The sequence below is a fragment of the Achromobacter sp. Marseille-Q0513 genome (genome assembly GCF_018195695.1).
GTDB lineage: Bacteria > Pseudomonadota > Gammaproteobacteria > Burkholderiales > Burkholderiaceae_B > Achromobacter.
Genome location: NZ_JAGTJY010000021.1, coordinates 1 through 54,988, shown reverse-complemented (window position 1 = coordinate 54,988; position 54,988 = coordinate 1). Strand labels below are relative to the sequence as shown.

Below are 54,988 nucleotides of genomic sequence, written 5' to 3'. Positions count from 1 at the left end.
GGCCGACCTGGCACGCCAGGCTGGCGGCCCGCTGGTCATCCTGACGGCCGAGCCGCTGGAGGCTCAGAGGCTGGCCGAGGAAATCCAGCTGTTCGCGCCCAACCTGTCGGTGCGCCAGCTGCCCGACTGGGAGACGCTGCCGTATGACGCCTTCTCGCCGCACCAGGATCTGATCTCCGAGCGCCTGCACACGCTGCACGCGCTGATGACGAAATCCGTGGACGTGCTGACCGTGCCGGTCACCACTGCCCTGTACCGTCTGGCGCCGCCCTCCTTCCTGGCCGCCTACACCTTCTCGTTCAAGCAGAAGGACCGGCTGGACGAGGCCGCGCTGCGCGCGCAGCTGACGCTGGCGAACTACAACCACGTCACCCAGGTCACCGCGCCCGGCGAGTTCTGTCTGCGCGGCGGGCTGATCGACCTGTTCCCGATGGGCTCGGTCCTGCCCTACCGGCTGGACCTGTTCGACGACGAGATCGAGACCATCCGCAGCTTCGACGTCGATACCCAGCGCAGCCTGTATCCGGTGGGCGAGGTGCGCCTGCTGCCGGGCCGCGAGTTCCCCATGGACGAGGACGCCCGCAACCGTTTCCGCGCGCGCTTTCGCGAGCTGTTCGAAGGCGACCCCTCGCGCGCCCTGCCCTACAAGGACATCGGCAACGGCATTCCCTTCGCCGGCGTCGAATACTACCTGCCGCTGTTCTTCGACGAGACCGCGACGCTGTTCGACTATCTGGCCGATGACACGGTCACCGTCACCGTGGGCGACATCGACGATGCCATGCAGCGCTTCGGCCAGGATACGGCCAGCCGGTACGGCTTTCTCAAGAGCGACCGCGAGCGCCCGGTGCTGCCGCCGTCGGCGCTGTTCCTGGACCCCGAGGCGCTGCACGGCAAGCTGAAGGATTTCCGCCGCCTGGCGCTCACCGCCGGCCAGCCGCATCCCGATTTCCGCGCCGCGCCCGACGTCAGCGTGGCGCGCCGCGCCGAGGATCCGGTCGCCAAGCTGCGCGCGCTGGTCCAGGGACGCCAGAACCGCCTGCTGCTGTGCGCCGATTCCGCCGGCCGCCGCGAGACGCTGGTGCAGATGCTCAACGAGTTCGGCGTCACTCCCGACGCCCAGCCCGACAGCATCGAGGCCTTCCTGTCCTCGGACGCGCATTTCGGCATCGCCGCCGCGCCGCTGTCCGCGGGCTTCGGCCTGCCCGGCGCCGGCCTGGCCTTCCTGACCGAGAACGATCTGTACCCCGGGCTGGCCACGACGGGACGGCGCGGCAAGCGCGACCAGGAGCGCGCCAGCAACGTCGAAGCCATGGTGCGCGACCTGTCCGAGCTGCGCGCCGGCGATCCGGTGGTGCACGCCCAGCACGGCATCGGCCGCTATCACGGCCTGGTCAACATGGACATGGGCGAAGGCGAGATGGAGTTCCTGCATCTCGAGTACGCCAACGGCAGCACGCTGTACGTGCCGGTGTCGCAGCTGCACGTGATCGCCCGCTACAGCGGCGCCGATCCCGAGGCCGCGCCGCTGCACCAGCTGGGCTCCGGCCAGTGGGACAAGGCCCGCCGCAAGGCCGCCAAGCAGGTGCGCGACACCGCCGCCGAGCTGCTGGCCCTGTACGCGCAGCGCGCCGCGCGCGAAGGTTATGCCTTCAAGCTGCCGCTCAACGACTACGAGGCCTTCGCCGAGGGCTTCGGTTTCGAGGAAACCGCCGACCAGGCCGCCGCCATCCAGGCGGTGATCGCCGACATGACCTCGGGCCGGCCCATGGACCGGCTGGTCTGCGGCGACGTGGGCTTCGGCAAGACCGAAGTGGCGCTGCGCGCCGCCTTCCTGGCCGTGGCCAACGGCAAGCAGGTCGCCCTGCTGTGCCCGACAACGCTGCTGGCCGAACAGCACGCCCAGACCTTCTCGGACCGCTTCGCCGACTGGCCGGTGCGCGTGGTGGAACTGTCGCGCTTCCGCTCGGCCAAGGAAGTCGCCACGGCCATCGAGGGCATCAACGACGGCCGCGTGGACATCGTCATCGGCACCCACAAGATCCTGTCCAAGGACGTGAAGTTCAAGCGCCTGGGCCTGGTCATCATCGACGAGGAACACCGCTTCGGCGTGCGCCAGAAGGAAGCACTGAAGGCGCTGCGCGCCGAAGTCGACGTGCTGACGCTGACTGCCACGCCGATCCCGCGCACGCTGGGCATGTCGCTGGAAGGGATCCGCGATTTCTCCGTGATCGCCACCGCGCCGCAGAAGCGCCTGGCCATCAAGACCTTCGTGCGGCGCGAGGACGGCAGCACGCTGCGCGAGGCGCTCTTGCGCGAACTCAAGCGCGGCGGCCAGTGCTACTTCCTGCACAACGAGGTCGAGACCATCCACAACCGCCGCGCGCGGCTGGAAGAGCTGGTGCCCGAGGCCCGCATCGCCGTGGCCCATGGCCAGATGCCCGAGCGCGAGCTGGAGCAGGTGATGAAGGGCTTCTACCAGCAGCGCTACAACGTGCTGTTGTGCACGACCATCATCGAGACCGGCATCGACGTGCCCAGCGCCAACACCATCGTGATCCACCGCGCCGACCGCTTCGGCCTGGCCCAGCTGCACCAGCTGCGCGGCCGCGTGGGCCGTTCGCACCACCAGGCCTACGCCTACCTGCTGACGCCCGGCGAAGACGCCATCACCAGCAATGCCAAGAAGCGCCTGGAAGCGATCCAGGCCATGGAAGAGCTGGGCTCGGGCTTCTACCTGGCCATGCACGACCTGGAGATCCGCGGCACCGGCGAGGTGCTGGGCGATTCGCAGTCCGGCAACATCCAGGAAGTGGGCTTCTCCATGTACAACGAGATGCTCAACGAGGCCGTGCGCGCGCTGCGCGCGGGCGAGGAACCCGACCTGGACGCGCCCTTCAACCTGGCCTGCGAGGTCAACCTGCATGCGCCCGCCCTGCTGCCCTCGGACTATTGCGCCGACGTGCACGCGCGCCTGGCCATCTACAAGCGCCTGGCGCACGCGGCCGATGAAGACGACCTGATCCAGATCCAGGAAGAGCTGATCGACCGCTTCGGCAAACTGCCGGAAGCGGCACAGACCCTGCTGACCACGCACCGCCTGCGGCTGGCGGCGCAGCCGCTGGGTATCGTCAAGATCGATGCCAGCGAGACGCAGGCGCTGCTGCAGTTCGGCCCCAAGACGCCGGTGGATCCCGCCCGCATCATCGAGCTGGTCCAGCGCCAGCGCCACATCAAGCTGGCCGGCCAGGACAAGCTGCGCGTCGAGATCAAGGCGCAGCAGATCCCGGCGCGCGCCGATGCCGTGCGTGCGGTGCTGCGCGCGCTGAAGTAAGCTGCCGCTACGCCGCGCGCAGACGCCACCGATCCTTATTCGCAAACTTATGACTACTCATCACCTCGTCGTCCAATCCCCGGCCCTGACCGTCGACCAAGCGGAGCAGCTGGCCGCGCTGGCCCAGGCCCAGGGCGTGGCACGCATCAGCGCCACCGCCGCCCGCCTGCTCGACGTGCAGCACGACGACGCCACCCGCGCCGAGGTCCGCGCCTGGGGGGAAAGCAAGGGCATCGATACCGCCTTCCTGCCCGCCGGCCTGAAGCTGTCCAGCTGCAAGGTGCTGGCCATGGACATGGACTCCACGCTGATCAATATCGAGTGCATCGACGAGATCGCCGGCGTGGCGGGCGTCAAGGACAAGGTGTCGGAGATCACCGAGGCCGCCATGCGCGGCGAGATCAAGGACTTCTCCGAAAGCCTGCGCCGCCGCGTCGCCCTGCTCAAGGGCGTGCCGGCCGATGCGCTGGAACAGGTCTACGCGGAAAAGCTGCGCCTGAATCCGGGCGCCGAGCGGCTGATCAGCACGGCCCAGGCCGCCGGCATCAAGGTGCTGCTGGTGTCCGGCGGCTTCACCTTCTTCACCGACCGGCTGCGTGAACGCCTGAAACTGGACAGCGCGCACGCCAACACGCTGGAGATCGACAACGGCGTGCTGACCGGCCGCGTGCTGGGCGACATCCTGGACGCCGACGCCAAGGCCGTCTACCTGCGCGAGTTCGCGCGCCAGCACGACGCCACCAAGGAACAGACCATCGCCATGGGCGACGGCGCCAATGACCTGAAGATGCTGGGCGCGGCCGGCTTCCCGGTGGCCTATCACGCCAAGCCGCTGGTGCGCGAGCAGACGCGCTATGCGCTGAACGTGTCGGGGCTGGATGGGGTGTTGAACTGGTTCGAGAGCTGACACGGGACGCAGCCGTCCACGCCGCCAGCTTGCGCGGCTTGTTCCGAATGCCGCAAAGCAAAAAGCCACCTTCCGGTGGCTTTTTGCTTGCCAGGACAAGCCCGGATCAGTAGCGCATGTTGACGCTCAGGATCGCCGAGCGGCCCGGCGCGACGCTGACGTAGTGCGCGGCGTAGGCCTTGTCGTAGTACGTCTTGTCGAACAGGTTGAACACGTTCAGCTGCATGTTCCAGTTTTTGTTGAAGCGGTAGCCGGCCATCGCGTCGAAGCGCCAGTACGACGGGATGTACGCCGTGTTGGCCGTGTTGCCGTACTGCTTGTCCACATAGTAGGCGCCGCCGCCGACCGTGAAGTCCGGCGTTACCGCGTAGGTGCTCCAGATGTTGAAGGCGTTGCGCGGCGTGTTGGGGAAGTCGTTGCCCTTGTCCGTGGCGACGCCGTCGTCCTTGATCTTGCTCTTCAGGAAGGTGTAGCCGCCGAAGACCTGCCAGGCCGGCGTGATGCTGCCCGAGAAGCCGAGCTCGAAGCCGTCGACCTGCTTCTTGCCGGCCATCGCGTAGGTGTTGTCCGGCAGGGTCAGGCGCGCATTGGTGGTTTCGGTGCGGAATATCGCGGCCGTCAGCGTCATGCGGCGATCCAGCACTTCCCACTTGGTGCCGAGTTCGTAGGTCTTGTTCTTTTCGGGAGCCATGTCGGCCGCGTTCGCGCCAGCGCCGCCGCGTCCAGGAGCCAGGCCATTGCCGGCGCCTTCGCCCGAGTCGCTGTTCGACGGCGTGGACGAGGTGGCATACGACACGTAGATGCTGCCATTGTCCGCCGGCTTGTACACCAGGCCCATCTGGTAGTTCCACAGCGTGTCATTGCGCTTGATCACGGTGTAGTTGTTGGCGGGCGTGTTGGTGAACTTGGTCTCGTAGCGATCCAGGCGCAGGCCGCCGTTCACCAGCCACTGCGGCGACAGTTCCACCGTGTCGAACGCATACAGCGACTTCGAAATCGTGCGCGAACGGGTCGGCTGGCCCACGCGTTCGCCATCCAGCGTATTGACCCAGGCATCATGCGGATCGGGATCGTACAGGCTGGTGCAGTTGTAGCCGGAGGCGGCGCCCAAGGCATTGCAGGCATTGGTCTTACCCGGCGTGCCCGAACCTCGATTCACGGCGATCGAATCCTTCTTGCCCTCTTCCTTCGACACTTCCAGGCCGACGTTGAAGCTGTGCTTGAGCGAGCCGGTGTCGAACTTGCCCACCAGCTCGGTCTGGTTGGCCAGGCTGTCGACGCGGCTGTCGCGGGTGTTGGCGCGGCGCCAGACGCGGCCGTTCAGCACGTTGCCCTGGCTGTCGTCCGGCTGGGTCCACACGTACTTCTGCGTGGAGTAGGTGTAGCGCGTCATGTTGCGCAGGGTAAGGCGATCCGAGAAATCGTGCTCGACGCCGATCGTGGCCATGTCGGACGTGGTCTTGCGGTAGTCGCTGGCCAGGCCGTAGAAGTTCTTGCGGTTGACATCGGCCGGGCCGGTCTGGCTCACGCCCATGTAGCTGCCGTCGCGCTTGACCTTGGTGCTGGGATAGGCGTACGGAATGCCGCTATCCGGCAGGTCGTCCGTCTGCATGTGGTAGTAGCTCAGGGTCACGCGCGTCGGCGAGTTCAGGCCGAACGTGATCGTGGGCGCCACGCCCCAGCGGCTGTTGTTGACCATGTCGCGGCCGGCCACATCCGCATCGTGATACATGGCGTTCAGGCGGAACGCCGTCTTCTCGCCCAGCTGCCAGTTGCTGTCTATGGTGCCGCGATAGTAGCTGTCGGTACCGATGCCCAGGCTGGCGGCGGTGAAGTTTTCCGCCTTGGCCGTCTTGCTGATCAGGTTGACGCTGCCGCCGGCGCCGCCACGGCCACCGAAGGCGCCGTCCGAGCCCTTGACCACTTCGACCTGCTCCAGGTTGAAGACTTCGCGTGAGGTGGCGCCGATGTCGCGCATGCCATCCACGTAGGTGCTGGCCTGGGCGTCATAGCCGCGGATGATCGGCCGGTCGCCCAGCGGATTGCCGCCTTCGCCCGCGCCGAAGGTGATGCCGGGCGAGTTGCGCAGCACGTCGGTCAGCGAGGACGCCGCCTGGTTCTGGATGACTTCCTGGGGAATCACCTGCACCGACTTGGGCGTGTCCAGCAGCGGCGCGGTGAACTTCTTGGAACCCGATTCCTTGACGTCATAGGGTGTATAGGCTTCGCCTTGCACCTGTACAGGCGCCAGCTGCGTCGCGCCCTGGCCCGAGGGCTGCGCGTGCGCGCCGGCCGTCAGGAACAACGCGGGGGTCGCCAGCACTGCCGCCAGCGAGCCGCTGAGCGAAGTGACGGCAAAGGAGTCTTCGGGCTTCACAAGGCTTCTCCAGAATATGAATAACAACGATTCTTGTTTTTCGATGGGTTGCGATTGTGAACCCGCAAGCTGAACACATCCTGAAAATTCAATGTTCGCCGTCATGCCAGACGAAAAAACAACACGAGTTAGCGGCTTTTCGCCATATATAGAAGCTTATGACGCATCCTCGCTCATCCTTTCGTAGCCATCCTTTCCTGACGAAAACTTGAACACCAAGAAACGCCATTCCCGTCGCCATAGGCGGCGTTGCGATGGCAGGCACTCATGGATCCTGACCAAAACAAAAAAACGCCCTGCAGGGCGTTTTTTGTCGACGGGAGCCGGACTCTTACTGGCTGCGCAGCCTGGGATGCCGCTTGAACAGATACCGGTACACAAACCCCGGATAAGCCAGCACCAGGAACAGGCTCAGCGTGATGGCGTAGAACTCCCAGGTCTGGGCAAAGCGGTTGCCCAGCGTGGACTCGAAGGCAAAGCCCAGCGCGCCCACGACCAGGTAGAACACCAGCACTTCGACCAGGCGCAGCCAGAACGGCTTGACCGCCGCCTGCCCCGCCTGCTTCCAGGGCAGCACGGCGAACACGCGCTCCGTCAGGAAGGGCAGGTTCGCGCTGACCAGGGCCAGCGCGATCAGGAGCCATACAGCCAGGGTCTGGTTCATCCGGTCCGTCCGCTTACAGCAGGTTCAGCGAGCTGCGGATGGCCTGGACGCTCAGCGCCATCAGGCCGCCGGGCAGGATGCCCAGCACCAGGATCAACAGGCCGTTCACCGACAGCACCGCGCGTTGGCCGGCGGAGGCGACCATCGGGGCGGCGTCGGCCGCCGGCTCGTCGAAGTACACGACCTTGACCACGCGCAGGTAGTAGAACGCGCCGATCAGCGAGAACACCACGGCGATCACGGCCAGCGTGACGTGGCCCGCGCCCACCAGCGCCTGCAGCACGGCCAGCTTGGCGTAGAAGCCCACCAGCGGCGGGATGCCGGCCAGCGAGAACATCAGCAGCAGCACGATGGCGGCATGCCACGGGCTGCGGCGGTTCAGGCCCTTCAGGTCATCGATGTGCTCGCACTCGAAACCCTGGCGCGACAGCAGCAGCACGATGCCGAAGCTGGCCAGCGTGGTCAGCACGTAGGTCAGCATGTAGAACAGCGAGGCGCCATAGGCGGCGGCCGACGCGTCCGGCTTGCCGGCGACCGTGCCCGACATCAGGCCCAGCAGCACGAAGCCCATGTGCGAGATGGTCGAGTAGGCCAGCATGCGCTTGAAGTTGGTCTGCGCGATGGCGGTCAGGTTGCCGATGGCCAGCGACAGCACGGCCAGGATCATCAGCATCGGCTGCCAGTCGGCGGCCAGGCCATGCAGGCCGTCGACCAGCAGGCGCAGCGTGATCGCGAAGGCGGCCAGCTTGGGCGCGCCGCCCAGGATCAGCGTGACGGCCGTGGGCGAACCCTGGTAGACGTCCGGCACCCACATGTGGAACGGCACGGCGCCCAGCTTGAAGGCCAGGCCCGACACCAGGAACACGATGCCGAACACCAGCGCCATCTTCTCAGCCTTGCCGGCGGCGATGACCTTGGCGACTTCGGCCAGGTCCAGGTGGCCGGTGGCGCCGTAGACCATGGACATGCCGTACAGCAGGAAGCCCGAGGCCAGCGCGCCCAGCACGAAGTACTTCATGGCGGCTTCGGTGGCGACGACGTTGTCGCGGCGCAGCGCGATCAGCGCATACAGGGCCAGCGACATCAGTTCCAGGCCGAGGTAGATGGAGATCAGGTTCCCGGAGGAAATCATGACCATCTGGCCCAGCAGCGCGAACAGCGTCAGGACGTAGAGCTCACCGCCCTTGAGCATGTCGCGGACCTGGGCGTAGACGCGGCCATAGACCAGCGTGACAGCCACGGCCACGTAGGACGCGATCTTCAGCAGATGCGACAGTTCGTCGGTGACGTACAGGCCGTTGAAGGTCTTGCCCTTGACGCCGGCGTTCCATTGCATGACGGACACGACGGTCAGCACGCCCAGCGCCAGCATGGTCAGCCAGAACGTCGGCTTGCGCTCGGGGTGATTGCTCACCGCGTCGACGAGCAGGATGGCCAGGCCGAAAACCAGCAGCAGGATTTCCGGTGTCGCCAGGGCGAAATCGATTTGGGATTGCATCATTGTCTAGTCTTACAGTTTCGAGACGCCAACGTGTTGCAGCAGGGCCTCGACCGACACGTGCATCACGTCGGTAAAGGGCTTGGGATAGATCCCCATGTACAACACGGCGATCGCCATCACGCCAAGAATCAGGAATTCGCGACGGTTGATATCGGTCAGCTCACGCACGTGGTCGTTGGCGATGTCGCCCAGCACCACGCGCTTGACCATCCACAGCGAGTACGAGGCGCCCAGGATCAGGGCGGTGGCCGCCAGCAGGCCGATCCAGAAGTTGTGCTCGACCGCGCCCATGATCACCAGGAACTCGCCGACGAAACCGCTGGTGGCCGGCAGGCCGCTGTTGGCCATCGAGAACAGGATGAAGAACGTGGCGAAGCGCGGCATCACGTTGGCCACGCCGCCGTAGTCGGCGATGCGGCGCGAGTGCATGCGGTCGTACAGCACGCCAATACACATGAACATGGCGCCCGAGACAAAGCCGTGCGAGATCATCTGCACGATGGCGCCTTCGATGCCGGCCGTGTTGAAGATGAAGAAGCCCAGCGTCACGAAGCCCATGTGGGCCACCGATGAATAGGCCACCAGCTTCTTCATGTCGTCCTGGACGATGGCGACCAGGCCGATGTAGATCACGGCGATCAGCGACAGCGCGATCATCAGGCCGGACAGGCTGTGCGAGGCGTCGGGGGCGATCGGCAGCGAGAAGCGCAGGAAACCGTAGGCGCCCAGCTTCAGCATGATCGCGGCCAGCACGATGGAGCCGCCCGTGGGCGCCTCGACGTGGGCGTCCGGCAGCCAGGTGTGCACCGGCCACATCGGCACCTTGACGGCGAAGGCCGCCAGCAGCGCCACGAAGATCAGGATCTGCGGCGTGTGGCCGAGCTTGAGCTGGTGCCAGGACAGGATGTCGAACGAGCCGCCCGAGGCGTTCCACAGGTAGATGAAGGCCACCAGCGTCAGCAGCGAGCCCATCAGCGTGTAGAGGAAGAACTTGAAAGCCGCGTAGACCCGGTTCGCCCCGCCCCACACGCCCACGATGATGTACATCGGGATCAGCGTGGCTTCGAAGAACACGTAGAACAGCATGCCGTCCAGCGCCGCGAACACGCCCACCATCAGACCCGACAGGATCAGGAAGGCGGCCATGTACTGCGCCACGCGGCTGGTGATGACTTCCCAGCCCGCCAGCACCACGATGATGGTGATGAAGGCCGTCAGCAGCACGAACCACAGCGAAATGCCGTCCACGCCCAGGTGGTAGTTGACGTTGAAGGCTTCGATCCAGGACGTCTTCTCGACGAACTGCATCGCGGCCGTCTTGGTGTTGAAACCGGTGTACAGCGGAATGGTGACGAGGAAGCCCGCGATCGAACCGATCAGCGACAGCCCGCGGGTGAGCCCGGGACGGTCGTCACGGCCCACCGCCAGCACCAGCAGGCCGAATACGATCGGTACGAAGATCGCAAGCGTGAGCCAGGGGAAAGTGTTGGATGCCATCTCGCTTGCCATCATTGGGGAATCAGCACAAAGAAAGTCACCAGCGCCATGATGCCGATGATCATCGCGAACGCGTAGTGATAGATGAAGCCGGACTGCAGGTGGCGGCTGATCGCGGACACCCAGCCCACGACGCGGGCGCTGCCGTTGACCAGCAGGCCGTCGATCAGGCCGCGGTCACCGGTCTGCCACAGGCCACGGCCCAGGCAGCGCGCGCCGCGCGCGATGATCTGCTCGTTGATCCAGTCCACGAAGTACTTGTTCTCGAGGATCTTGTTCACGCCCGACAGGCTGGACTTGATCGCGGCCGGAACCTTCGGGTTGATCAAGTAGCAGTACCAGGCGATGACGGCGCCAGCCACGACCAGCCAGAACGGCAGGGTCTGGAAGGCGTGCATGCCGAAGGCGACCCAGCCGTGCCACTCTTCATGCAGCTCGTGCATGGCAGGATGCTGCGGCAGGACCTTGATCACGCCGTCGAAGAACTTGCCGAACAGCATGGGATCCACGGCCCAGGCGCCGACCAGCACCGAGGGGATCGCCAGCAGCAGCAGCGGCAGGGTCACGACCCAGGGCGACTCATGCGGCGTGCCGCCATGATGGCCGTGGTCGTCGTGGCCATGATCGTCGTGGCCGTGGCCATGACCGTGGCCGCTGGTGTCGAAGCGTTCCTTGCCGTGGAAGACCAGGAAGTACACGCGGAACGAGTACAGCGAGGTCACGAACACGCCGATCAGCGTCGCGTAGTACGCGAAGCTCGCGCCCCAGACGTTGGCGGCGCCGGCCGCTTCGATGATGTGTTCCTTCGAGTAGAAGCCCGAGAAGAACGGCGTGCCGACCAGGGCCAGCGTGCCCAGCAGGAAGGTGATCCAGGTGATGGGCATGTACTTGCGCAGGCCACCCATGTTGCGGATGTCCTGGTCGTGGTGCATGCCGATGATGACCGAGCCCGCGCCCAGGAACAGCAGCGCCTTGAAGAAGGCATGGGTCATCAGGTGGAAGATCGCCACCGAGTAGGCCGAGGCGCCCAGCGCCACGGTCATGTAGCCCAGCTGCGACAGCGTGGAGTACGCGACCACGCGCTTGATGTCATTCTGGATGATGCCCAGGATGCCCAGGAACAGCGCGCCGATGGCGCCGATCACGATGATGAAGGACAGCGCAACGTCGGACAGCTCGAACAGCGGCGAAAAGCGCGCGACCATGAAGATGCCGGCCGTCACCATGGTGGCGGCGTGGATCAGCGCGGAGATCGGGGTCGGGCCTTCCATCGAGTCAGGCAGCCAGGCGTGCAGCGGAACCTGGGCCGACTTGCCCATGGCGCCGATGAACAGGCAGATGCAGGCCACGGTCAGCAGCATCCAGTCCGAGCCGGGCAGCGTCAGCTTGGCCAGCTTGTCGGCCTGGGCGAAGACTTCGCCGTAGTGCATGGTGCCGGCGTAGGCGAACAGCAGGCCGATGCCCAGCACGAAGCCGAAGTCGCCGACGCGGTTGATCAGGAACGCCTTCATGTTGGCGAAGATCGCCGTGGGACGGGTGTACCAGAAGCCGATCAGCAGGTACGACACCAGGCCCACCGCTTCCCAGCCGAAGAACAGCTGCACCATGTTGTTCGACATCACCAGCATCAGCATGGAGAACGTGAACAGCGAGATGTACGAGAAGAAGCGCTGGTAGCCGGGATCGTCGGCCATGTAGCCGATGGTGTAGATGTGCACCATCAGCGAGACCGAGGTCACCACGACCATCATCATGGCCGACAGCGGATCGATCAGGAAGCCGATTTCCAGCTTGGTCTGGCCGATCAGGCTCCAGGTGTAGACCGGGCCGTCGAAGCGCAGGCCGTTGAGCACGTCGCCCAGCACCACCACCGAACCGATGGCGGAGATGAGCACGCCCAGGATGGTGATGATGTGCGAGGCGCGGCGTCCGATCGGCCGGCCAAGAAAGCCGGTGCCGAACAGGCCCGCGAGGATTGCCCCGGCCAGCGGCGCCAGCGCGATGAGCAGGTAGAGATTGGGTGAGCTAGACATATTCTTCCAATACCCCGTCAGCCCTTCAGGCGATCGAGTTCGTCAACGTTGATCGTGTTCAGGTTGCGGAACAGCAGCACCAGGATGGCCAGGCCGATCGCCGCCTCGGCGGCGGCCACGGTCAGGATGAAGAACACGAACACCTGGCCGGCGGCATCGCCGAACCAGCTGGAAAACGCCACGAAGTTCATGTTGACGGCCAGGAGCACCAGCTCGATGGACATCAGCAGGATGATGAGGTTGCGGCGGTTCAGGAAGATGCCGAAGATGCCGATGGCGAACAGGATCGCCCCGAGGATCAGGGAGTGGGCCAGCGGCAGCGTCATTGTTTTTCTCCTTGCGGCGCGGCAGCGTCGGCCTGCGTGCCGTTCTGCTTGGCCTGGGCGCGCTCGCTCTGGGCGGGCATGCTCACCAGGCGGAAGCGGTCCTTGGCGCGCACCCGGACGGCGGCGACGGGGTCGTTGTACTTGACGTCGCGGCGGCGGCGCAGGGTCAGCGCGATGGCGGCGACCATGCCGACCAGCAGCAGCGCGGCGCCGACTTCAATGGCGTAGACGTACTGCGTGTACATCAGCTCGCCGAGCGCACGGGCGTTGTTGTAGTCGCCGGCGACCGGGGCTTGCGGGCCCGCGCCGTACCAGGTCGAACCCAGCACGAAGGCCATCTCGACGACCATGACCAGGCCGATGACCAGGCCCAGCGGCAGGTAGGTCTTCAGGCCGCCGCGCAGGGCGTCGATGCGGATGTCCAGCATCATGACCACGAAGAGGAAGAGCACCATCACGGCGCCCACGTACACCAGCACCAGCAGCAGCGCCAGGAACTCGGCGCCCAGCAGCATCCACAGCATCGCCGCGTTGGCGAAGGCCAGGATCAGGTGCATGACGGCGGTGACCGGGCTGCGCGCGGTGATCACGCGGAACGCCGCGATCACCAGCACGGCGGCCAGCAGGTAGAAAAGGACAGTGGTAAAAGTCATGGATCAGGACCCTGGGCTCAGCGGTAGGGAGCGTCTTCGGCCCGGCGGCGGGCGATGTCGGCTTCGTAGCGGTCGCCCACGGCGAGCAGCATGTCTTTGGTGAAGTACAGGTCGCCGCGCTTCTCACCGTGGTATTCGTGGATGTGCGTTTCCACGATCGAATCCACGGGGCAGCTTTCCTCACAGAAGCCGCAGAAAATGCACTTCGTCAGGTCGATGTCGTAGCGCGTGGTGCGGCGGGTGCCGTCCTCGCGCTGGTCCGATTCGATGGTGATGGCCATCGCCGGGCACACCGCTTCGCACAGCTTGCAGGCGATGCAGCGCTCTTCGCCGTTGGGATAACGGCGCAGCGCGTGCAGGCCACGGAAACGCGCCGACATCGGCGTCTTTTCCTGGGGGTAGCGCAAGGTGACCTTGCGCTTGAAGAAATACTTGCCCGTCAGGCGCATGCCCTTGAGCAATTCGGTCAGCATCAGGCTGCCGAAGAAATCCTTGATCGCTTCCATATCGTGCCTCTGCCTGGCGGCTTAGCGCCAAATATTCCAGGGCGTCTGCATCCAGATCGCCACAACGACCAGCCACACGCCGGTCAGCGGGATGAAGATCTTCCAACCCAAACGCATGATCTGGTCATAGCGGTAACGCGGGAACGACGCGCGGAACCAGATGAACAACGAGACCACAACGAACGTCTTCAGGCCAAGCCAGATCCAACCCGGGACCCAGGTCAGCGGGGCGATTTCGATCGGAGCGGTCCAGCCGCCCAGGAACATGATCGAAGCCATGCAGGACAGCAGGATCATGTTGGCGTATTCGCCCAGGAAGAACAGCGCGAAGGCCATGCCCGAGTATTCGACCATGTGGCCGGCCACGATTTCCGATTCGCCTTCGACCACGTCGAACGGGTGGCGGTTGGTTTCAGCCACGGCCGAGATCACGTAGATCACGAACAGCGGCAGCAGCGGCAGCCAGTTCCAGGACATGAAGTTCAGGCCCTTGTCGGCGAACCAGCCGCGGGTCTGGCCCAGCACGATCTCGGACATGTTCAGGCTGCCCGACACCAGCAGCACGGTGACCAGCACGAAACCGATGGCCAGCTCGTACGACACCATCTGCGCCGAGGCGCGCAGCGCGCCCAGGAAGGCGTACTTGGAGTTCGAGGCCCAGCCGGCCACGATCACGCCGTACACGCCGATGGACGTGATGGCCATGACGTACAGCAGGCCGGCGTTGACGTTGGCCAGCACCACGTCGGGGCCGAAGGGCACCACGGCCCAGGCCGCCAGCGCGGGCATCAGGGTGACGACCGGCGCCACCACGAACAGCACCTTGTTGGCTTCGCTGGGGACCACGACTTCCTTGGTCAGCAGCTTGAACACGTCGGCGAAGGGCTGCAGCAGCCCCTTGAAGCCCACGCGGTTCGGTCCCATGCGGACGTGCATGGCGCCGATCATCTTGCGTTCCCAGTACGTCAGGTACGCGACGCACAGGATGATGGGCACTGCGATCACGACGATCTTGATGAGCGTCCACAGAACCAGCCAGACCGTCGGGCCGAGCAGCGCCTGGCCCTGGCTCTGGAGAACATTAAGCCATTCCATCAGGCACGCTCCACGCTGATTTGACCGAATGCGCCACCCAGGGCCACGGTGCTTTCAAAGGCTGCGGAGATGCGCAGGGCGCGATCGGCCACGGCATCATCCTGCACGGTTTCGAGTTCGACGGCGCCCTGCCCGCCCGTCACGCGCACCTTGACGCCGGCCGTCAGGCCGAGGCTGGTGAGCGTGCGGCCGTTCATGCGCGCGGCGGGCTTCTTCGAAGCCGGCGCGGCCTGCAGCGGCTCGGAACGGCGCACCATGGCGTCGCTGCGATAGATCGGCACGTCGGCCACGCGCTCCAGGCCGCCCAGGACCTGGCCCAGGCCCGGCTGGGCCTTGATGGCGTTGGACAGGCGATTTTCCACGCCACCGGCCAGCACGGCGTCGCGCACGGACTCGGAGGTCTCGTCGTCGAAGCCGGCCAGATGCAGGACATTGCCCAGCACGCGCAGGACCTTCCAGCCCGGACGGGTCTGGCCGAACGGCGAGACCGTGCCCTTGAAGCTTTGCGGCAGGCCCTGGGCATTGACGTAGGTGCCCGAGGTTTCGGTGAACGGCGACACGGGCAGCATGACATCGGCCCAGTCGGCGGCAGCCGAGCGGTACGGGGTCAGCGCCACGGCGAACTGCGCGCCGCGCAGCGCGGCCACGGCCTGGGCGCCGTTGTCGGCGTCCAGCAGCGGCTCGGCGTGCAGCACGACGTAGGCCTTCAGCGGCTCGGCCAGCATGGCGGCGGCGTTCTTGCCGCCCTGCCCCGGCACGGCGCCGGCCAGGTAACCGCCGACGGTGTTGCCGCCGGAGGTCAGGAAGCCGAACTTGCCGCCGGCCAGCGCGGCCACGGCCTGGCCGTTGGCGGCCAGGGTCGAGGCCTGGGCGCTGGCCACGGCCAGGTTGCCCATCAGCACGGCGGTGTTGGAACCCGAGGCCAGGCTGGCGGCGATGATCTTGGCTTGTTCACCCGGCGTGACCGAAGCGAACTCGGCCGGCACGGCCTGTTCCTTGGCCTGGGCCAGCGCGACGGCCACTTCGGCCAGCGCGCGCGCCAGCTCGGAGGGCGCCACGGTGACGCGGCCGGCGACCGGCATCAGCGGATCGTCGGCGGCGCTGTCGACCAGCAGGATCTGCGTGCCGCGCTTGGCGGCCTGGCGCAGGCGCTGGGCCATCAGCGGATGGTCCTTGCGCAGGAACGAACCGACCACCAGCACGCGGTCCAGGTTGTCCAGCTCGGCGATGGGCATGCCCAGCCACGGCGCGCCCGACAGGGCGGCGTCGAAGGACGCGTCGGTCTGGCGCAGGCGGAAGTCGATGTTCTCGGAACCCAGCGCGCGGACCAGGCGGCCCAGCAGCGCGTATTCCTCGAGCGTGGCGTACTCGGACGCCAGCGCGCCGATCTGGCCGGCGCCAAAGCTGTCGCGCACCCGCGACAGGCCTTGGGCCACGGCCTGAAGCGCGTCGGCCCAGGAGGCTTCCTGCCACTTGCCGTCGGCGCCCTTGATCATGGGCGCGGACAGGCGGTCTTCGCTGTTCAGGCCTTCATACGAGAAGCGGTCGCGGTCGCTGATCCAGCATTCGTTGACGGCTTCGTCTTCGAACGGCACCACGCGCATGACGCGGTCGCCCTTGACCTGGATGACCAGGTTGGCGCCCAGGCTGTCGTGCGGGCTGACCGAGCGGCGGCGGGCCAGCTCCCAGGTGCGCGCGCTGTAGCGGAAGGGCTTGGAGGTCAGCGCGCCCACCGGACAGATGTCGATCATGTTGCCCGACAGCTCGGACTCGATCGAGCGGCCGACGAAGGACGTGATCTCGGAGTGTTCGCCACGGCCGAGCATGCCCAGCTCCATGACGCCGGCGATTTCCTGGCCGAAGCGCACGCAGCGGGTGCAGTGGATGCAGCGGCTCATTTCCTCGGCCGACACCAGCGGGCCCAGGTCCTTGTGGAACACCACGCGCTTCTCTTCCTGGTAACGCGAGGAAGAGCCGCCGTAGCCCACGGCCAGATCCTGCAGCTGGCACTCGCCGCCCTGATCGCAGATCGGGCAATCCAGCGGGTGATTGATCAGCAGGAATTCCATCACCGACTGCTGAGCGGCGCGAGCCTTCTCGGAGCAGGTGTGCACGACCATGCCGTTGGTAACGGGGGTGGCGCAGGCGGGCAGCGCCTTGGGCGCCTTTTCCACTTCAACCAGGCACATGCGGCAGTTGGCCGCGATGGACAGTTTCTTGTGGTAGCAGAAATGCGGCACGTAAAGCCCGATCTTCTGGGCCGCATGCATCACCATGCTGCCTTCGGGCACTTCGACCTTATTGCCGTCGACGGTTAGTTCAACCATTGCTGTTCCTGAGACCTACAGATATTGCGGGACCACACAAGACTTGTGCTCGATGTGGTGCGCGAATTCGTCGCGAAAATGCTTGAGGAAGCCACGCACGGGCATGGCCGCGGCGTCGCCCAGGGCGCAGATGGTGCGGCCCATGATGTTGCCCGCCACGTTGTCCAGCATGTCCAGATCTTCCGGACGGCCGTGGCCGGTTTCAATGCGATGCACCATGCGGTACAGCCAGCCGGTGCCTTCACGGCACGGCGTGCACTGGCCGCAGCTTTCCTCGAAATAGAAATACGACAGGCGCATGAGCGACTTGACCATGCAGCGCGTCTCGTCCATGACGATCACGGCGCCCGAACCCAGCATGGAGCCCGCCTTGGCGATGGCGTCGTAGTCCATGGTGGTGTCCATCATGATGTCGGCGGGCAGCACCGGAGCGCTGGAACCGCCGGGGATCACGGCCTTGAGCTTCTTGCCGCCGCGCATGCCGCCGGCCAGCTCGAGCAGCGTCGAGAACGGGGTGCCCAACGGGATCTCGTAGTTGCCGGGACGCTCGACGTCGCCGGAGATCGAGAACAGCTTGGTGCCGCCGTTGTTGGGCTTGCCGACCTCGAGGTAGGCCTGGCCGCCGTTGCGGATGATCCAGGGCACCGCCGCGAAGGTCTCGGTGTTGTTGATGGTGGTGGGCTTGCCGTACAGGCCGAAGCTGGCCGGGAACGGCGGCTTGAAGCGCGGCTGGCCCTTCTTGCCTTCCAGCGATTCGAGCAGCGCGGTTTCCTCGCCGCAGATGTAGGCGCCGTAGCCGTGGAACCCGTGCAGCTGGAAGTTGAATTCCGAACCCAGGATCTTGTCGCCCAGGAAGCCGGCGGCGCGCGCCTCTTCCAGCGCCTCTTCGAAGCGTTGGTAGACCTCGAAGATTTCGCCGTGGATGTAGTTGTAGCCCACGCTGATGCCCATCGCGTAGGCGGCGATGGCCATGCCCTCGATCACGATGTGCGGGTTGAAGCGCAGGATGTCGCGGTCCTTGAACGTGCCCGGCTCGCCTTCGTCGGAGTTGCAGACGAGGTACTTCTGGCCCGGGAACGCGCGCGGCATGAAGCTCCACTTCAGGCCGGTCGGGAAGCCCGCGCCGCCACGGCCGCGCAGGCCCGAGGCCTTGACCTCGGCGATCACGTCCTCCGGCTTCATGCCGGTGGTCAGGATCTTCCTCAGGGCTTCGTAGCCGCCGCGCTTGACGTAGTCGGCCAGGCGCCAGTTGGCGCCGTCGACGTCGGCCATGATCTGCGGCTTGATGTGCCGGCCGTGCAGGCACATGGAATTGGCCAGGTCGTTCAGCGGATTGGGATCCAGACCTTGCGAGAACTGCTTGTAGATGTCGGGCGCGTTCATGCCGACTCTCCTTGCGCCTTCAGGGCCGCGACCAGCGCGTCCAGCTTTTCTTCCGTCATGCGCACGCACATGTGCTTGTTGTTGACCAGCAGCACGGGGGAATCGCCGCAGGCGCCCATGCACTCGCCTTCCACCAGCGTGAACTGGCCGTCGGCGGTGGTTTCCTTCCAGTCGACGCCCAGCTTGCGCTTGAGGTAATCGCCGACGCGTTCGCCGTCGCGCAAGGCACAGGGCAAGTTCGTGCAGACCGAGATCTTGTTCTTGCCGACGGGCTTGACGTCGAACATGTTGTAGAAAGTGGCGACTTCCTGGACCGCGATGGGCGGAACGCCGATGTAGTTGGCCACATCCTCGATGATGTCGGTCGCCAACCAGCCCTTTTCTTCTTGCGCGATGGCAAGCGAGGCCATGATGGCGGACTGCCGCTGGTCGCCCGGGAACTTCGCGAGTTCTCGGTCGATTTTCTGGTAGGCCTGTTCGGAAAGCAGCATAGTTTGAATCCGGGTTATGCGGTCGTGCTCGTGACGGTCTCTGGGCGGATCAGCGGTCGATCTCGCCGAAAACGATGTCCTGCGTACCGATGATGGTGACGGCGTCGGCGATCATGTGACCGCGCGACATTTCATCCAGCGACTGCAGATGGGCGAAGCCGGGCGCGCGAATCTTCAGGCGGTACGGCTTGTTGGCGCCGTCGGACACCAGGTAGATGCCGAACTCGCCCTTCGGGTGCTCGACCGAGGCGTAGGACTCGCCGGGCGGCACGTGGAAGCCTTCGGTGAAGAGCTTGAAGTGATGGATCAGCTCTTCCATGTTGGTCTTCATGGCGGTGCGCTTGGGCGGGGCGATCTTGTGGTTCTCGATCATGACCGGGCCCGGGTTGTTGCGCAGCCATTCCACGCACTGGCGGATGATGCGGTTGCTCTGGCGCATTTCGGCCACGCGGACCAGGTAGCGGTCGTAGCAGTCGCCGTTCACGCCCACGGGGATGTCGAAATCGAGCAGGTCGTAGACTTCGTAGGGCTGCGTCTTGCGCAGGTCCCAGGCCACGCCGGAACCGCGCAGCATCGGGCCGGTGAAGCCCAGCGCCTTGGCGCGGTCGGGATCGACCACGCCGATGCCCACCAAACGCTGCTTCCAGATGCGGTTGTCGGTGAGCAGGGTTTCGTACTCGTCGACGCAGGCGGGGAAGCGGTTGGTGAAGTCTTCGATGAAGTCCAGCAGCGAACCGGAGCGCGCGTCGTTCATGACGCGCACTTCCTTGTCGCCACGGTACTTGCTGGTGTCGCCGTATTGCGGCATCGAATCCGGCAGGTCGCGATAGACGCCGCCCGGACGGTAGTAGGCCGCGTGCATGCGCGCGCCCGAGACCGCTTCGTAGCAGTCCATCAGGTCTTCGCGTTCACGGAAGGCGTACAGGAACACCGCCATGGCGCCCACGTCCAGCGCGTGCGAACCCAGCGACATCAGGTGATTCAGCAGACGCGTGATTTCGTCGAACATCACGCGGATGTACTGGGCGCGCAGCGGCGCTTCCACGCCCAGCAGCTTCTCGATGGCCATGACGTAGGCGTGCTCGTTGCACATCATGGACACGTAGTCCAGGCGGTCCATGTAGGGCAGCGCCTGGATGTAGGTCTTGTGCTCGGCCAGCTTTTCGGTCGCGCGGTGCAGCAGGCCGATGTGCGGGTCGGCGCGCTGGATGACTTCGCCGTCCAGTTCCAGCACCAGGCGCAGCACACCGTGCGCAGCCGGGTGCTGCGGGCCGAAGTTGAGCGTGTAGTTCTTGATTTCTGCCATGACTTAATGCCCCAAGCCGTAGTTGTCTTCGCGGACCACGCGCGGCGTGATTTCGCGCGGATCGATCGTGACCGGCTGGTAGATGACGCGGCGCTGTTCGGGGTCGTAGCGCATTTCGACGGTGCCCGACAGCGGGAAGTCCTTGCGGAACGGGTGGCCGATGAAGCCGTAGTCGGTAAGGATGCGGCGCAGGTCGGGATGGCCTTCGAAGACGATGCCGTACAGGTCGAACGCTTCGCGCTCGAACCAGCCCACGCCGGGCCAGCATTCCATCAGCGAGGCGACCATCGGGAACTCGTCGTCGGACGCCCAGGTGCGCACGCGCAGGCGCCAGTTGTGCTCGATCGAAAGCAGGTGCACCACCACGGCGAAGCGCGAGCGGTGGACGCGGGCGTTGGTTTCCTCGGGCAATTGGCGCGTGCCGTTGCCCCAGGTCAGGTAGTCGACGCCACAGAGGTCGACACAGGTTTCAAAGCGCAAGCCGGCTTCGGTGCGCAGCTTGGTGCAGACGGAGAACCATTGTTCCGCAGGCACTTCGAGCGTCAGCTCGCCCAGCGCCTCGGTCAGCGCGATATCCGCGCCGAGGGTGGTCTGCAAATTGGTCTTCAGGGTTTCGAGCCTGGTCATCATCTTGTACGCTTAGGTGAACCGTTACGCTGCTTCGCGGGGCTGGCGGCTAGGCCTGCCGCCCTGCGCGAAAGCTCAGCGCGCAATCGTGTTGGTCAGACGGATCTTGTTCTGCATCTGCAGCAAGCCGTACACCAGCGCCTCGGCCGTGGGCGGGCAGCCCGGCACGTAGACGTCTACCGGTACGATGCGGTCGCAGCCGCGGACCACCGAATACGAGTAATGGTAGTAACCGCCGCCATTGGCACAGGAGCCCATCGACACCACCCAGCGGGGCTCGGGCATCTGGTCGTAGACCTTGCGCAGCGCCGGGCCCATCTTGTTGCACAGCGTGCCGGCCACGATCATCAGATCGGACTGGCGCGGGCTGGGGCGGAAGATGATGCCGAACTGGTCCAGGTCGTAGCGGGCCGCGCCCGCGTGCATCATTTCGACCGCGCAACAGGCCAGGCCGAATGTCATGGGCCACATCGAGCCAGTTTTCGCCCAGTTCAGGAACTTGTCGGCGCTGGTGGTGATGAACCCTTGCTTGAGAATGCCGTCTATAGCCATATTCGTCTCTGATAGCGTGCCCGGAAATTATTCCCAGTCCAGCGCGCCCTTTTTCCATTCGTAGATGAAGCCGACGGTCAACACGGCGAGGAAAACCATGACCGTCCAGAAGCCGACGATTCCCACCGTGCCCTGGGCGATGGCCCACGGGAACAGGAACGCGATTTCCAGGTCGAAGAGGATGAACAGGATCGCCACGAGGTAATAGCGCACGTCGAACTTCATGCGCGCGTCTTCGAACGCCTCGAAGCCGCACTCGTAGGGGGAAAGCTTTTCAGCGTAAGGCCGGCGCGGGCCGAGCAGGGAGCCGGCCGTCAGAAGCGCAAACCCGATAAGGGTGGCCACTCCGATAAACAGCAGGACGGGAAAATACTGTTGCAGGTTCATTCAGGCGTCCGTCAAATGCGCAAACCTTAGGATTGTAGCATTCGCACGGTTACTTCTGGCTGAACTCTGTAGCCTGAACAGCGGGTGAAAGACTGCATTCCTTATTTGGAACAATCGCAGTTTTCACGAGTGAAATCGCAGGATACACCACATCATTCGCACACCGGCGAAAATGCTTCGCAATCACCGCATGCGAGCACGAACTCGCATAAAAAAACCACCCCGAAGGGTGGTTTTACACGAACGGGCCGAAGCCCGTTCGTGAGCTTTAAATCCAAGCAGGACTTGCGCCCTGCTTAGGATTAGAAGCGGTGACGCAGGCCGACGCCGATGGCGGTCGACTTCAGGTCTTCGACCAGGGCGTAGTTCTTGGCATACGAACCGTAGGCGTACAGGTTGGTACGCTTGGACAGGTCGTAGGTGTAGCCCAGCGAGAAGACGTGCATCTTCTTCAGGTCACGATCCTTAGCGTAGTCACCCTTGGGGTCAACCATTTGCCACGTACCGAACACGTTGCTGGCGCCACCGATCGGAGCCGACAGGCCGACCAGGTACGAGTTGGCCTTGAAGTCCTTGCGGAACGTGTTGTTGAACTCGTCCGAAGCAACCTTGCTCAGAACCGAGTTGCCGTTCACAGCCGGGCCAGCGAACCAGCCGTTTTGCGTGCGGCTGACAGCCAGAGCCAGCTTGACCACTTCGAAGTCGTACGAACCACCCAGGATGAACTGGCGCGGGGTCGTGTCGGCGTCGCCAGTCTTGCCGGCGTTCGAGCGGTTCAGCTGATCGTACGAGAACGCAACGTTCAGCGGGCCGTTGACGTAGCGCAGGCCGGTGGTGATGGCACGGGTGTTGTCGGCGGTACGGAAGCCGGTCTGACCACCGTTGTCATCAGCGCTGAACGAGTAGCCCAGGCCGAATTGGAAGCCGCTGAACGACGGGGTTTGGTACATCACCATGTTGTCGTAGCGTTGCGTGTTGGCAGCGCTGAAGGCGGTACCGATGTTGGCTTGGCCGAAACCAGCGCCGAACGGATCGATCGAGCCGAAGTACTTCGAGGCGATGTTGGTTTGACGACCGAAGTCCAGTTGGCCCCAGCTGTCGCTGGCCAGACCGACGGTGGCTTGACGGCCGAACAGACGCGAGCTTTGGCCCGACTTGCCGTTACCCGAATCAAAGCCCGATTCCAGCTGGAAAACAGCGCGCAGGCCGTCACCCAGATCTTCCGAACCACGCAGACCCCAGCGCGAACCGTTCTGCACGCCGTTGATCATGCCGACGCGGCTGCCGTTCTCGATCTTGTAAGCATTGCCATCCTTGGCGCCGCTGATCTTGTTGTAGCCGATACCGGTATCGATGATGCCGTACAGGGTGACAGACGTTTCTGCCTGGGCAACACCGGCGAAACCGGCGAGCAGGGCGGCAGCGAGCAGAGTCTTTTTCATTTAAGAAATCTCCGTTGATTTGAGTGACAAGAGCAGCAATCCAGCAAACCAGCCTGCCGCCCCCCTAACTCCGCGAAGGGAAGTTGGTGCTATTGCATCAAAAATCGGGGGGGCTGGCTATGGTGAAGGCCAGAAAAGTGCAGGTTTGCGACAGGCTTGTTGGGATCTTGCAACATCACAACAAGGCGATGGCGCAGCTGCTAGGGCTAACCCTTGGTCGCCAGGACGAGCACGTATTCATGCGACTTTCAGCCCTGGCCCCAATATTCACGGGGCTTGCCGAGGGGTTCTTTCGGAGCGCTTTCGGATGTCGACGAGCCTCCCGCGCAGGTCCGAAGGACCAATACAGCGGACTTTATAGCCTTGATGAGCGCCGTCCCATACTCGCTTTCCTTATGCCTTCAATCTTCCCGATAAATAACATTGTTATCTGTAAAAACCAGCGATATTATTTGATGCATAGATAACCGCATCCTGAACGCCCATCATGAGCACCCCACCCGCCGCGCCTGCGCGCCCCGACCGGAACGAACAGCTGAACGCGCTGCGCCGCCAGCTGATCATGGACGCCGCCCAGCGGGTGTTCGAGCGCGACGGCCTGGAAAAAACCACTATCCGGGCCATCGCCAGCGAGGCGGGCTGCACCACCGGCGCGGTCTATCCGTGGTTCTCCGGCAAGGAGGCGATCTACGGAGCCTTGCTGGACGAATCGCTGCAGCGGCTGCATGCCCACCTGATCGACACCGCGGCACGCAGTCTCCCCGCCTCGGCCGCGCGTGACGCAATCCGCGCCTTCTTCGGCTACTACGCAGACCGCCCCTCCGACTTCTCGCTGGGCCTGTACCTGTTCCGCGGCCCGGGTCCGCGCGGCCTGGGGCGCGAAATGGACGAGCAGCTCAACGGCCGGCTGCGGGACAGCATCGACCTGCTCGGACAGGCGCTGGCTCGCACCAAGCCCTGGGACGCGGCAACGGTCGCGACCGAGCAGATGAACACCTTTACCTATCTGATGGGCCTGCTGCTGCTGTTGCACACCCACAGGCTGAAATCCCTGGGCCAGCAGGCCGACGCGCTGCTGGACCAATATTGCCTCGTCCTGGAGCAACGATGACCGACCTCGCCGTCCCCCCCGCCCGCGCCGACGCGCCGCGCATCAGCCTGCCCGCCTTCCATGCGCTGCTGACCGAGCAGCACCCCTTCTCCCTGCTGCTGGGCATAGAGGTGACGCAGATCGGTTACGGCACCGCGCGTGCGGTGCTGCCGGCCCGCGACTCCCATCAGCGGCTGGGCGGCATCGTCGCCGGCCCCATGCTGATGGGACTGGCCGACCTGGCGATGTACGCCGCCGTGGTCGGTGCGACCGGGCAGACCCATGCGGTGACCGCCAGCCTTACCATCAACTTCCTGCGCAAGAGCCCGGCCGGCGCCATCGTGGCCGATGCCCGCCTGCTCAAGGTCGGCCGCCTGTCGGCGGGCGAAGTCATCCTGACCTCCGAGCATTCCGATGAACCGCTGGCGCACATCGTCAGCACCTGGTCGGTGCCCAAACCATGAACAGCCCCCGCATCAGCATCGTCGGCCTGGGATCGACCGGCACCCGTGCCGCCCGGCGCCTGCTCGAAGCCGAACCCGATCTGGCGCTCACGGTCTACGACATCGAACCGTCGCGCTGCGAGGAATTCCGGGGCACCGCCACGCTGGCCACCTCCGCCCGCGAAGCGCTGGCCGAATCCGACACCGTGGTGCTGGCCCTGCCGCGCGAGCGCGAGATCGACCGCACGCTGGAACGCTTCAGCGACGGCGAAGTGACCGCCCCGGTGCGCGGCAAGCTCATCGTCGACCTGGAACCGCCGGAAGCGGGACGCGCGCGCATCCTCGGACAGGCCATCCGGAACGCGGGCGGCCGGTACGCCTGCCCCGCCCTGCTCGCCCAGGCGAGCCTGAGTCCGGCCGAGGCGCGGCTAGTGGACGCGCTGGCCCGCGTCGCGGCCTGAGGCGCGCAGGCCCTCGGCCAGTCCCACGCACAGGATCATCCAGGCCAGGCTGATGGCCCAGCCGGCCGCCACGTCGCTGGCGAAATGCACCTGCAGCAAGACGCGGCTCAGGCCGATGGCGGTCACCAGCGCCGCCGCCAGGGCCAGGCTGGGCCTGCGCCAGGGCACGGGCGCCAATCTCCAGATCAGATAACAGGCCGTGCCGTAGACCGCCATCGCGGCCGAGGCATGGCCGCTGGGAAAGCTCCAGCCGACGACCGCGGTGTAGTCATGATTGAAATCCGGGCGCAGGCGCTGGAAACCATACTTGAGCAGCCAGTTCAGCGCGCCGCCCAGCCCGGTCGAGACCGCGCAGAACAAGGCCAGGCCCTTGTATCCGCGCCACAACAGCCACAGCACCGCCAGCACGCAGCACAGCGCCAGCAGGTCGCGGTCGCCCAGGAACGTGAACCAGGACAACAGCCAGAGAAAGGCGTCCGGCATGGCGCGGCCCAGCGCGTTCGCCAGGGCGCCATCGAAAGCCACCACGGCGCCGGGCCGCCGCACCGCCACGGCCAGCGCCAGGAAGGCCAACAGCGCCAGCCCCGCGCCGCCTGCGCCCAGAACGGTGCGGCCGCGCGCCTCGACCGCCAGCCAGGCGCGCGCCGCGCCCAGGGCGAGCAGCGCCGCCAGGCAAGGCAGCAGAAGGAACAGCAGCAAGGCGTGCTCGGCGGCCCAGGCCGCGCTGGCGTCGATCATGTCGGAAAGCGGCTAAACAAGAAACCCCGGGCCTGGTGCCAGGCAGGCCCGGCAAGCCGGCGGACGGCCGGCGCGCCTGCCCGAAACGCTACAGATCCACTCGCGTCTTGTCTACCGGCTCGAAAGCATGGGTGCCGGCGGAGTAGTCCCAACGCTCGACATGGCATGCGGATACCCCGTCGACCTCGTCGCGGACGATGAGGTTCACCGAATTGGGCACCTTGCCCCGCACGCGCCAGGAACACGTGGTGCCCGCCTGCGCCACCCAGCCGGCCGTCGGCCGGTCCGCCAGGATGGGCATGACGTAGGGCAGATGGATATGCCCGCCCAGGATCAGGTCCACGCCGGCCTGGGTCCAGGCCGCCAGCGCGCGCTCGCGCCCGAACAGCAGGTTGTGCACGTCGGACTCGACCTTGGCCCGCACCGGATGATGGGCCACCACCACCCGCAGTTGCCCGGGCCGGGCCTGCCGCAGCCGCTGCGCGACGCGCGCGATCTGGGCCTCGGAGATTTCCCCGTCCTTGCGGCGCCGCGGCCGGGTGGTGTTCACGCCGATGGCCAGCAGGCCTGGGTTCTCGAACACGGGCTCGAGCACCGCGCCCAGCGCCCGCTTGTAGTTGCCATAGGGATTGAGCGCGCGGGCAAACACATTGAACAGGGGAATGTCGTGGTTGCCCGGCACCGCCAGCACCGGCAGCGACAGGCGCTCGATGAAGGCGCGCGCCGCAGCGAACTGGCGCCGGCGCGCGCGCTGGGTGAGGTCGCCGCTCAGCACGACCAGGTCGGGCGCCTGGGCGGCGGCCAGGTCCAGCGCGGCCTCGACCACGGGTTTGCGCTCGGTGCCGAAATGCGTGTCGGAAAAATGCAGGATGCGGGTCATGTAGATACGGTGTCGGAGTCTTGCTCGCCAGGCGTCACCAGCGGCAACGCGTCCTCGGCCACCTTGAACTCCAGCGGGGTGTTCATCCAGGAGATTTCGCCGTCCATCGCGACCTTCACGCGGCGACGGCCGCGGATGCGCACGACCAGACGGTCGACTGCGAAATTGACGACCTGTTCGGCCTCGCCCAGCCGGCTGAACAGGCCGCGCAACAGCAACCCGTACAGGGCCAGCGTGCCCACCGGATGAGCCGCCATGGCGATCAGGCGGCGCCGGTCCAGCTCGTCGGCCGGGATCCCCACGTGCTCGAGTTGCAGCTTGTTGTTGCCCACGACCAGCGTCGGCGTGCGCAGATCGCGGGCGCGGCCTTCGTGCTCGAGTTGCAGGCTCAGCTGACGCGGCGCGCGCATCAGCGTGACCAGCCCGGACCACAATGCCACCAGGCGGCTGCGGCCGAACTTCTGCTTGAAGGCCTCGCGGTCCTCCAGCAACTGCGGGTACAGGCCCAGGCTGGCATTGACCAGGAATGGCCGGCCATTGAGCAGCCCGACCTGCACCGGCCGGACCTGCCCTCGCAGCAGCCCGCGCAGGGCGACCTCGGTTTCCTGGGAAATGCCGTAGCGCCGGCCGAAATAATTGAAGGTGCCCTGCGGCAGGATGCCGAACGGCACGCCCTGCCCCAGCACCGCGGCGGCCACCGTGTTGAGCGTGCCGTCGCCGCCCGCGCCCACGACGATGCCGTTTTCGGCGCGGGCGCGCCGGACGGCCACGCGCGCCGTGTCGGCCAGGCGCGACGGATCGTCCACCGGCATGAGTTCATGCCGCCGGCCGACTTCGTCCAGCACGCGGCGGATGGTCTCTTGCAAGACCTGCGCGTCACCGCGCCCGGAGCCGGTATTGAGGACGATGAACAGCGGTTCTTGTCCCGTCAGGGACTGAGCCCCTGCGGTCGGGCTCTCTGGGGGAGGCGTCATGCGGCAAAGATAGCGTATGGCGCCGAACCACCGCAACTCGCCTCCGCGTGCCCCCGCCGGATACGCGCCGGGCGCGCGTGGCGACACGCGCGGCAAGCACGCCGCGCGCGCCGACGCGCGACGCCCTCTCTCAGCGGCCGATGGCGTAGGCCTGCATCAGGCGCGGCGTGGCCGCCGCATGCAACAGGCCGTCCGGATCGCGCGAAGCGGCGGTCAGCCGGCCCACCGACCATTCCGGCGCCTCTTCCACGACATGGCCGCGCTGACGCAGCTGTTCGATCACCGCCGCGCCGATGCTGGCCTCGACCGCCAGATGGCCGGGCTTGCGGTCGCGCGGATAGAACGAGCTGGGGAAATGCGCGGTATGCGACATGGGCAGGTCGATGGCCTCCTGCAGATTCAGGCCGTGGTGGACATGGCGCAGGAAGAACAGCAACTGCCATTGCTCCTGCTGGTCGCCGCCGGGCGTGCCGAAGGCCATGTAGGGCACGCCGTCGCGCAGCGCCAGCGTCGGCGTCAGCGTGGTGCGCGGCCGCTTGCCCGGCGCCAGCGTGCCCGGCAGTCCTTCTTCGAGCCAGAACATCTGCGCCCGCGTGTTCAGCCCGAAGCCCAGGGCGGGAATGACGGGCGAGGACTGGAACCAGCCGCCGGACGGCGTGGCCGAGATCATGTTGCCCCAGCGGTCGATCACGTCCACATGGGTGGTGTCGCCGCGCCGCGCCGACGCGGCCGCCCCCGCCGGCGCCGGAGCAGCCGGCGCCGTGACCGGCGCCGTGACCTTGGACAGGCGCCGCAAGGTGTCCATCACCCGGTCCACCTGGGCCTCGAAGCCCGCCAGGCGGCCGGGCGACAGATCATGCGACGCCTGCTCGCCGATCAGCCGTCGGCGCGCCGCGTTGTAGTCCTCCGACAGCAGGCGCTCGAGCGGCACGTCGACGAACGCAGGGTCGCCGTAATAGGCCTCGCGGTCGGCGAAGGCCAGCTTCATGGCTTCGGTGACGCGGTGGATGAATTCGGCGCTGGCCGGCCCCGCGCCGGCCAAGTCCATGTCCTTGAGCAGCGCCAGCGTCTGCAGGAACACCGGCCCCTGGCTCCAGGCGCCGGCCTTGGCCACGGTGTAGCCGTGATAGTCATACGTGGCCGGCGCATCGTAGCTGGCCGACCAGCCGGCCAGGTCGTCCGCCGTCAGCACGCCACGATGGCGCGCGCCGCTTTCGTCCATGACCTCGGTGCCCCGGGCAAAGGCGTCGATGGCCTCGGCCACGAAGCCCCGGTAGAACACGTCGCGCGCGGCTTCGATCTGACGCTCGCGGTCCGCGCCCGCGCTTTCCGCTTCTTTCAGCAGCCGCGTCCAGGTGCGCGCCAGCGCCGGATTGCGGAACAGCTTGCGCGCCTCGGGCACCGCGCCGCCCGGCAGGTAGATCTCGGCGGTGGACGGCCAATGGGCCTGGAAGAAATCCTTGAGCCCCGCGATGGTATTGGAGATGCGTGGCATCAGCGCGTGGCCGTGCTCCGCGTAGTAGATGGCGGGCTCCAGCACGTCGCGCAATCGCATGGTGCCGTGGTCGCGCAGCAGCAGCATCCAGGCGTCGAACGCGCCCGGGATCACGGTGGCCAGCAGGCCGTTGCCGGGAATCAGCGACAGGCCTTCGGCGCGGTAGCGTTCCAGCGTAGCGCCGGCAGGCGTGCAGCCCTGGCCGCACAGCACTTCCACCTTGCCCGTGCGGGCCGAATAGAACACGGCCGGCGTCTCGCCGGCAGGGCCGACCAGGTGGGGTTCGACCACTTGCAGCACGAAGGCGCTGGCGACACAGGCGTCGAAGGCGTTGCCGCCGCGCTCCAGCAGGGACATGCCGGCGGCGCTGGCCAGCCAGTGGGTCGAGGTCACGACACCGAAGGTGCCGAGGATTTCAGGACGAGTCGTGAACATCATGATGGCATCGAGAAAAGAAAAAAGGCGGAACCCGGATCCGGGTTCCGCCGTGGCGGCTGCGCTTACTTGCCGGCGACGGACACGCCCTTCAGGCGGATCAGCCCGTCTGGATAGGGCACGAAGCCTTCCACCTTCTTCTGCACGCCGAAGGTCCAGGGCAGGTAGAAGAGATAGATGATGGGACGCTGCTCTTCCAGCACGGCCAGCACCTGGTCGTACATGGCGCGGCGCTTGACCGGATCGGCCTCGGCCCGGGCATCGTTCAGCAGCTTGTCGACGGCGGGGTCGCAGAACTTGCCGTCGTTCAGGTTGCCCTTGCAGCTCAGGTACTGGTGGATGTTGCCGCTGGGATCGACGCGGCCCGACCAGCCGCTCTGGCCGACCACGAAGTCCCCGCGCGCCAGCGACGACTGCAGCGAGGCGAATTCCACCGGCCGCAGCGTGATGTCGAAGCCGGCCTCGGCGCCCATCGCCTGAATCAGCTCGAACACCTGCTGCATGGTGGTGTTGTTGCCGAAGGTGATCTCGAACTTGACGCGGTCGAGCCCGGCTTCCTTCAGCAGCGCCTGCGCTTTCTTGGGATCGCGTCCGACATGTTCGACCGCCTTGTTGAAGGCGAAGCTGGCGGGCGGGAACGGCTGGTGGGCGGGCTGGAACATGCCCTCGCCGATCACCTGGTTCAGCACGTCGCGGTCGATGGCCAGGTCCAGCGCCTGGCGCACGCGCTTGTCCTTGGCCAGCGGGTTGTCGGCGCGCGCGCCGTTAGCCAGGTTGACCGAGATGGCCTGGAAGCCCAGGCCCGTCACCGGCGCCAGGCGCAGGCTGGCGTCATCCTTGACCGCCTTGGCGTCGCTGGGCGCCACGCGCTCGATGATGTCCAGGTCGCCGGCGCGCAGATTGTTCAGGCGCACCGTGTTGTCGGGAATCGGGATGAAGACCAGGCGGTCGAAGTGGTAGCTGGCCGCGTCCCAATACTTGGGAAATTTCTCAAGCACGATGCGATCGTTCTGCACCCGCTCCTTGAACTGGTACGGGCCCGAACACACCGGCTTGCCGCCGGGATCCTTGTCGAAGGCGGCCGGCGACATCATCATGCCGGCGCGGTCGGACAGCTGCGACAGCAGCGAGGCATCGGGCTCGGACAGGCGCAGCACCACGGTCTCGGCATCCGGCGCCTCGACGCTGGCGACCGTGGCCAGCTCGCTCTTGCGGTTGCTGTCCGGCAGCGTGCGCGCGCGTTCCAGGTTGGCCTTGACCGCGGCCGCGTCCACCGGCGCGCCGTCATGGAACACCGCATCCTTGCGCAGCTTGAAGGTCAGCGTCTTGTTGTCGTCGCTGGTGGTCCACGATTGCGCCAGCTGCGGCACGATCTTCAGGTCCGGGGTGATGTCGACCAGCTTGTCGCACAGCGACGCGAAGACGATGCGGCCGACGAAGGTGCGCGCGCGCACCGGGTCGAGCACATCGGGATCGTCCTGCAGGCCGATACGAAGGGTGGACTGGGCTTGCGCCAATCCGGCGGACATCATGGCCGCCAGGGCTGCCGCGAGGCAAAGTTTACGCATCAAGAATCTCCGTTGTTTCTTATACGGGCTGCCCGCTGGCGGGTTCCGGTACTCCGGCCCTGCCTGGGCAGGCAGCCCGAAGCGACGCCGCGACGCCAGGCCCATCCCCCCGCCGCGCACGCGCATGGCGGATTCTGCGCCATGCGCGCGGGGCTTGTATAGCGTGGCAAGCGCGAACGGCCTGGGCGCGGACACTGCCGCACCGACCTCAGGGCAGGCGGCAGGGCGCGGAGAAGTCCGCCGCGCGCAGGACGGCATCGCGCATCTGCGCGATCAGCGCGCGCGCGTCATCGCGGCGGTATTGGAAGGAATACGGCAGCGCCGCCAGGGCCGGCTCGCCCTCCAGCACGCGCAGGCTGCCCTCGGCCTCGAGCGCGGCGGCCCAGTGGCTGGGCAGCAGGCCCACGCCAGTACCCTCGATCAACAGGCCGGCGATGGCGCCCCAGTTATTGCAGCAAAGCCGCTCGCCCGGCGCCTCGCGCCCGGCCAGCCAGTCGTCGATGATGCGGGTGGTGCCCGCGCCCTCCGGCAGCGTCACCAGCGGCAGCCGGCCCAGCAGCGCCAGGCTCATGCGGGTTTCGCCTTGCAGCGCCGCCGGCGCCGCTACCCAGGAAAAGCCCGCCTGCCCGATGGGCGCGGACGCGATGCCGGCGCGCGACGAGCGCCCCGCGATCACGGCGAAATCCAGTTCGCCATCGGCCACGCGCTGCTCCAGCACCTGGCCGATGTCGACATAGGGTTCCAGCACCAGGCCGGGATGGGCGGCGCGCACCACGCCGATCAGGCGCGGCAGCCAGGTCAGCGCGGTCAGTTCGCCGACGCCGAAGCGGCAGCGCCCGGCCAGGCCGGCGCTTTGCGCCACCGACGCGCGGATCCGCTCGGCCGACGCCAGCAGTTCGCCGGCCTGGGGCAGCAGGCGCTGGCCGGCCCCCGTCAGCGCGGCCTTGTGCCCGCTACGGTCGAACAGCGGCTGGCCCAGCGCCTCTTCCAGTTCGGCGATGCGCTTGGACAGCGACGATACCGACAGGTGCAGGCGCTCGGCGGCCACGGCGAAACTGGCGCAGGTGGCCGCCCAGTAGAAGGCTTCGAGTTGCTTGAGCGTCATGGCCGGATTGTAGGCTCGGGCCGGGCCGGACAGCGGTCGCTAGGCGGCTTGCGCCAGGCGCAGGTGCGGAGAGAACCGCAACGTGTCGATGGCGGCGCGGAGCATGCGCTCGACGCGCGGCCAGATATCGCCCTTCAGGCGATCGGACCAGCAGATGCTGCCGAACACCCCTTCGATCAGGGAGTGCAGGTAGACGTTGGACAGGCGCACGTCCAGCGCGCCGGGCAGGTCTTCGTTGCGCACCGCGGCGCGCAGCAGTCTTTCTGAATTGCGCAGGGCATGGCGTTCCCAGATGTCCCGTCGTCGCAGCAGCGGCGCGTTCTCGTCGCTCTGCTCGCACTTGTCGTAGAGGATTTCCAGCACGCGCTGCATCGAGCCCTCCTCCGAGTAGATGCGCACGTATTGCAGCATCGACGCATACAGGGACTCCAGCGCCTTGCCGTCGGTGCGTATCCGGGTCAGCGCCACGGCCGCGGCCAGCGCGCGGTCGCTCATGGCGACGCAGACATCGATCTTGTTCTTGTAATGGCCGTAGACGGCGCCCCTGGACACGCCGGCGTGGTCGGCGATGTCGCCCATGGTGGTGTTGGCCACCCCCTTGGACATGAACACGTGCTCGGCCGCATCCAGGATGCGGTCGCGGGTGCGTTGGGATTCTTCTTTCGTCTTGCGGGCCATTCGGATATCTCCTTGAAATGAAAGGTTGAGGGAAAAGGGACTCGGGGCGGCGCCTGCGCGGCGCTGGCCCCTTCAAAAAAAAGCGGCGCCCGCTACGCGAACGCCGTCGATCCGCACTGTTAACAATTGTGCGAGCGGGAGCATACTTTCGAACAAAACATTTAATCAAGCATGACGGATTAAATGATAGACTACCACCCCCACACGGGAAAAGTGCGCACTTTCCCTCATCTGGCCCGCCCCGGGCACCTACAACAATTTCTAAAAATGAAGCAACGAGTCCTTCGCCGCACGCTCGCATCCTTGTCAGTATTAATTCTTATTACGGCTTGTTCCAAGTCCGAGCCCCAAGACGAAGCCAAGGCGCCCGCCGAGGTGGGGATCGTCGTCGCCCGCGCCACGCCCACCGCCGTCGCCACCGAGCTGCCCGGCCGGCTGGAGCCCTACCGCGAAGCCGAAGTGCGCGCGCGGGTGGCCGGCATCGTCACCTCGCGCCTTTATGAGGAAGGCCAGGACGTCAAGCGCGGCGACGCGCTGTTCCAGATCGATCCGGCGCCGCTGCAGGCCGCCTACGACTCCGAGGCCGCCAACCTGGCGCGCGCCCAGGCCAGCCTGTCCGCCGCGGCGGACAAGCTGCGGCGCTACGCCGACCTGGTCGGCGACCGCGCCATCAGCGAACGCGACCACGCCGAGGCCGCCGCCGACGAACGCCAGGCCCGCGCCCAGGTGGCGCTGGCGCGCGCCAACCTGCAAAGCGCCAAGCTGAGGCTGGACTACGCGCGCGTCACCTCGCCCATCGACGGCCGCGCCCGGCGCGCGCTGGTGACCGAGGGCGCGCTGGTGGGCGAAGGCCAGGCCACGCCGCTGACGGTGGTGCAGCAGATCGATCCGATCTACGTCAACTTCGCCCAGCCGGCGGCCGAGGTGCTGCGCCTGCAGAAGCAGATCCGCGACGGCGAGCTGCAGGGCATCGAGCCCGACAAGCTGCGCGTGCGCCTGCTGCTGCCCGACGGCACCGAGTACGCCCGCACCGGCGCGCTGTCCTTCGCCGACCTGGCGGTGGACCCCGGCACCGACAACGTGACCATGCGCGCCCTGTTCGACAACCCTCGGCGCGACCTGCTGCCCGGCATGTACGTGCGCGTGCGCCTGGAACAGGCCATCAACCGCGACGCCTACCTGGTGCCGCGCGACGCGCTGCTGCGCGATGCCGCCGGCGCCCATGTGCTGGCCGCCGGCACGGACGGCGAGCTGCAGGCGCTGCCCGTGACGGCGCGCCGCATGCAGGGACCGAACTGGGTCGTCACCGACGGCCTGAAGGGCGGCGAGCGCATCGTGGTCGAGAACGTCTCGCAGCTGGCGCCCGGCCAGAAGATCAAACCGGTGGAGCGGGCCGCGCCCAAGGCGCAGGCTCCCGCCGAAGGAAACTCCAACAAAGGTTAAACCGCCATGGCGCGTTTTTTCATCGATCGCCCCGTCTTCGCCTGGGTGATCTCGCTGCTCATCGTGCTGGCCGGCGTGCTGTCCCTGCGGGCCCTGCCCGTGGCGCAGTATCCGGACATCGCCCCGCCCGTCGTCAACGTGGGCGCCAGCTATCCCGGCGCCTCGGCCAAGGTGGTCGAGGAAGCCGTCACCGCCATCATCGAACGCGAGATGAACGGCGCTCCCGGCCTGCTCTACACCACGGCCAGCAGCGACTCCACCGGCTGGGCCAGCATCAACCTGGTATTCAAGCAAGGCACCAACCCCGATCTGGCCGCCGTCGAAGTGCAGAACCGGCTGAAGGCCGTCGAACCGCGCCTGCCCGAGGCCGTGCGCCGCGACGGCGTGCGCGTGGAAAAAGCCGCCGACAACATCCAGCTGGTGGTGTCGCTGAAGTCCGACGGCCGCCTGGACGACATGCAGCTCGGCGAGCTGGCGGCGTCCAACGTGCTGCAGGCGCTGCGCCGCGTCGACGGCGTGGGCAAGGTGCAACTGTGGGGCGCGGAAGCCGCCATGCGCATCTGGCCCGACCCGGCCAAGCTGACGGCGCTGTCGCTCACGCCCGGTGACATCGCCAATGCGCTGCGCGCGCACAACGCCCGCGTCACCATCGGCGACCTGGGCAGCCAGGCCGTGCCGGCCAGCGCGCCGCTGAACGCCAGCATCGTCGCCACCGAAACGCTGCAGACGCCCGAGCAGTTCGCCAACATCCCGCTGCGCGCGCAGCCGGACGGCGCCACGCTGCGCCTGAAGGACGTGGCGCGGGTCGAGCTGGGCGGCACCGACTATATGTACCTGTCGCGCGTCAACGGCCAGACGGCTACGGGCCTGGGCATCAAGCTGGCGCCCGGCTCGAACGCCGTGGATACCACCCGCAAGATCCGCCAGACGATGACGGAGCTGGCCCAGTATTTCCCGGCGGGCGTGACCTGGGATATCCCCTACGAGACCTCCACCTTCGTGGAGATCTCGATCAAGAAGGTGGTGACCACGCTGCTGGAGGCCATCGCCCTGGTGTTCTGCGTGATGTATCTGTTCATGCAGAACTTCCGCGCCACGCTGATCCCCACGCTGGTGGTGCCGGTGGCGCTGCTGGGCACCCTGGGCGTGATGCTGGGCCTGGGCTATTCGATCAACGTGCTGACCATGTTCGGCATGGTGCTGGCCATCGGCATCCTGGTGGACGACGCCATCGTGGTGGTCGAGAACGTCGAGCGCATCATGGCCGAGGAAGGCCTGTCGCCGCATGACGCCACGGTCAAGGCCATGGGCCAGATCAGCGGCGCCATCATCGGCATCACGGTGGTGCTGGTGTCGGTGTTCGTGCCGATGGCCTTCTTCGACGGCGCGGTGGGCAATATCTACCGCCAGTTCTCGGTCACGCTGGCGGTGTCGATCGCCTTCTCGGCCTTCCTGGCGCTGTCGCTCACGCCGGCGCTGTGCGCCACCATGCTGCGGCCCATCCCGGCCGGCCACCACGAGAAGCGCGGCTTCTTCGGCTGGTTCAACCGCGCCTTCGTCCGCCTGACCGCCGGCTACACCGCGCGCGTCGCCGGCGTGCTGTCGCGCCCGGTGCGCTTCAGCCTGGCCTACGCCGCCGTGATCGCGGCGGTGGCGCTGCTGTTCGTGCGCCTGCCCTCTTCCTTCCTGCCGGAAGAAGACCAGGGCAGCTTCAACGCCATGGTCATCCTGCCGCAGGGCGCGACCCAGGCCGAGACCCGCAAGCTGGTGCTGGAGGTCGAGAATTACATGATGAAGCACGAGCCCGTGCAGTTCGTCTATTCCGTCAGCGGCTTCAGCGAATACGGCAGCGGCCCGAACTCGGCCATGTTCTTCGTCACGCTGAAGGACTGGAAGGAGCGCCACGGCGCGGACATGCACGTGGACGCCGTGGTCGCGCGCGTCAATAAGGCCTTCGCGGACCACAAGAACGTCATGGTGCTGGCGCTGAACGCGCCGCCGCTGCCGGAGCTGGGCTCGACCTCGGGCTTCGACTTCCGGCTGCAGGACCGCGGCGGCCTGGGCTACCAGGCCCTGACGCAGGCCCGCCAGCAGCTGCTGGCCGCTGCCGCCGAACATCCGGCGCTGGCCGAGGTCACCCACGCCGGCCAGGGCGAAGCCCCCCAGCTGCAGTTGCGCATCGACCGCGACAAGGCCCAGGCCATGCGCGTATCGATGGAGGAAATCAATACCGCGCTGGCGGTGATGTTCGGCTCGGACTACATCGGCGACTTCATGCACAACGGCCAGGTGCGCCGCGTGACGGTGCAGGCCGACGGCAAGAACCGCGTCGACGTGGAGGACGTGTCGCGCCTGCACGTGCGCAACGCGCAGGGCCAGATGGTGCCCATGTCGGCCTTCGCCACGCTCGACTGGGCCATGGGTCCGCCGCAGCTGAACCGCTACAACGGCTTCCCGGCGTTCAAGATCAATGGCTCGGCCGCGCCCGGCCACAGCAGCGGCGAGGCCATGCGCGCCATGGAACAGCTGGCTTCGGAACTGCCGCGCGGCATCGGCTTCGCCTGGTCCGGCCAGTCCTACGAGGAAAAGCTGTCCGGCAACCAGGCCAACGTGCTGTTCGCGCTGTCCATCCTGGTGGTGTTCCTGGCGCTGGCCGCGCTGTACGAAAGCTGGGCCATCCCGCTGGCGGTGATCCTGGTGGTGCCGCTGGGCGTGATCGGCGCGCTGCTGGGCGTGACGCTGCGCGGCATGCCCAACGACATCTACTTCAAGGTCGGCCTGATCGCCACCATCGGCCTGTCGGCCAAGAACGCGATCCTGATCGTGGAAGTCGCCAAGGACCTGGTGCGCGACGGCCAGGGCCTGCTGTCGGCCACGCTGGAAGCGGCGCGGCTGCGGCTGCGCCCCATCATCATGACTTCGCTGGCCTTCGGCGTCGGCGTGCTGCCCCTGGCCCTGGCCGGCGGCGCGGCCTCCGGCGCGCAGATCGCCATCGGCACCGGCGTGCTGGGCGGCATCATCACCGCCACCGTGCTCGCCATTTTCCTGGTGCCGCTCTTTTTCCTGGTCGTGGGCAGGCTGACGGGCATGGGCGCCCGCCGCAAGCAGCCGCCCCCGCACCGCGAACCGCTGGAGAACACGCCATGAAACCCGTGGCCCTGACCCTGTTGGCCCTGGCGCTGACGGGCTGCTCGATGGCGCCGACCTACGAGCGCCCCGCCGCGCCCGTGCCGGCCGCCTATGACACCCCCGCCCAGTCCGGCCAGGCCGAGATGCCGCAGGACTGGAAGGACTATTTCAACGACCCCGCGCTGCAGGCCTGGATCGCCGCCGCGCTGGCCAACAACCGCGACCTGCGCGTGGCGGCCCTGCGCATCGAGGAAGCGCGCGCGCTGTACGGCGTGCAGCGCGCCGACCGGCTGCCGTCCGTGGACGGCACGGCGGGCTACAGCCGCAGCCGCGCGTCCGACCCTGGCCCGTCGCGCGATGCGATCAGCCAGCAGTACCGCGCCGGCGTCGGCATCACCGCCTTCGAGCTGGACTTCTTCGGCCGGGTCAAGAGCCTCACCGACGCGGCGCTGGAACGCTACCTGGCCAGCGCCGAGGCGCACCGCGCCGCCGCGCTGTCGCTGGTGGCCGAGACCGCCACCGCCTATTTCAACGAGCGTTCGCTGGCCGAGCAGCAACGGCTGACCCGCGGCACGCTGGAACTGCGCGAGACCACGCTGGCGCTGACCCAGCGCCGCTACGACGCCGGCCTGGAAACCGCCATGGGCCTGCGCACCGCGCAGATGCTGGTGGAATCGTCGCGCGCCACGCTGGCCGAACTCAGCCGCGAGCACAGCCAGGCCGTGCATGCGCTGGGACTGCTGGCGGGCGATTTCTCGCTGCCGCCCGGCGCCGATCCGACGCCGCTGGAAAGCCAGAGCCTTACCCCGCTGGCGGCCGGCCTGCCGTCGGCGCTGCTGACGCGGCGTCCGGACCTGCGCCAGGCGGAGAACACGCTCAAGGCGGCCAACGCCGACATCGGCGCGGCGCGCGCGGCCTTTTTCCCGTCGGTGCAGCTGACCACGGACATCGGCAGCACCGCCAGCAGCTTCTCGGACCTGTTCGGCTCGGGCAGCGGCGTCTGGCAATTCGCGCCCAAGCTGACGCTGCCGATCTTCAACGCCGGCCGCAACAGCGCCAACCTGTCGCTGGCCGAAACCCGCAAGCACATCGCGGTGGCCCAGTACGAAGGCAGCATCCAGACCGCCTTCCGCGAAGTCGCCGACGCACTATCGGCGCGCGATGCGCTGCGCCAGCAGATCGAGGCCCAGCGCAAAGTGCGCGACGCCGACCGCGAGCGCCAGCGCCTGGCCGAACGGCGCTATGCGCGCGGCGTGGCCAACTACCTGGAGATGCTGGACGCGCAGCGCAGCCTGTTCGAGTCGGAGCAGGAGTTCATCCGCCTGCAGCAGCGCCGGCTGGTCAATGCGGTGACGCTGTACAAGGCGCTGGGCGGCTGGGAACAGGGTTCGGGCGCGAGCTGAGCAGGGTCCGCGCTCGGCGGGTCCGGCGCGTCCGTCCCGGACCCGCAGCGTTCACGGTCGGCCCGGTTGCGGGAACGGTATCAGTCCGCGGCGCTGACCCGGTAGGCGCAGCGCTGCGCATCCGCCAGGATGTGCTCGACGCGCTCGACGCGCGCGCCCTCGCCCAGCACGTCGCGGAACAGTTCCAGTTCGCTGCGGCAAAAGCCCATGCAGGCTTTTGCCGCCGAACAGATCGGACAGTGGTTTTCAATGAACAGGAAACCGGCGCCATCGCGGCGCAGCTCGGCCATGTAGCCCTCGGCGCTGCGCAGCTGCGCCAGCCGTTCCAGCCGGTCGCGCAGCCCGCTCGCGCCCAGCATGGCCTGGTGGTAGGTGGCGCGCATGGCGGCCTCGCGCACGCCGATCAGCCGGTCGATGCCTTCGTCGCCGAAGAGCTGGCGCACGGCGCCGATCATCTGCACCGTCATTTCGGCGTGCGAGTCCGGGAAGCGCCCGTGGCCGGCGGCGGTCAGCCGCCAGATCTGCGTGGGTCGGCCGCGCCCCGCGCTGTGGTTTTCCGCGTCCACCAGGCCCTCGGCATGCAGCCGGCTCATCTGCTGGCGCACCGCCTCGGCCGTCACGTCCATGGTCTGGGCGATGGCGGCGATGGACTGCGGCCCACGCGTCTTGAGCGCCATCAGCACGCGGTCGGCGGGCTGGTGCGGCGTCCAGGCGTGTTGGGAGGACGGGCTGTCTGACATGGGCGCGGGGAAACTCCGGAAATATGCCTATGGTGCCACGAAGCGCCGCCGCGGTCAGCCGGCGGCGGCCGGCGCCGCCGCGCCAGTCGCGGCTCCAGCGGCCTGGCCGGCCCCTGCCGCGCCCCCTTCCCCGGCCGCGTCGCCCGGCGCCTGCCAACCGCCGCCCAACGCCTTGTACAGCGCGATCAGGCTGGTATAGGACGCCGTCTCGGCCACGGCCACCGCGTCCTGGGCGCGCAGCAAAGAGCGCTGCGCGTCCAGCACCGTCAGGTAGGGGGTGGTGCCTTCCTTGTAACGCAGCTGCGCCAGCTCGGCCGCGCGGCCGCTCTGGGCGGCGGCCTGCGCCAAGCTGCCCAGGCGCTGCTGGTTCTCGCCGTAGCCGGTCAGGGCCGTCTCCAGCTCCTCCACCGCGCGCAGCACGGTCTGCTCGTAGCGCGCGACCTCGCCCTCCGAGCGGGCCTGGGCGGCGCGCTTGCGCGCCAGCGCCGTGGGCAGATGCAGCGCCGGCCAGCTGACTCCGGGCGACACGCTGAAGGCGCGGCTGGAGGCATTGCCGAAGTCGGCGCCGCGCAGCGCCACGAAACCGAGGAAGCCGCCCAGGTCGATGCGCGGATACAGCTCGGCGGTCGCCACGCCCACGTCGGCATTGGCGGCGGCCATGTTGCGCTCGGCCGCCAGCACGTCGGGCCGCCGCGACAGCAGTGCGCCGACGTCGCCGATCGGCAGGCGCGCCGCCAGCGGCGCCTGCGGCCGCGCCGCGTCCAGTTCGCCCAGCTCGGCGGGGCGCAGGCCGGCCAGCACCGCGATGCGGTACTGCGCCAGCCGCCGCGCGGCGGCCTGCTGCGGCACGCTGGCCTGCACCGTGGCCAGCTCGGCGCGGGCGCTGGCCAGGTCGCCCTCGTCGCCGCGCCCGGCCGACACCATGGCCTGGATCACGCGCAGGCTGTCCTCCTGGCTGCGCAGGTTGGCGCGCGCCACCGCCAGCCGCTGCTCGGCGCCGCGCAGCTCGAAGTAGTTGCGCGCCACCTCGGCGGCGACCACGATGCGGGCCTGCGCCAGATCGGCGGCCTGCGCCTGGCTGCGCGCGGCCGCGCCCTCGGCGGCCCGGCGCAGCCGGCCGAACAGGTCGATTTCCCAGGACGCGTCGAAACCGGCGCGATAGCTCCTGGCCAGATTGCGCTCGCCCGCCGGGCCGGGATTGGCCTGCGACAGGCTGCGCTCGTAGCGGCCGCCGGCCGTGACGGTCGGGAGCTGGTCCAGCTCCTTTTCGTCCAGCACGGCGCGCGATTCGGCCAGCCGGGCCTGGGCGATGCGGATGTCGTGATTGCGCTCCAGCGCCAGGCCGATCAGCCGGTCCAACTGCGGATCCTGCAGCTGCTTCCACCAGTCGCGCTGCAACTGGCCGTTGGAGAACAGCGCCTGCTCGGGACTGGCCAGCGTCACCGGCGCGGACTGCGGTTTCTGGTAGTCCGGCCCCACGGCGCAGCCCGCCGCGACCAGGGCCAGCGCCAGCGCGGCGGCCGTGGCGCGCAGGCGGGGATAGAGAGTCGAATTCTTCATGTCATTTTTCCTCAGGCGGACGCGCCATCTTCCGCGCGAGCCAGCGCCAGTTCACGGGCGCGCGGCGTATCGCCGGCGGCGCGGTGGTCGCGCGCGAACACGGTGTACACGGTGGGCAGCACGAACAGCGTGAACAGGGTGCCCACCAGCATGCCCACCACGATCACCAGGCCCAGGCTGTAGCGGCTGTGGGCGCCGGCGCCGCTGGCGAACAGCAGCGGGATCAGGCCCACCACCATGGCGGCGGTCGTCATCAGGATGGGACGCAGCCGGATGCGGGCGGCCTGTTCCATCGCGCTGCGCCGGTCCAGGTTGTGGCTGATCTGCATTTCATTGGCGAACTCCACCATCAGGATGCCGTGCTTGCTGATCAGGCCGATCAGCGTCACCAGCCCGATCTGGGTATAGATGTTGATGGTGGCCATGCCCATCGCCAGCGGGATCAGCGCGCCGCAGATGGACATGGGCACGCTCACCAGGATGATGAAGGGATCGCGCAGGCTTTCGTACTGCGCGGCCAGCACCAGGTAGATCACGATGATGGCGAAGATGAAGGTGATCATCAGCGCCGAGCCTTCCTGGCTGAACTGGCGTGCGTCGGATTGCCAGTCATAGCTGAAGCCGGCCGGCAGGTTGCGCGCTTCCTTGGTCAGGAACTGCACCGCGTCGCCCATGGTCACGCCCGGCATGGGAATGGCCTGGAAGGTGGCGGCGTTGAGCTGGTTGAACTGGGTCAGCTTGTTGGGCTCCACGCCCATCGACACCGACACCATGTTCGACAGCGGCACCTGCGCGCCGCTGGCGCTCTTGACGTAGTAGCGCGCCAGCGCCTCCGGCGAAATTCGCTGCTCGCGCAGGCTCTGCGGGATCACGTCATACGAGCGACCGTCCATGCCGAAGCGGTTGATGTAGTTCTCGCCCACCAGCACGGCCAGCGTGTCGCCGATGTCCTTCATGGTCACGCCCAGGCTGTTGGCCTTGGAACGATCGACCTTCAGCTGCACCACCGGGTTGTTGTAGTTCAGGTCGCTGTCCACCACCATGAACAGGCCGCTGGCGCGGGCCGCCTTCTTCAGCCCTTCCATGGCCTCGTAGACCACCGGATAGTCGGCGGCGCTCATCACCACCATCTGCACCGGCAGGCCGCCGGTCGAGCCCGGCAGCGGCGGCAGCTGGAAGGCGAAGATGTTGCTGCCCTCGACCTGGTTGACCATCGACTGCATGTCGGCCTGGATGGCGTTGGCCGAGCGGTGGCGCTGATCCCATTGCACCAGGTCGACGCCGCCGATGCTGTTGGATACGCCGTCCGAGCCGTTGATCAGCCAGCGGCCGCGCTGCTCGGGCAGCGTCGCCATGACGTCGTCCCACTTCTTGCCGAACTTCTCCACGTAGTCGATGTTGGCCTGCTGCGGCGACTTGACCGCGGTCAGCACGGTGGACTGGTCCTCGATCGGCGCCAGCTCGCGCTGGGCCGCGTTGTACAGGAACGGCAGGCTGCCCAGCACCACCACCGCCACCAGGCCGGTGACCCAGCGGTGATGCAGCGACACGTCCAGCATGCGGCCGTAGGTGTCGCCCAGCCGGCCGAAGAAGCCTTCGGCCAGATGCGCCATGCGTCCTTCGGATACCTTGCTGTTGAGCAGGAACGAACTCATCACCGGCGACAGCGTCAGCGCGATCACGCCCGACACCACCACCGCCCCCGCCAGCGTGAACGCGAACTCCTTGAACAGCGAGCCGGTCAGCCCGCCCATCAACCCGATGGGTGCGTACACGGCCGCCAGCGTGATGGTCATGGCGATCACCGGCCCGGCCACCTCGCGCGCGCCGATCAGCGCCGCGCGCACCGGCGACTTGCCTTCCTCGATATGCCGGTGCACGTTCTCGACCACCACGATGGCGTCGTCCACCACCAGGCCGATGGCCAGCACCATGGCCAGCAGCGTCAGCAGGTTCACGCTGAAGCCGAACAGCGCCATGATGGCCGCCCCGCCCAGCATCGACAGCGGGATCGTCACCACCGGGATCAGCACCGCGCGCAGCGAGCCCAGGCACAGGAAGATCACCGCCACCACGATGATGATGGCTTCCATCAGCGTGTGGATCACGCCGTCGATGGACGCGCTGATGAAGCGCGCCAGCTCGAACGGCACCTGCACATTGGTGCCGGGCGGCAGGTTCTGCTTGATGCCGGGCAGCAGCTCGTTGAGCCGCTTGACGATCACCAGCGGGTTGCCGACGGGCGTGGCGTTCAGGCCGAAGTACACGGCGCGCTCGCCGTCCAGCAGGCCGCTGGAATCGGTCGAGGCCGCCCCCAGCTCGACCGTGGCCACGTCGCCCAGGCGCACGATGGCGTCGCCCTCGCGCTTGACCACCATGTCGCGGAATTCGGCCACGTTGACCAGGTCGGTGTTGACCTGGATGTTGGACACCACGTACAGGCCCTTGGCCTGGCCGGGCGCGGCCTGCACGTTGTTGGCGCGCAACGCGTCGGCCAGCTGGCCGGCCGAGATGCCGCGCGCGGCCATGCGGTTCGGGTCCAGCCACACGCGCATGGCCAGCTTCTGGCCGCCGTACAACTGCACGCTGGCCACGCCGTCGATGGAAGAAAACTGCGGTTGCACCACGCGCGACAGGTAGTCGGTCAGCGCGGCCAGCGACAGCGTCGAGCTGGAAAAGCCCACGTAGGCCACCGCCGTCGCCTCGCCGGACGACTTGACCAGCACCGGGTCGTAGGCGTCGCGCGGCAGGCGGTACTTGACCTCATTGACCTTGGCCATCACCTCGGTCATGGCCTTGTTGGAATCGGCGTTCAGCTTCATGCGGACCGTGATCACGCTGCGGCCCTGCGTGGACGAGGACGACAGGTAGTCGATGCCCTCCACGGTGGCCACGGACTGCGCGATCGGCTGCGTGACGAAGCCCTGCATCAGGTCCGGCGAGGCGCCGGGGTATTCGGTGGTGACGGTGATGGTGGTGCTTTCGGTCAGCGGATACTGGCGCACCGGCAACCCGCTCAGGGCGCGCAGGCCCAGCAGCAGGATCAGGGTGCTGACCACCAGCGCCAGCACGGGCCGGCGCACGAACAGATCGGTGAATCTCATGTCGGCCTCCGCGCTATTGAGCCTGGGCCACGGCCGCGGCCGGAGCGCCCAGCGCCACCGTGTCCTGCTCGCTCAGCTCGACCGCCGCGCCGTTGTGCAGGCGCAGCTGGCCCGACGTGACGACGCGGTCGCCGGCCTGCAAGCCTTCGCTGACGACCACGCGGCCCTGCACGCGCTCGGCGGTCTTGACGTAAGCCTGGCGCACCGTCAGGCCCTTGCCCTCCTGCGCCGGATTCACCACATAGACCGAATTGCCGTAGGCGGAATAGCTGACGGCGGTCTCGGGCACGGTGATCACGCCCGGCCGCGCGGGCAGGTTGACCTGTCCTTGGGCGTACATGCCGGCGGCCAGCGCGCCGTCGGCATTGTCCAGCGTGGCCTGCACGCGCACGGTGCGCGTGCCCGGATCGACCTGCGGCTCGATGGTGGTGACCTTGCCCTCGAAGGCGCGGCCCGGATGCGCGTCCACCGTCACCTTGACGCCTTGCCCCGGACGCAGCGCGCCCAGCGCCTGTTCCGGCAGTGTCAGGTTGGCGTACATGGTGGACGTGTTGGTCAGCGACACCAGCGGATCGCCGGCCCGGGCGAACTGGCCCAGGTTGACGCGGCGCACGCCCAGCACGCCGTCGAACGGCGCCTTGATGCGCTTCTGCTCGATCTGCGCCTGCACGCGCTTGAGATCGCCCTGGGCCTGGTCATAGTCGGCCTGGGCCTGGTCCAGCTGCTCGCGCGTCGCCGCTTGCAGGGGCAGCAGCCGGCGGCTGCGGTCCAGCTGCGCGCGGGCGTTCTTCACCTGCGCCTGCAACCGGGCCAGCTCGCCCTGCTCGGGCGCGTCGTTCAGCTGCACCAGCAACTGGCCGGCGCGCGCGGATTCGCCCGGATTGAACAGGATCTGCGCCACCCGGCCGTCCACTTCGGCCGGCACCTGCACCTGCCGCGTCGCCTCCAGCGAGCCGATGCCGCTGAGCGACACCGGGAAATCGGCCTGCACGGCCGGCGCCACCGCCACCTTGGCGGGCGCCATGGCCCAACCGCCCTTGTTTCCGCTACCGCCGTACTTCCAGTACAGCCCCGTCCCTATCGCTGCCGCCAGCACGCATACGCCCGCGGCCCATGCTCCTGCTTTCACCGTCATGATGCTCTCGCTAATTATCAAAGAGTGTGCTTTGATAATCCGCGAAAGCCTGGGACAAGTCAAAATAGCTTAAGTAATGTTGAGGTTAGCAAAAAGCTATAGCCCCTTCTTGCGGCCCGGTTTCTTCTTCACGCGGTCGATGTAATAGCAGGACTTGAGGCTGCCATCCTCGGTCGGCGCGAGCGCGAAGCAGTACTCGGTCTGCCTGCGTCCATCATCCAGCATCACGAGCACCCAGGCGGTGGGTTCCGGGTGATGCTGGTAGAGCTTCATGATCGACCAGCGCGGTTCCTTGTACGGGCTGGCCGACCACGAGACGATGCGGTCTCCGCCCTCCATGAGCCCCTGGTTGTAGTTGAAGTTGTTGCGCTGGCCCGACTCGGACGCGCCCACATGCTGCATGGCTGCCAGCGCATGGGGATTCTTGTCTTCGAAGGCCTGGGCCGCGGCCTGCATGAAGCGCGTCACGGCCTGCTGCTGCCCGGCGTCCAGGCCGTCGAAGGTGATGGATATCTGCGGGGAAGTCGTCATGGGCGCGCGCAACCTTGCATGCGAAAGACAGGGCCGCGCTCGCGAAACCGGAACGGGCCGGCCGCGGCGATACCGGCCGGGGGATTCTACGACGCCCGCCGATACACCGGATGCTGGCGGCACAGCGCCGTCACCTGCTCCGCCACACGCGCCGATACGCTTTCCAGCGTGCCGGCCGCCAGCGCGTCCAGCACATCGCACAGCCAACCCGCCAGCGTCTCGCAATCGGCCTGCCCGAAGCCGCGCGTGGTCAGCGCCGGCGTGCCGATGCGCAGGCCCGAGGTGACGAAGGGCGAGCGCGGATCGTTCGGCACCGAGTTCTTGTTCGCCGTGATGCGGGCCGCGCTCAAGGCCGCGTCCGCGTCCTTGCCGGTGTAGGCCCGGTCGGACAGGTCGATCAGCATCAGGTGATTATCGGTGCCGCCGGACACGATGCGGTAGCCGCGCCGCTGGATCACGGCCGCCATGGCGCGGGCGTTGGCCACCACCTGGCGCTGGTAATCCTTGAAGGCCGGCGCCAGCGCTTCCTTGAACGCCACCGCCTTGGCGGCGATCACGTGCATCAGCGGGCCGCCCTGGATGCCGGGGAAGACGGCCGAATCGAGCTTCCTGCAGAAGTCCTCGTCCTGCCCCCGGGCCAGGATGATGCCGCCGCGCGGGCCGCGCAGCGTCTTGTGCGTGGTGCTGGTGACCACGTGCGCGTGCGGCAGCGGGCTGGGATACACGCCGGCGGCGACCAGTCCGGCCACGTGCGCCATGTCCACCCAGAACACCGCGCCGACCTGGTCGGCGATGGCGCGCATGCGGGCCCAGTCCTTGTGGCGCGAGTAGGCGGAGAAACCGCCGATCAGCATCCTGGGCCGGGTGCGCAGCGCGATGCGCTCCATCTCGTCGTAGTCGATCAGCCCGGTCGCGGGATCCAGGCCGTAGGGCACGATGTGATAGTGCCGGCCCGAGAAATTGGACGGGTTGCCGTGGGTCAGGTGGCCACCCTGCGCCAGGTTCATGCCCATGACGGTGTCGCCGGGCCGCGTCAGCGCCAGGAACACCGCGGCGTTGGCCTGGGCGCCGGCATGCGGCTGGACGTTGGCGTAGTCGCAATCGAACAGCGCCTTCACCCGCTCCAGCGCCAGGCGCTCGGCCACGTCCACGTGCTCGCAACCGCTGTAGTAGCGGCGGCCCGGATAGCCTTCGGCGTACTTGTTGGTGAACACCGAATCCTGCACCGCCATCACCAGCGGGCTGGCGTAGTTCTCGGAGGCGATCAGTTCGGCATGGTCTTCCTGGCGCACGGCTTCGGCGCGCATGGCTTGCGCCAGGTCCGGGTCGAAATCCTGCAGGGTCGGGGAGGCGATGGTCATGGCTTCAGGTCCTGGTTTCAGTCTGGCCGGCGGCAACAGGGCCGGCGGCGTTCGATGGAGTGATGGCTTGGGCGCCGTCGCCGGACAGCAGACGTGCCAGGCGCGCGACGATCTCGTCGATCTGCGCTTCGTCGCAGACCAGCGGCGGCAGCAGGCGGATGGTGCGCTCGCGGGTCACGGTGATCAGCAGGCGCTGCTCGGCCAGCGCCCGGCCGACCAGTTCCTGGCAATTACGGTCCAGCTCGATGCCGGCCATCAGCCCCTGGCCGCGCACCGCCACCACTTGCGGATGGCCTTCCAGCGCCTGCCGCAACCCGGCCAGCAGGCGCTCGCCCAGCGCGGCGGCGCGTTGCGGCATGCCATCGCGCGCCATGATGTCCAGCACCGTGCAGGCCACGCGGCAGGCCAGCGGATTGCCGCCGAAGGTGGAGCCGTGCTGGCCCGGCGAGAACAGGTCGGCGGCCGGCCCGCGCGCCAGGCAGGCGCCGATGGGAAAACCGTTGCCCAGGGCCTTGGCCAGCGTCATCACATCGGGCGCGATGCCCGCGTGCTGGTGGCCGAACCAGGCGCCGGTGCGGCCCATGCCGGCCTGGATCTCGTCCAGCATCAACAGCCAGCCATGCCGGTCGCACAGCGCGCGCAGGTCCCGCAGGTAGTCGGCGCCGGCGACGCGAATGCCGCCCTCGCCCTGCACCGGCTCCAGCAGCACGGCGACGATGTCGTCGCGCTGTTCCGCCAGCTGGCGCACGGCGGCGATATCGTCATACGGCACGCGCAGAAAGCCCGGCAGCAAGGGCTCGAAGCCCTTTTGCTTGGCCGGATTGCCGGTGGCCGACAGGGTCGCCAGCGTGCGGCCATGAAAGCCGTTCTCCATCACCACGATCTGCGGCTGCGCCACCTGGCGGCGATGGCCATGCAGGCGCGCCAGCTTGAGCGCGGCCTCGTTGGCCTCGGCGCCGGAATTGCAGAAGAACGCCCTTTCCATCCCGGCCAGCGCGCACAGGCGCTGGCCCAGCCGTTCCTGCCATTCGACGCGGAACACGTTGGACGTGTGCATCAGCAGCGCGGCCTGCTCGGCGATGGCCGCGGCGATCTCGGGATGGCCATGGCCCAGGCTGGTCACCGCCACGCCGGCGATGGCATCCAGGTATTCCACCCCCTGCTCGTCCCACAGGCGCGCGCCGCTGCCGCGCGCGAAGGTGACGGGTTGACGGGCGTAGGCACGCATCAGGTGCGTGGCGGCTTGCTGCATGTCGGGAAACTCCTGTGTTCAACCGACGCGCCCCTGCGGCGCGCCGAAGATCGATAGGCGGACGCTCAACGTCCCGCTACGGGTTTGGCGGCGGACGGGGCGGGATGCGCAGCCGCCTGCTTGGCGGCCCCGGCATCGCCCCCCGCCTTGCGGCCCGGCCACTTGCCGTTCAGCGCCAGGTGCGCCAGCAGGCCGATGCACAGGCCCCAGAAGGCGCCGCCGATGCCGAACAGCTTGATGTTGGCGGCCGCCGCCAGGAAGGTGATCAGCGAGGCCTCGCGCGTCTTCGGATCGACCAGCGCGCCGGCCAGGCTGCCGCCGATGGTGCCCAGCAGCGCCAGGCCCGCCAGCGTGGTGATGAAGGTCGCGGGAAAAGCCATGAAGACCGCCGCCAGCGTGACCCCGAACACGCCCACCAGGATGTAGAACACGCCCGCCGCGATGCCGGCGATCCAGCGTTTGGACGGATCCTCGTGCGACTCGCGGCCGGTGCAGATCGCGGCGGTGATGGCGGCGATGTTGAAGGCATGCGAACCGAACGGCGCCATCAGCAGCGAGCCCAGCCCGGTGATGGTCACGATGGGATTGGCGCTGGTCTTGAAGCCGTCATTGCGCAGCACCAGCATGCCGGGCATGTACTGGCCGGTCAGCGTGATCAGGAACAAGGGCAGCGCCACGCTCAGCAGGGCGTTGAGCGAGAACTCGGGCCGCGTGAACACCGGCGCCGCCAGGCGCAGCTCCAGCCCGCTCAGGTCGACGCGCTGCTGCAGCAGCAGGAAGGCCAGGCCCAGCGCCAGGATGCCGACCACGGCATAGCGCGCGGTGACGCGCTTGAGGATCACGTAGGCCGCGATCAACAGGCCGGCCAGCGCCGGATCCACGCTCATGCCGCCAAAGGCCTGGATGCCGAACTGCAGCAGGATGCCGGCCAGCAGCCCGGCCGCCACGCCCGGCGGGATCAGCCGGATCACACGCTCGAACCAGCCCGACAGGCCCAGCAGCACAAAGGCCGCCGCCGACGCCAGGTAGGCACCCACCGCCTCGGCGTAGGGCGTGGTGGCCAGCGCCGTCACCAGAAAGGCGGCGGCCGGGGTCGACCAGGCGGTGATGATGGGCTCGCGCGCGGCCCAGCTCAGGATCAGCCCGGTCACGCCCACGCCGATCGAGACAGACCAGACCCAGGAGGCCGTCAGCTCGGGGCTCAGGCCGGCAGCCTTGGCGGCCTGGAACACCAGGATGAAGGTGCCGCCATAGTTGACGATGACCGAGATCAGCCCGGCGACGACGGGGTGGGCGAGATCGCTCCAGCGAGCGGGGGAATGCGGACGGACGGAAGACATGGCCTGTATGGGGTTCCTGGAGACGGCGCAGCCGGCATGAATCGATATCCGGATTTATAGTCCTGGAATGGCCGGCTGTTCCCCACCACTTTTTTACATAGATCCAGACCAATTGTGTTCAAGCACGCGCAACTCGAATCCGTCAAAGCCTGGGTCGGCGACCCCGCCCACGGCGCCCTGCCGCTACACGCGCGCATCCACCGGGCCGTGCGCCAGCTGATCCTGGACGGCGCGCTGGAGGCCGGCCGCCCCCTGCCCGCCTCGCGCGCGCTGGCCCGGTCGCTGGGCGTGTCGCGCGACACGGTGGAGGCCGCCTACGGCCAGCTGCATGTGGAAGGCTTCATCCTGCGGCGCGTGGGCAGCGGCAGCTTCGTGTCCGAGCGGGCGCAGTACGCGCCCGGACGCGGCGCGGCCCGGCGCGCCAGCCCGCAGAAGGCGGCGCTGCGCCTGAGCCAGCGCGGCAGCGCCATGTTCCAGGACGGCGGCGTGCGCGAATTCCTGGCCCCGCGCGCCTTCGCGCCCGGCGTGCCGGAAACGCGCAGCTTTCCGCTGCCGACCTGGGAACGGCTGACGCGGCAGGTGCTCAAGGAATACGGCGCGCAGGCGCTGCTGCACAGCCCGCCGCAAGGCATGGAGCCGCTGCGCCGGGCCATCGCCGACTACGTCAACCTGGAACGCGGCGCGCGCGCCACGCCCGAGCGGGTGCTGGTGCTGACCAGCTCGCAGCAGGCCTTGACGCTGTGCGCCACGGTGCTGCTGGACGCCGGCGAACAGATCTGCATCGAGGACCCGGTCTATCACGGGGCGCGCAAGGCCTTCGCCGCCGCCGGGCTGGAATGCGTGCCCGTGCCGCTGGACGCGGACGGCATGCGGGTGGAACGGCTGGACGATCCGGCGCTGTCGGCGCGGGCCGTGTACCTGACGCCCTCGCACCAGTTCCCCACCGGCGCCACGCTGGCGCTGGACCGCCGGCTGGCCGTGATCGACTGGGCGCGGCGGCGCCAGGCCTGGATCATCGAGGACGACTACGACAGCGAATTCCACTACGCCGGCAAGCCCACCGCCTGCGTGCAAGGACTGGATCCGCAGGAACGGACCATCTACATCGGCACCTTCACCAAGTCGCTGTTTCCCGGCCTGCGCATCGGCTACATGGTGCTGCCGGCGCCGCTGGTCGCGCCCATGACGGCGGCGCGCACGCTGCTGGACGGCCACAGCGCGCCGATCCCGCAGCTGACGCTGGCGCGCTTCATCGACGGCGGGCATTTTGGCGCGCACGTGCGCACCATGCGCGCCGTCTACGCCGAACGGCGCGACGTGCTGGCGCGGCTGGTGGATCGGCACCTGTCGCATTGGCTGCAGGCGCGCGTGCCGGCCGGAGGCATGCAGATGCCCTGCGTGCTGGCGCCGGGCCTGTCCGAGCGCCAGGCGCTGGACGCGGCGCGGCGGGAAGGGATAGACCTGCTGGGCCTCACGGGCCTGCACGCCTCGGCGCGGCACAAGGCCGGGTTCCTGATGGGATTCGCCGCCCATGCGCCGAACGAACAGGAAGTCGCCATCCGGAAGCTGGCCGGCGTGCTGCGCGCGCTGAAGCAACCCTGAAGGGGGTCACGCGCGACCGCCCCATGTGAAAACGCCGGCGATTCCTCGCGGAACCGCCGGCGTCCGGGGCCTGAACACATCCTGTGCGCTCAGCGCACCATGTGCAGATAGTGGCGGTGCCGCTCGTACTGGTCGAGGATGTCGCCGATGACCGCGTCGCGGCTCCAGCCCATGATGTCGTAGTCCTGCCCGCCCTCGCGCAGATGCACCTCGGCGCGGAAGTACTTGCGCTCTTCCTCGTCGGCCGCCTCGTCGGGCGTGAGGCTGGGGCGCACGAAGGCTTCCGGCTTCACCGCGTAGGAAAAGTCCAGGTGTTCGCCGTGCGAGACCTCCAGCGCGACGCCGCCGTCGTCCTCGCCGTCCTTGACCTGCACCTCGTAGCCCTGCTTGCGCAGCTCGTCGGCCACGTCCTCGAAGGCCGGGCGCGCCACGTCGGCGATGAAGCGCAGCACGTGGGCGCGGCGCGGCATCATGACCATGTTGCGCAGGCGGCGCTCCCAGGACTGGCCGCCTCGCGCCGGGCGCGACAGCGTCAGCGACTGGTAGCGGATGCCGCGCTTGGTGGCGTCCAGCTTCAATGCCTTGAACAGCCCCCACAGCGACAGCAGCAGGATCACCGAGAACGGCAGCGCGCTGGCGATGGTGGCGGTCTGCAGGGCGGTCAGCCCGTCGGCCAGCAGCAGCGCGATGGCCACCGCGCCCATCAGCAGCGACCAGAAGATCCGCTGCAGCATGGGCGTGCGCTCGGCGCCGCCCGAGGCCAGCAGGTCCACCACCAGCGCGCCCGAGTCGGCCGAGGTGACGAAGAACACCGCCACCATGGCGATGGCGATGATGGACACAAGGCCGCTCCAGGGCAGCTGCTCCAGGAAGGCGAACAGCGCCAGCGAACTGTCTCCCTGCACCGTCTCGGCGAAGCCCTTGATGCCGTCGACCAGGATGAAGTGTATGGCCGTGTCGCCGAACACCGTCATCCAGAACAGCGTGAAGCCGGCCGGCACCAGCAGCACGCCGCTGACGAATTCGCGAATGGTGCGGCCGCGCGAGATGCGGGCGATGAACAGGCCCACGAAAGGCGACCACGCGATCCACCAGCCCCAGTAGAACAGCGTCCAGCCGCCGATCCAGTCAGTCGGCTCGTAGGCGTAGAGGTTGAAGGTCTTGTTGACGATGTCCGACAGATAGGCGCCGGTGTTCTGCACGAAGGTCTGGAACAGGAACACGGTGGGGCCGGCCACCAGCACGAACAGCAGCAGCACCGCCGCCAGCACCAGGTTGGCCTCGGACAGGATGCGAATGCCCTTGTCCAGCCCGCTGGCCACCGACAGCGTCGCCAGCCCGCAAGTGACGATGATGAGGATGATCTGCGTGGTCACGCCCACCGGCACGCCGAACAGATGGTTCAGGCCGCTGTTGATCTGCGCCACCCCCAGGCCCAGCGAGGTCGCCACGCCCAGCACCGTGCCGATGATGGCGAAGATGTCGACGGCATGGCCGATGGGGCCGTGGATGCGGTTGCCGATCAGCGGATACAGCGCCGAGCGCAGCGTCAGCGGCAGGCCGTGGCGATAGCAGAAGAACGCCAGCGTCAGCGCCACCACCGCGTAGATCGCCCAGGCATGCAGGCCCCAGTGGAAGAAGGTGATCTTCATGGCCTCGCGCGCCGCGGTGGCGGTGCCGCCCTCGCCCACCGGCGGGGCCATGAAGTGCATGACGGGCTCGGCCACGCCGAAGAACATCAGGCCGATGCCCATGCCGGCCGAGAACAGCATGGCGAACCAGGTGAAGTTGCGGTAGTCCGGTTCGCTGTGATCGGGCCCCAGCTTGATGTCGCCGTACCGGCTCAGCGCCAGGAAGGCGACGGACAGCAGGATGATGGCCACCACCAGGATGTAGAACCAGCTGGCGTTGCCCAGGATCCAGCCCTGTATCGACTCGAACAGCGCCTGGGCGGTCTTGGGCACGGCGATGGCGAAGCCGACCAGCAGCAGGATGAACACCGCCGCCGTGTAGAAGACGGGCCGGTTGATGGTGGACGGTCGGGTTTCTGAAGTCATGCAGCGCTCCTTTCGCCCGAGGGATGGGAAATGCGATGTGGCGCTGGCCCCCTCAGTCCAGCCTGCGCGCCGCCTGCGTCGCGCGCCTGCCGGCGGACCGGCGGGCGGCGTGCCTATTCCGGCGTGGGGTCGCCAAAGACGATGCGGCGGAAGAACGCCGCCAGCACGGCCTCGGTGACTTCGTCGGTGATCGTCTGCGGATCAAAAGCGTAGCTGAACTGCATGCCGTCGGACAGGGCCAGGAGGCCCACCGCCAGTTTTTCCGGCGCCATGGGTAGCGGCGTGCCCACATGCTCGGAGAACTGCCGCACGTATTCGGCGACGACTTCACGCAGCTCGCGCAGACAGGCGTTGAAGCCGACGCGGAACTGCGGATCGCGCGCCGCCTGCAGCTTGGCTTCCATCCACAACAGGAAACAGTCGTTCTCGCGGTAGTGGGTGCTGTAGTGGCGCAGCACGCTTTCTTCCATCTGCGCGCGCGAGGCGCCTTCCTGCTCGAAGATGCCGCGCATCTCGGCCATGACGTGCTCATGGTCGCGCCTGAGCAGTTGCAGCAACAGTTCGGATTTGCTGGCGAAATTGGAATAGAAGGCGCCGCGGGTATAGCCGGCCTGTTCGGCGATGTCTTCCACGCTGGCGGCCACGAAGCCCTTGGTAATGAATATGGACTGGGCGGCGTCGAGCAGGCGCTGGCGCGTCTGATCGCGGCTCTGCTCTCGGGTTAGACGGACTTTGGACATGTAGGGATTTTAGCATTTGGCCTAAATTTCAAATACAGGATTGAATTTGGATTCATTAACGAATTAGAATCCATCCCGTATTTATTCAACCCGGTGCTAGCCCAAGCACGCCGCGAGGTATCCCGTGACTTTCCCTGGCTCTGACGCGCCCCCGGCGCGCGGTCCCGCCCTGGCGGCGGCTTCTTCTCCCCTGTCCGCCCACGCCCGGCGCCTGCGCCGCGCGCTGCCGGCCGCGCTGGTCGTGGCGCTGGCCCTGGCGGGCTGCGGCCGCCGGGAGGAAGCGCCGCCCGCGCCCCGGCCCGGCGTCGCCATGCCC

Annotated in this window: 43 protein-coding genes and 1 pseudogene; 10 read left to right on the top strand and 34 right to left on the bottom strand. The window is 67.4% G+C overall.

Annotated elements, in window-relative coordinates; translation table 11 throughout:
• Together mfd and serB are read left to right on the top strand one after the other, a co-directional pair.
• Positions 1-3,334, top strand: a 3,334-nt coding sequence (gene mfd, locus KDH83_RS07345; RefSeq protein WP_212313978.1) for a transcription-repair coupling factor, incomplete at its 5' end; no start/stop codon positions are given.
• Positions 3,335-3,383: 49 nt separating this feature from the next.
• Positions 3,384-4,241, top strand: a complete 858-nt coding sequence (gene serB, locus KDH83_RS07340; protein ID WP_212313976.1) for a phosphoserine phosphatase SerB — start codon at positions 3,384-3,386, stop codon at positions 4,239-4,241.
• Positions 4,242-4,347: 106 nt separating this feature from the next.
• Here the strand turns inward: serB and KDH83_RS07335 are convergent, their stop codons facing one another.
• The 17 genes from KDH83_RS07335 to KDH83_RS07255 form a co-directional block, all read right to left on the bottom strand.
• Positions 4,348-6,618 carry a TonB-dependent siderophore receptor gene (locus KDH83_RS07335; RefSeq protein ID WP_349291605.1) on the bottom strand — a complete coding sequence of 757 codons (2,271 nt, stop codon included), beginning with the start codon at positions 6,616-6,618 and terminating at the stop codon, positions 4,348-4,350.
• A 331-nt stretch (positions 6,619-6,949) separates the two neighbouring features.
• The gene (locus KDH83_RS07330; protein ID WP_212313972.1) at positions 6,950-7,282 is read right to left on the bottom strand and encodes a DUF2818 family protein; all 333 of its coding nucleotides are present in this window, start codon (positions 7,280-7,282) and stop codon (positions 6,950-6,952) included.
• Between the two features lie 13 nt (positions 7,283-7,295).
• On the bottom strand, positions 7,296-8,783 hold the full coding sequence (nuoN, locus tag KDH83_RS07325; RefSeq protein ID WP_212313970.1) for an NADH-quinone oxidoreductase subunit NuoN: 1,488 nt from the start codon (positions 8,781-8,783) through the stop codon (positions 7,296-7,298).
• Between the two features lie 9 nt (positions 8,784-8,792).
• Positions 8,793-10,295 carry an NADH-quinone oxidoreductase subunit M gene (locus KDH83_RS07320; RefSeq protein ID WP_212313968.1) on the bottom strand — a complete coding sequence of 501 codons (1,503 nt, stop codon included), beginning with the start codon at positions 10,293-10,295 and terminating at the stop codon, positions 8,793-8,795.
• Entirely contained in the window at positions 10,292-12,313 is a 2,022-nt protein-coding gene (nuoL, locus tag KDH83_RS07315; protein ID WP_212313966.1) for an NADH-quinone oxidoreductase subunit L, read from the bottom strand. The genes KDH83_RS07320 and nuoL overlap by 4 nt, the downstream gene beginning before the upstream one ends.
• Before the next feature lie 17 nt (positions 12,314-12,330).
• Positions 12,331-12,639, bottom strand: coding sequence for an NADH-quinone oxidoreductase subunit NuoK (gene nuoK, locus KDH83_RS07310; RefSeq protein WP_212313964.1), 309 nt, complete (start codon positions 12,637-12,639; stop codon positions 12,331-12,333).
• Positions 12,636-13,292: an NADH-quinone oxidoreductase subunit J gene (locus tag KDH83_RS07305; protein ID WP_212313962.1), complete on the bottom strand. Its 657-nt coding sequence runs from the start codon at positions 13,290-13,292 to the stop codon at positions 12,636-12,638. Before KDH83_RS07305 ends, nuoK begins: the two co-directional genes overlap by 4 nt.
• A gap of 17 nt (positions 13,293-13,309) precedes the next feature.
• Entirely contained in the window at positions 13,310-13,798 is a 489-nt protein-coding gene (nuoI, locus tag KDH83_RS07300; RefSeq protein WP_103273066.1) for an NADH-quinone oxidoreductase subunit NuoI, read from the bottom strand.
• 21 nt (positions 13,799-13,819) lie between these two features.
• Positions 13,820-14,893, bottom strand: a complete 1,074-nt coding sequence (gene nuoH, locus KDH83_RS07295) for an NADH-quinone oxidoreductase subunit NuoH (RefSeq protein ID WP_212313960.1) — start codon at positions 14,891-14,893, stop codon at positions 13,820-13,822.
• Complete coding sequence (nuoG, locus tag KDH83_RS07290; RefSeq protein WP_212313957.1) at positions 14,893-17,220, bottom strand: NADH-quinone oxidoreductase subunit NuoG; 2,328 nt, start codon at positions 17,218-17,220, stop codon at positions 14,893-14,895. Before nuoG ends, nuoH begins: the two co-directional genes overlap by 1 nt.
• A gap of 15 nt (positions 17,221-17,235) precedes the next feature.
• A complete protein-coding gene (gene nuoF, locus KDH83_RS07285; RefSeq protein ID WP_212313955.1) occupies positions 17,236-18,603 on the bottom strand; it encodes an NADH-quinone oxidoreductase subunit NuoF in 1,368 nt (455 codons plus the stop codon).
• Positions 18,600-19,094: an NADH-quinone oxidoreductase subunit NuoE gene (gene nuoE, locus KDH83_RS07280; protein ID WP_212313954.1), complete on the bottom strand. Its 495-nt coding sequence runs from the start codon at positions 19,092-19,094 to the stop codon at positions 18,600-18,602. Before nuoE ends, nuoF begins: the two co-directional genes overlap by 4 nt.
• A 49-nt stretch (positions 19,095-19,143) precedes the next feature.
• Entirely contained in the window at positions 19,144-20,400 is a 1,257-nt protein-coding gene (locus KDH83_RS07275; RefSeq protein ID WP_212313952.1) for an NADH-quinone oxidoreductase subunit D, read from the bottom strand.
• Between the two features lie 3 nt (positions 20,401-20,403).
• Positions 20,404-21,030 carry an NADH-quinone oxidoreductase subunit C gene (locus KDH83_RS07270; protein WP_103273060.1) on the bottom strand — a complete coding sequence of 209 codons (627 nt, stop codon included), beginning with the start codon at positions 21,028-21,030 and terminating at the stop codon, positions 20,404-20,406.
• Positions 21,031-21,102: 72 nt separating this feature from the next.
• A complete protein-coding gene (locus KDH83_RS07265; protein ID WP_003813941.1) occupies positions 21,103-21,579 on the bottom strand; it encodes an NADH-quinone oxidoreductase subunit B in 477 nt (158 codons plus the stop codon).
• Positions 21,580-21,606: 27 nt separating this feature from the next.
• Positions 21,607-21,966, bottom strand: a complete 360-nt coding sequence (locus KDH83_RS07260; RefSeq protein ID WP_212313950.1) for an NADH-quinone oxidoreductase subunit A — start codon at positions 21,964-21,966, stop codon at positions 21,607-21,609.
• Between the two features lie 302 nt (positions 21,967-22,268).
• A complete protein-coding gene (locus tag KDH83_RS07255) occupies positions 22,269-23,408 on the bottom strand; it encodes a porin (RefSeq protein ID WP_212313948.1) in 1,140 nt (379 codons plus the stop codon).
• A 487-nt stretch (positions 23,409-23,895) separates the two neighbouring features.
• Here KDH83_RS07255 and KDH83_RS07250 point away from each other — a divergent pair, with 487 nt between their 5' ends.
• The 3 genes from KDH83_RS07250 to KDH83_RS07240 are packed head-to-tail and all read left to right on the top strand — an operon-like array spanning position 23,896 to position 25,402.
• Positions 23,896-24,519 carry a TetR/AcrR family transcriptional regulator gene (locus tag KDH83_RS07250; protein WP_212313947.1) on the top strand — a complete coding sequence of 208 codons (624 nt, stop codon included), beginning with the start codon at positions 23,896-23,898 and terminating at the stop codon, positions 24,517-24,519.
• A complete protein-coding gene (locus tag KDH83_RS07245) occupies positions 24,516-24,962 on the top strand; it encodes a PaaI family thioesterase (RefSeq protein ID WP_212313945.1) in 447 nt (148 codons plus the stop codon). The genes KDH83_RS07250 and KDH83_RS07245 overlap by 4 nt, the downstream gene beginning before the upstream one ends.
• Positions 24,959-25,402: an NAD(P)-binding domain-containing protein gene (locus KDH83_RS07240; RefSeq protein ID WP_212313943.1), complete on the top strand. Its 444-nt coding sequence runs from the start codon at positions 24,959-24,961 to the stop codon at positions 25,400-25,402. The genes KDH83_RS07245 and KDH83_RS07240 overlap by 4 nt, the downstream gene beginning before the upstream one ends.
• Here KDH83_RS07240 and KDH83_RS07235 read toward each other — a convergent pair.
• The 7 genes from KDH83_RS07235 to axyZ all read right to left on the bottom strand — a co-directional run bounded on the left by KDH83_RS07235 (position 25,370) and on the right by axyZ (position 33,275).
• Positions 25,370-26,140, bottom strand: a complete 771-nt coding sequence (locus KDH83_RS07235) for a phosphatase PAP2 family protein (RefSeq protein WP_212313940.1) — start codon at positions 26,138-26,140, stop codon at positions 25,370-25,372. The two genes, KDH83_RS07240 and KDH83_RS07235, sit on opposite strands and share 33 nt — an antisense overlap.
• A gap of 88 nt (positions 26,141-26,228) precedes the next feature.
• The gene (locus KDH83_RS07230; RefSeq protein WP_212313938.1) at positions 26,229-27,020 is read right to left on the bottom strand and encodes a metallophosphoesterase; all 792 of its coding nucleotides are present in this window, start codon (positions 27,018-27,020) and stop codon (positions 26,229-26,231) included.
• The gene (locus tag KDH83_RS07225; RefSeq protein ID WP_212313936.1) at positions 27,017-27,994 is read right to left on the bottom strand and encodes a diacylglycerol kinase family protein; all 978 of its coding nucleotides are present in this window, start codon (positions 27,992-27,994) and stop codon (positions 27,017-27,019) included. Before KDH83_RS07225 ends, KDH83_RS07230 begins: the two co-directional genes overlap by 4 nt.
• Positions 27,995-28,124: 130 nt before the next feature.
• Positions 28,125-29,924, bottom strand: coding sequence for a gamma-glutamyltransferase family protein (locus KDH83_RS07220; RefSeq protein WP_212313980.1), 1,800 nt, complete (start codon positions 29,922-29,924; stop codon positions 28,125-28,127).
• Positions 29,925-29,989: 65 nt separating this feature from the next.
• Positions 29,990-31,492 carry an ABC transporter substrate-binding protein gene (locus tag KDH83_RS07215; protein ID WP_212313934.1) on the bottom strand — a complete coding sequence of 501 codons (1,503 nt, stop codon included), beginning with the start codon at positions 31,490-31,492 and terminating at the stop codon, positions 29,990-29,992.
• 208 nt (positions 31,493-31,700) lie between these two features.
• Complete coding sequence (locus tag KDH83_RS07210; protein WP_212313932.1) at positions 31,701-32,597, bottom strand: LysR family transcriptional regulator; 897 nt, start codon at positions 32,595-32,597, stop codon at positions 31,701-31,703.
• Positions 32,598-32,636: 39 nt separating this feature from the next.
• The gene (gene axyZ / locus KDH83_RS07205; RefSeq protein ID WP_212313930.1) at positions 32,637-33,275 is read right to left on the bottom strand and encodes a multidrug efflux transcriptional repressor AxyZ; all 639 of its coding nucleotides are present in this window, start codon (positions 33,273-33,275) and stop codon (positions 32,637-32,639) included.
• A 267-nt stretch (positions 33,276-33,542) separates the two neighbouring features.
• Between axyZ and KDH83_RS07200 the strand changes: the two genes are divergently transcribed.
• Genes KDH83_RS07200 through oprZ form a run of 3 tightly spaced genes read left to right on the top strand, consistent with a single transcriptional unit; the run spans position 33,543 to position 39,250 of the window.
• Positions 33,543-34,718, top strand: a complete 1,176-nt coding sequence (locus KDH83_RS07200) for a MexX/AxyX family multidrug efflux RND transporter periplasmic adaptor subunit (protein ID WP_212313923.1) — start codon at positions 33,543-33,545, stop codon at positions 34,716-34,718.
• A gap of 6 nt (positions 34,719-34,724) precedes the next feature.
• The gene (locus KDH83_RS07195; protein WP_212313922.1) at positions 34,725-37,865 is read left to right on the top strand and encodes a multidrug efflux RND transporter permease subunit; all 3,141 of its coding nucleotides are present in this window, start codon (positions 34,725-34,727) and stop codon (positions 37,863-37,865) included.
• On the top strand, positions 37,862-39,250 hold the full coding sequence (gene oprZ, locus KDH83_RS07190) for a multidrug efflux RND transporter outer membrane subunit OprZ (protein WP_212313919.1): 1,389 nt from the start codon (positions 37,862-37,864) through the stop codon (positions 39,248-39,250). The genes KDH83_RS07195 and oprZ overlap by 4 nt, the downstream gene beginning before the upstream one ends.
• Positions 39,251-39,330: 80 nt before the next feature.
• Here the strand turns inward: oprZ and KDH83_RS07185 are convergent, their stop codons facing one another.
• From KDH83_RS07185 to KDH83_RS07150, 8 genes are all read right to left on the bottom strand, one after another.
• The gene (locus KDH83_RS07185; protein ID WP_212313909.1) at positions 39,331-39,990 is read right to left on the bottom strand and encodes a metalloregulator ArsR/SmtB family transcription factor; all 660 of its coding nucleotides are present in this window, start codon (positions 39,988-39,990) and stop codon (positions 39,331-39,333) included.
• A gap of 54 nt (positions 39,991-40,044) precedes the next feature.
• A complete protein-coding gene (locus tag KDH83_RS07180; RefSeq protein ID WP_212313907.1) occupies positions 40,045-41,550 on the bottom strand; it encodes a TolC family protein in 1,506 nt (501 codons plus the stop codon).
• Between the two features lie 11 nt (positions 41,551-41,561).
• Positions 41,562-44,654, bottom strand: a complete 3,093-nt coding sequence (locus tag KDH83_RS07175) for a MexW/MexI family multidrug efflux RND transporter permease subunit (RefSeq protein WP_212313905.1) — start codon at positions 44,652-44,654, stop codon at positions 41,562-41,564.
• Positions 44,655-44,667: 13 nt separating this feature from the next.
• Positions 44,668-45,789 carry an efflux RND transporter periplasmic adaptor subunit gene (locus KDH83_RS07170; protein ID WP_212313903.1) on the bottom strand — a complete coding sequence of 374 codons (1,122 nt, stop codon included), beginning with the start codon at positions 45,787-45,789 and terminating at the stop codon, positions 44,668-44,670.
• A gap of 96 nt (positions 45,790-45,885) precedes the next feature.
• The gene (locus KDH83_RS07165; RefSeq protein WP_212313901.1) at positions 45,886-46,320 is read right to left on the bottom strand and encodes a hypothetical protein; all 435 of its coding nucleotides are present in this window, start codon (positions 46,318-46,320) and stop codon (positions 45,886-45,888) included.
• A gap of 86 nt (positions 46,321-46,406) precedes the next feature.
• Positions 46,407-47,681 (bottom strand): serine hydroxymethyltransferase, encoded by a 1,275-nt coding sequence (glyA, locus tag KDH83_RS07160; RefSeq protein WP_212313899.1) that lies wholly within the window; start codon positions 47,679-47,681, stop codon positions 46,407-46,409.
• 4 nt (positions 47,682-47,685) lie between these two features.
• Positions 47,686-48,933 carry an aspartate aminotransferase family protein gene (locus KDH83_RS07155; protein WP_212313890.1) on the bottom strand — a complete coding sequence of 416 codons (1,248 nt, stop codon included), beginning with the start codon at positions 48,931-48,933 and terminating at the stop codon, positions 47,686-47,688.
• A gap of 65 nt (positions 48,934-48,998) precedes the next feature.
• Entirely contained in the window at positions 48,999-50,273 is a 1,275-nt protein-coding gene (locus KDH83_RS07150) for a benzoate/H(+) symporter BenE family transporter (RefSeq protein WP_212313888.1), read from the bottom strand.
• Positions 50,274-50,387: 114 nt separating this feature from the next.
• On the opposite strand from KDH83_RS07150, the gene KDH83_RS07145 reads away from it, so the two are divergent.
• Entirely contained in the window at positions 50,388-51,875 is a 1,488-nt protein-coding gene (locus tag KDH83_RS07145) for a PLP-dependent aminotransferase family protein (protein WP_212313886.1), read from the top strand.
• 89 nt (positions 51,876-51,964) lie between these two features.
• Here KDH83_RS07145 and betT read toward each other — a convergent pair whose 3' ends face one another.
• Together betT and KDH83_RS07135 are read right to left on the bottom strand one after the other, a co-directional pair.
• Entirely contained in the window at positions 51,965-53,932 is a 1,968-nt protein-coding gene (gene betT / locus KDH83_RS07140; RefSeq protein ID WP_212313884.1) for a choline BCCT transporter BetT, read from the bottom strand.
• A gap of 113 nt (positions 53,933-54,045) precedes the next feature.
• Complete coding sequence (locus KDH83_RS07135) at positions 54,046-54,672, bottom strand: TetR/AcrR family transcriptional regulator (protein WP_212313882.1); 627 nt, start codon at positions 54,670-54,672, stop codon at positions 54,046-54,048.
• A gap of 124 nt (positions 54,673-54,796) precedes the next feature.
• Between KDH83_RS07135 and KDH83_RS07130 the strand changes: the two are divergent.
• A pseudogene (locus tag KDH83_RS07130) lies at positions 54,797-54,988 on the top strand (efflux RND transporter periplasmic adaptor subunit); the annotation flags it as partial.

What these genes read in the sequence shown, in the direction of transcription:
- KDH83_RS07150 (WP_212313888.1), bottom strand. Translation starts at nt 50,273, where the DNA reads ATGTCTTCCGTCCGTCCGCATTCCCCCGCTCGCTGGAGCGATCTCGCC.
- nuoF (WP_212313955.1), bottom strand. Translation starts at nt 18,603, where the DNA reads ATGAACGCGCCCGACATCTACAAGCAGTTCTCGCAAGGTCTGGATCCC.
- KDH83_RS07305 (WP_212313962.1), bottom strand. Translation starts at nt 13,292, where the DNA reads ATGACTTTTACCACTGTCCTTTTCTACCTGCTGGCCGCCGTGCTGGTG.
- KDH83_RS07255 (WP_212313948.1), bottom strand. Translation starts at nt 23,408, where the DNA reads ATGAAAAAGACTCTGCTCGCTGCCGCCCTGCTCGCCGGTTTCGCCGGT.
- KDH83_RS07260 (WP_212313950.1), bottom strand. Translation starts at nt 21,966, where the DNA reads ATGAACCTGCAACAGTATTTTCCCGTCCTGCTGTTTATCGGAGTGGCC.
- KDH83_RS07155 (WP_212313890.1), bottom strand. Translation starts at nt 48,933, where the DNA reads ATGCAGCAAGCCGCCACGCACCTGATGCGTGCCTACGCCCGTCAACCC.
- KDH83_RS07220 (WP_212313980.1), bottom strand. Translation starts at nt 29,924, where the DNA reads ATGTTCACGACTCGTCCTGAAATCCTCGGCACCTTCGGTGTCGTGACC.
- KDH83_RS07175 (WP_212313905.1), bottom strand. Translation starts at nt 44,654, where the DNA reads ATGAGATTCACCGATCTGTTCGTGCGCCGGCCCGTGCTGGCGCTGGTG.
- KDH83_RS07195 (WP_212313922.1), top strand. Translation starts at nt 34,725, where the DNA reads ATGGCGCGTTTTTTCATCGATCGCCCCGTCTTCGCCTGGGTGATCTCG.
- KDH83_RS07200 (WP_212313923.1), top strand. Translation starts at nt 33,543, where the DNA reads ATGAAGCAACGAGTCCTTCGCCGCACGCTCGCATCCTTGTCAGTATTA.
- KDH83_RS07250 (WP_212313947.1), top strand. Translation starts at nt 23,896, where the DNA reads ATGAGCACCCCACCCGCCGCGCCTGCGCGCCCCGACCGGAACGAACAG.
- KDH83_RS07225 (WP_212313936.1), bottom strand. Translation starts at nt 27,994, where the DNA reads ATGACGCCTCCCCCAGAGAGCCCGACCGCAGGGGCTCAGTCCCTGACG.
- nuoE (WP_212313954.1), bottom strand. Translation starts at nt 19,094, where the DNA reads ATGCTGCTTTCCGAACAGGCCTACCAGAAAATCGACCGAGAACTCGCG.
- KDH83_RS07330 (WP_212313972.1), bottom strand. Translation starts at nt 7,282, where the DNA reads ATGAACCAGACCCTGGCTGTATGGCTCCTGATCGCGCTGGCCCTGGTC.
- KDH83_RS07245 (WP_212313945.1), top strand. Translation starts at nt 24,516, where the DNA reads ATGACCGACCTCGCCGTCCCCCCCGCCCGCGCCGACGCGCCGCGCATC.
- nuoL (WP_212313966.1), bottom strand. Translation starts at nt 12,313, where the DNA reads ATGTCTAGCTCACCCAATCTCTACCTGCTCATCGCGCTGGCGCCGCTG.
- KDH83_RS07170 (WP_212313903.1), bottom strand. Translation starts at nt 45,789, where the DNA reads ATGACGGTGAAAGCAGGAGCATGGGCCGCGGGCGTATGCGTGCTGGCG.
- KDH83_RS07215 (WP_212313934.1), bottom strand. Translation starts at nt 31,492, where the DNA reads ATGCGTAAACTTTGCCTCGCGGCAGCCCTGGCGGCCATGATGTCCGCC.
- KDH83_RS07180 (WP_212313907.1), bottom strand. Translation starts at nt 41,550, where the DNA reads ATGAAGAATTCGACTCTCTATCCCCGCCTGCGCGCCACGGCCGCCGCG.
- KDH83_RS07165 (WP_212313901.1), bottom strand. Translation starts at nt 46,320, where the DNA reads ATGACGACTTCCCCGCAGATATCCATCACCTTCGACGGCCTGGACGCC.
- KDH83_RS07270 (WP_103273060.1), bottom strand. Translation starts at nt 21,030, where the DNA reads ATGATGACCAGGCTCGAAACCCTGAAGACCAATTTGCAGACCACCCTC.
- KDH83_RS07275 (WP_212313952.1), bottom strand. Translation starts at nt 20,400, where the DNA reads ATGGCAGAAATCAAGAACTACACGCTCAACTTCGGCCCGCAGCACCCG.
- KDH83_RS07320 (WP_212313968.1), bottom strand. Translation starts at nt 10,295, where the DNA reads ATGATGGCAAGCGAGATGGCATCCAACACTTTCCCCTGGCTCACGCTT.
- nuoH (WP_212313960.1), bottom strand. Translation starts at nt 14,893, where the DNA reads ATGGAATGGCTTAATGTTCTCCAGAGCCAGGGCCAGGCGCTGCTCGGC.
- glyA (WP_212313899.1), bottom strand. Translation starts at nt 47,681, where the DNA reads ATGACCATCGCCTCCCCGACCCTGCAGGATTTCGACCCGGACCTGGCG.
- KDH83_RS07230 (WP_212313938.1), bottom strand. Translation starts at nt 27,020, where the DNA reads ATGACCCGCATCCTGCATTTTTCCGACACGCATTTCGGCACCGAGCGC.
- nuoG (WP_212313957.1), bottom strand. Translation starts at nt 17,220, where the DNA reads ATGGTTGAACTAACCGTCGACGGCAATAAGGTCGAAGTGCCCGAAGGC.
- nuoN (WP_212313970.1), bottom strand. Translation starts at nt 8,783, where the DNA reads ATGATGCAATCCCAAATCGATTTCGCCCTGGCGACACCGGAAATCCTG.
- oprZ (WP_212313919.1), top strand. Translation starts at nt 37,862, where the DNA reads ATGAAACCCGTGGCCCTGACCCTGTTGGCCCTGGCGCTGACGGGCTGC.
- serB (WP_212313976.1), top strand. Translation starts at nt 3,384, where the DNA reads ATGACTACTCATCACCTCGTCGTCCAATCCCCGGCCCTGACCGTCGAC.
- betT (WP_212313884.1), bottom strand. Translation starts at nt 53,932, where the DNA reads ATGACTTCAGAAACCCGACCGTCCACCATCAACCGGCCCGTCTTCTAC.
- KDH83_RS07185 (WP_212313909.1), bottom strand. Translation starts at nt 39,990, where the DNA reads ATGTCAGACAGCCCGTCCTCCCAACACGCCTGGACGCCGCACCAGCCC.
- nuoI (WP_103273066.1), bottom strand. Translation starts at nt 13,798, where the DNA reads ATGGAAGCGATCAAGGATTTCTTCGGCAGCCTGATGCTGACCGAATTG.
- axyZ (WP_212313930.1), bottom strand. Translation starts at nt 33,275, where the DNA reads ATGGCCCGCAAGACGAAAGAAGAATCCCAACGCACCCGCGACCGCATC.
- nuoK (WP_212313964.1), bottom strand. Translation starts at nt 12,639, where the DNA reads ATGACGCTGCCGCTGGCCCACTCCCTGATCCTCGGGGCGATCCTGTTC.
- KDH83_RS07265 (WP_003813941.1), bottom strand. Translation starts at nt 21,579, where the DNA reads ATGGCTATAGACGGCATTCTCAAGCAAGGGTTCATCACCACCAGCGCC.
- KDH83_RS07240 (WP_212313943.1), top strand. Translation starts at nt 24,959, where the DNA reads ATGAACAGCCCCCGCATCAGCATCGTCGGCCTGGGATCGACCGGCACC.
- KDH83_RS07135 (WP_212313882.1), bottom strand. Translation starts at nt 54,672, where the DNA reads ATGTCCAAAGTCCGTCTAACCCGAGAGCAGAGCCGCGATCAGACGCGC.
- KDH83_RS07235 (WP_212313940.1), bottom strand. Translation starts at nt 26,140, where the DNA reads ATGATCGACGCCAGCGCGGCCTGGGCCGCCGAGCACGCCTTGCTGCTG.
- KDH83_RS07210 (WP_212313932.1), bottom strand. Translation starts at nt 32,597, where the DNA reads ATGACGCTCAAGCAACTCGAAGCCTTCTACTGGGCGGCCACCTGCGCC.